At 49.2% G+C, this 57,671-nt stretch carries 45 protein-coding genes (1 of these 45 running past the window's edge); 20 read left to right on the forward strand and 25 right to left on the reverse strand.

Translation table 11 applies throughout. The annotated features are described in order from the left end of the window. Positions 1 to 2,203, forward strand: a 2,203-nt coding sequence (locus tag VK958_RS01460; RefSeq protein WP_325238476.1) for a type I secretion C-terminal target domain-containing protein, incomplete at its 5' end; no start/stop codon positions are given. A gap of 57 nt (positions 2,204 to 2,260) precedes the next feature. Here the strand turns inward: VK958_RS01460 and mfd are convergent. Further along, entirely contained in the window at positions 2,261 to 5,653 is a 3,393-nt protein-coding gene (mfd, locus tag VK958_RS01465) for a transcription-repair coupling factor (RefSeq protein WP_325238477.1), read from the reverse strand. 226 nt (positions 5,654 to 5,879) lie between these two features. On the opposite strand from mfd, the gene rpiA reads away from it, so the two are divergent. Together rpiA and mltF are read left to right on the forward strand one after the other, a co-directional pair. Further along, positions 5,880 to 6,554 (forward strand): ribose-5-phosphate isomerase RpiA, encoded by a 675-nt coding sequence (gene rpiA / locus VK958_RS01470; RefSeq protein ID WP_325238478.1) that lies wholly within the window; start codon positions 5,880 to 5,882, stop codon positions 6,552 to 6,554. 16 nt (positions 6,555 to 6,570) lie between these two features. Then, positions 6,571 to 8,043 (forward strand): membrane-bound lytic murein transglycosylase MltF, encoded by a 1,473-nt coding sequence (mltF, locus tag VK958_RS01475; RefSeq protein WP_325238479.1) that lies wholly within the window; start codon positions 6,571 to 6,573, stop codon positions 8,041 to 8,043. A gap of 16 nt (positions 8,044 to 8,059) precedes the next feature. On the opposite strand, the gene serS is transcribed toward mltF, so the two are convergent. From serS to VK958_RS01495, 4 genes are read right to left on the reverse strand one after another with little or no spacing between them, the layout of a single operon-like run. After that, entirely contained in the window at positions 8,060 to 9,334 is a 1,275-nt protein-coding gene (gene serS, locus VK958_RS01480) for a serine--tRNA ligase (protein ID WP_325238480.1), read from the reverse strand. Continuing rightward, the gene (locus tag VK958_RS01485) at positions 9,335 to 10,660 is read right to left on the reverse strand and encodes a replication-associated recombination protein A (protein WP_325238481.1); all 1,326 of its coding nucleotides are present in this window, start codon (positions 10,658 to 10,660) and stop codon (positions 9,335 to 9,337) included. It lies immediately after the preceding gene. Between the two features lie 23 nt (positions 10,661 to 10,683). Then, entirely contained in the window at positions 10,684 to 11,331 is a 648-nt protein-coding gene (gene lolA, locus VK958_RS01490; RefSeq protein ID WP_325238482.1) for an outer membrane lipoprotein periplasmic chaperone LolA, read from the reverse strand. Then, positions 11,324 to 13,636, reverse strand: coding sequence for a DNA translocase FtsK (locus VK958_RS01495; RefSeq protein WP_325238483.1), 2,313 nt, complete (start codon positions 13,634 to 13,636; stop codon positions 11,324 to 11,326). The genes lolA and VK958_RS01495 overlap by 8 nt, the downstream gene beginning before the upstream one ends. A gap of 109 nt (positions 13,637 to 13,745) precedes the next feature. Between VK958_RS01495 and VK958_RS01500 the strand changes: the two genes are divergently transcribed. From VK958_RS01500 to VK958_RS01510, 3 genes are all read left to right on the forward strand, one after another. After that, positions 13,746 to 14,210, forward strand: a complete 465-nt coding sequence (locus tag VK958_RS01500) for a Dps family protein (RefSeq protein ID WP_325238484.1) — start codon at positions 13,746 to 13,748, stop codon at positions 14,208 to 14,210. Between the two features lie 113 nt (positions 14,211 to 14,323). Continuing rightward, positions 14,324 to 15,274: a thioredoxin-disulfide reductase gene (gene trxB, locus VK958_RS01505; protein ID WP_325238485.1), complete on the forward strand. Its 951-nt coding sequence runs from the start codon at positions 14,324 to 14,326 to the stop codon at positions 15,272 to 15,274. A 123-nt stretch (positions 15,275 to 15,397) separates the two neighbouring features. Then, positions 15,398 to 15,946, forward strand: a complete 549-nt coding sequence (locus VK958_RS01510; protein WP_325238486.1) for a Smr/MutS family protein — start codon at positions 15,398 to 15,400, stop codon at positions 15,944 to 15,946. Between the two features lie 123 nt (positions 15,947 to 16,069). Here the strand turns inward: VK958_RS01510 and VK958_RS01515 are convergent, their stop codons facing one another. Further along, positions 16,070 to 16,711: a glycine zipper 2TM domain-containing protein gene (locus tag VK958_RS01515; protein ID WP_325238487.1), complete on the reverse strand. Its 642-nt coding sequence runs from the start codon at positions 16,709 to 16,711 to the stop codon at positions 16,070 to 16,072. Positions 16,712 to 16,836: 125 nt separating this feature from the next. Then, positions 16,837 to 17,499 (reverse strand): Crp/Fnr family transcriptional regulator, encoded by a 663-nt coding sequence (locus tag VK958_RS01520; RefSeq protein ID WP_325238488.1) that lies wholly within the window; start codon positions 17,497 to 17,499, stop codon positions 16,837 to 16,839. Positions 17,500 to 17,739: 240 nt separating this feature from the next. On the opposite strand from VK958_RS01520, the gene VK958_RS01525 reads away from it, so the two are divergent. From VK958_RS01525 to VK958_RS01535, 3 genes are all read left to right on the forward strand, one after another. Next, positions 17,740 to 18,072 (forward strand): ArsR/SmtB family transcription factor, encoded by a 333-nt coding sequence (locus tag VK958_RS01525; protein WP_325238489.1) that lies wholly within the window; start codon positions 17,740 to 17,742, stop codon positions 18,070 to 18,072. A gap of 17 nt (positions 18,073 to 18,089) precedes the next feature. Then, entirely contained in the window at positions 18,090 to 18,512 is a 423-nt protein-coding gene (locus VK958_RS01530) for a protein tyrosine phosphatase family protein (protein ID WP_325238490.1), read from the forward strand. Between the two features lie 197 nt (positions 18,513 to 18,709). Next, positions 18,710 to 19,936: an NAD(P)/FAD-dependent oxidoreductase gene (locus VK958_RS01535; protein ID WP_325238491.1), complete on the forward strand. Its 1,227-nt coding sequence runs from the start codon at positions 18,710 to 18,712 to the stop codon at positions 19,934 to 19,936. Positions 19,937 to 19,938: 2 nt separating this feature from the next. Here the strand turns inward: VK958_RS01535 and VK958_RS01540 are convergent, their stop codons facing one another. After that, the gene (locus tag VK958_RS01540) at positions 19,939 to 21,390 is read right to left on the reverse strand and encodes a M17 family metallopeptidase (protein ID WP_325238492.1); all 1,452 of its coding nucleotides are present in this window, start codon (positions 21,388 to 21,390) and stop codon (positions 19,939 to 19,941) included. Between the two features lie 305 nt (positions 21,391 to 21,695). Between VK958_RS01540 and aceE the strand changes: the two genes are divergently transcribed. Then, positions 21,696 to 24,365, forward strand: coding sequence for a pyruvate dehydrogenase (acetyl-transferring), homodimeric type (aceE, locus tag VK958_RS01545; RefSeq protein WP_325238493.1), 2,670 nt, complete (start codon positions 21,696 to 21,698; stop codon positions 24,363 to 24,365). A gap of 58 nt (positions 24,366 to 24,423) precedes the next feature. Next, a complete protein-coding gene (aceF, locus tag VK958_RS01550) occupies positions 24,424 to 25,767 on the forward strand; it encodes a dihydrolipoyllysine-residue acetyltransferase (RefSeq protein ID WP_325238494.1) in 1,344 nt (447 codons plus the stop codon). Positions 25,768 to 25,812: 45 nt separating this feature from the next. Here the strand turns inward: aceF and VK958_RS01555 are convergent, their stop codons facing one another. The 4 genes from VK958_RS01555 to VK958_RS01570 all read right to left on the reverse strand — a co-directional run bounded on the left by VK958_RS01555 (position 25,813) and on the right by VK958_RS01570 (position 31,692). Continuing rightward, positions 25,813 to 26,220, reverse strand: coding sequence for a gamma-glutamylcyclotransferase family protein (locus VK958_RS01555; RefSeq protein ID WP_325238495.1), 408 nt, complete (start codon positions 26,218 to 26,220; stop codon positions 25,813 to 25,815). 15 nt (positions 26,221 to 26,235) lie between these two features. Continuing rightward, the gene (locus VK958_RS01560; protein WP_325238496.1) at positions 26,236 to 27,324 is read right to left on the reverse strand and encodes a PA0069 family radical SAM protein; all 1,089 of its coding nucleotides are present in this window, start codon (positions 27,322 to 27,324) and stop codon (positions 26,236 to 26,238) included. A 183-nt stretch (positions 27,325 to 27,507) separates the two neighbouring features. Next, positions 27,508 to 30,066, reverse strand: coding sequence for a glycosyltransferase (locus VK958_RS01565; protein WP_325238497.1), 2,559 nt, complete (start codon positions 30,064 to 30,066; stop codon positions 27,508 to 27,510). A 42-nt stretch (positions 30,067 to 30,108) separates the two neighbouring features. Continuing rightward, positions 30,109 to 31,692: a glycoside hydrolase family 17 protein gene (locus VK958_RS01570; protein ID WP_325238498.1), complete on the reverse strand. Its 1,584-nt coding sequence runs from the start codon at positions 31,690 to 31,692 to the stop codon at positions 30,109 to 30,111. Between the two features lie 61 nt (positions 31,693 to 31,753). Between VK958_RS01570 and VK958_RS01575 the strand changes: the two genes are divergently transcribed. The 3 genes from VK958_RS01575 to VK958_RS01585 all read left to right on the forward strand — a co-directional run bounded on the left by VK958_RS01575 (position 31,754) and on the right by VK958_RS01585 (position 34,946). After that, positions 31,754 to 32,386, forward strand: a complete 633-nt coding sequence (locus tag VK958_RS01575) for a hypothetical protein (RefSeq protein ID WP_325238499.1) — start codon at positions 31,754 to 31,756, stop codon at positions 32,384 to 32,386. A 76-nt stretch (positions 32,387 to 32,462) separates the two neighbouring features. Continuing rightward, positions 32,463 to 34,259 carry a dihydrolipoyl dehydrogenase gene (lpdA, locus tag VK958_RS01580; protein ID WP_325238500.1) on the forward strand — a complete coding sequence of 599 codons (1,797 nt, stop codon included), beginning with the start codon at positions 32,463 to 32,465 and terminating at the stop codon, positions 34,257 to 34,259. A 105-nt stretch (positions 34,260 to 34,364) separates the two neighbouring features. Continuing rightward, positions 34,365 to 34,946, forward strand: a complete 582-nt coding sequence (locus tag VK958_RS01585; protein WP_325238502.1) for a hypothetical protein — start codon at positions 34,365 to 34,367, stop codon at positions 34,944 to 34,946. 66 nt (positions 34,947 to 35,012) lie between these two features. Here the strand turns inward: VK958_RS01585 and VK958_RS01590 are convergent, their stop codons facing one another. Genes VK958_RS01590 through VK958_RS01600 form a run of 3 tightly spaced genes read right to left on the reverse strand, consistent with a single transcriptional unit; the run spans position 35,013 to position 37,566 of the window. Beyond that, complete coding sequence (locus VK958_RS01590) at positions 35,013 to 35,783, reverse strand: SPOR domain-containing protein (protein WP_325238503.1); 771 nt, start codon at positions 35,781 to 35,783, stop codon at positions 35,013 to 35,015. Between the two features lie 2 nt (positions 35,784 to 35,785). Then, positions 35,786 to 36,580, reverse strand: coding sequence for a type III pantothenate kinase (locus VK958_RS01595; protein ID WP_325238504.1), 795 nt, complete (start codon positions 36,578 to 36,580; stop codon positions 35,786 to 35,788). Then, the gene (locus tag VK958_RS01600; protein ID WP_325238505.1) at positions 36,577 to 37,566 is read right to left on the reverse strand and encodes a biotin--[acetyl-CoA-carboxylase] ligase; all 990 of its coding nucleotides are present in this window, start codon (positions 37,564 to 37,566) and stop codon (positions 36,577 to 36,579) included. The genes VK958_RS01595 and VK958_RS01600 overlap by 4 nt, the downstream gene beginning before the upstream one ends. Before the next feature lie 168 nt (positions 37,567 to 37,734). Here VK958_RS01600 and VK958_RS01605 point away from each other — a divergent pair, with 168 nt between their 5' ends. The 5 genes from VK958_RS01605 (at position 37,735) to VK958_RS01625 (ending at position 45,463) form a co-directional block, all read left to right on the forward strand. Further along, positions 37,735 to 39,513, forward strand: a complete 1,779-nt coding sequence (locus tag VK958_RS01605) for a glutamine--tRNA ligase/YqeY domain fusion protein (RefSeq protein ID WP_325238506.1) — start codon at positions 37,735 to 37,737, stop codon at positions 39,511 to 39,513. Positions 39,514 to 39,521: 8 nt separating this feature from the next. Then, positions 39,522 to 40,076 carry a flavin reductase family protein gene (locus tag VK958_RS01610; RefSeq protein WP_325238507.1) on the forward strand — a complete coding sequence of 185 codons (555 nt, stop codon included), beginning with the start codon at positions 39,522 to 39,524 and terminating at the stop codon, positions 40,074 to 40,076. A 324-nt stretch (positions 40,077 to 40,400) separates the two neighbouring features. Then, positions 40,401 to 42,644 (forward strand): HAD-IIB family hydrolase, encoded by a 2,244-nt coding sequence (locus VK958_RS01615; RefSeq protein WP_325238509.1) that lies wholly within the window; start codon positions 40,401 to 40,403, stop codon positions 42,642 to 42,644. Positions 42,645 to 42,657: 13 nt separating this feature from the next. Next, positions 42,658 to 44,610 (forward strand): alpha-amylase family protein, encoded by a 1,953-nt coding sequence (locus VK958_RS01620; RefSeq protein WP_325238510.1) that lies wholly within the window; start codon positions 42,658 to 42,660, stop codon positions 44,608 to 44,610. 16 nt (positions 44,611 to 44,626) lie between these two features. Next, positions 44,627 to 45,463 carry a mechanosensitive ion channel family protein gene (locus VK958_RS01625; protein WP_325238511.1) on the forward strand — a complete coding sequence of 279 codons (837 nt, stop codon included), beginning with the start codon at positions 44,627 to 44,629 and terminating at the stop codon, positions 45,461 to 45,463. 23 nt (positions 45,464 to 45,486) lie between these two features. Here the strand turns inward: VK958_RS01625 and VK958_RS01630 are convergent, their stop codons facing one another. The 5 genes from VK958_RS01630 to rlmE all read right to left on the reverse strand — a co-directional run bounded on the left by VK958_RS01630 (position 45,487) and on the right by rlmE (position 50,968). Continuing rightward, positions 45,487 to 45,972 carry a hypothetical protein gene (locus VK958_RS01630; RefSeq protein ID WP_325238512.1) on the reverse strand — a complete coding sequence of 162 codons (486 nt, stop codon included), beginning with the start codon at positions 45,970 to 45,972 and terminating at the stop codon, positions 45,487 to 45,489. Between the two features lie 18 nt (positions 45,973 to 45,990). After that, positions 45,991 to 47,343 carry a phosphoglucosamine mutase gene (glmM, locus tag VK958_RS01635; protein WP_325238513.1) on the reverse strand — a complete coding sequence of 451 codons (1,353 nt, stop codon included), beginning with the start codon at positions 47,341 to 47,343 and terminating at the stop codon, positions 45,991 to 45,993. A 39-nt stretch (positions 47,344 to 47,382) separates the two neighbouring features. Next, entirely contained in the window at positions 47,383 to 48,207 is an 825-nt protein-coding gene (gene folP, locus VK958_RS01640; protein WP_325238514.1) for a dihydropteroate synthase, read from the reverse strand. Between the two features lie 78 nt (positions 48,208 to 48,285). Continuing rightward, on the reverse strand, positions 48,286 to 50,199 hold the full coding sequence (ftsH, locus tag VK958_RS01645) for an ATP-dependent zinc metalloprotease FtsH (protein ID WP_325238516.1): 1,914 nt from the start codon (positions 50,197 to 50,199) through the stop codon (positions 48,286 to 48,288). Positions 50,200 to 50,347: 148 nt separating this feature from the next. Continuing rightward, a complete protein-coding gene (rlmE, locus tag VK958_RS01650; protein ID WP_325238517.1) occupies positions 50,348 to 50,968 on the reverse strand; it encodes a 23S rRNA (uridine(2552)-2'-O)-methyltransferase RlmE in 621 nt (206 codons plus the stop codon). A gap of 54 nt (positions 50,969 to 51,022) precedes the next feature. On the opposite strand from rlmE, the gene yhbY reads away from it, so the two are divergent. Continuing rightward, entirely contained in the window at positions 51,023 to 51,331 is a 309-nt protein-coding gene (gene yhbY / locus VK958_RS01655) for a ribosome assembly RNA-binding protein YhbY (RefSeq protein ID WP_325238519.1), read from the forward strand. 47 nt (positions 51,332 to 51,378) lie between these two features. Here yhbY and VK958_RS01660 read toward each other — a convergent pair whose 3' ends face one another. From VK958_RS01660 to dapB, 5 genes are all read right to left on the reverse strand, one after another. Continuing rightward, positions 51,379 to 51,834 (reverse strand): DUF4149 domain-containing protein, encoded by a 456-nt coding sequence (locus tag VK958_RS01660; protein WP_325238520.1) that lies wholly within the window; start codon positions 51,832 to 51,834, stop codon positions 51,379 to 51,381. Between the two features lie 57 nt (positions 51,835 to 51,891). Beyond that, positions 51,892 to 52,374, reverse strand: a complete 483-nt coding sequence (gene greA / locus VK958_RS01665) for a transcription elongation factor GreA (RefSeq protein ID WP_055829578.1) — start codon at positions 52,372 to 52,374, stop codon at positions 51,892 to 51,894. A gap of 115 nt (positions 52,375 to 52,489) precedes the next feature. Further along, complete coding sequence (carB, locus tag VK958_RS01670) at positions 52,490 to 55,705, reverse strand: carbamoyl-phosphate synthase large subunit (RefSeq protein ID WP_325238523.1); 3,216 nt, start codon at positions 55,703 to 55,705, stop codon at positions 52,490 to 52,492. Then, complete coding sequence (gene carA, locus VK958_RS01675) at positions 55,705 to 56,862, reverse strand: glutamine-hydrolyzing carbamoyl-phosphate synthase small subunit (RefSeq protein WP_325238524.1); 1,158 nt, start codon at positions 56,860 to 56,862, stop codon at positions 55,705 to 55,707. Before carA ends, carB begins: the two co-directional genes overlap by 1 nt. A 228-nt stretch (positions 56,863 to 57,090) precedes the next feature. Next, positions 57,091 to 57,671, reverse strand: the 3' portion of a protein-coding gene (dapB, locus tag VK958_RS01680; protein ID WP_325238525.1) for a 4-hydroxy-tetrahydrodipicolinate reductase. It continues 223 nt past the right edge of the window; only the last 581 of its 804 coding nucleotides appear in the window; the start codon falls outside the window, past its right edge — the gene reads right to left on this strand; its stop codon occupies positions 57,091 to 57,093.

Genomic DNA, 57,671 nt, shown 5'->3' on the forward strand with positions numbered 1-57,671 from the left:
CGCAGGTGATGATACCTATATTCTTGACCTGCAGGTCACTGGCTCAGGTGCCTCAGCCAATGTCAATGCATTTGCAGACAACATCACCGAAACCAATGGCACCAGCAACGGCATTGATAGCATCAAGCTCCGCGGTAGTGCAGCCCTCACGAATACCACAACACTATCACTCTCCGGGGAGTGGGCCAGTATCGAGAGTCTTGATGCCTCAGCTACAGGATCAACAAAGCTCAATATACTAGGAAACGCCAATGACAATATACTCATTGGCAATCAAGGATCAAACACCATAAAAGGTGGTGAAGGAAATGATTACATCTATGGTGGAGGCGGTGCCGATATCATGATAGGAGGCAAAGGTGATGATACATATATCGTTGACCATGCTGGAGATCAAGTGGATGAGTCTTTCGCATCCGGGGCTATTCACCTTGTAGCAATCAACGCAAGCGGGCTAATTGGAAATAGTATTAGCTATTTTTCCAGTTTCTCTACAGATGGTCGATACGTTTTATTTGGCAGTATGGCTGATAACTTGATTGATGGCGATGCCAACAGCGCACAAGACTATTTTTTAAAGGATCTTTTCACCGAGCAGTTGACAAGAGTTTCTTTGACCGCTAGTGGAGCAGAGGCTCAAGGCATAGCCTATCAAGACCGGCTAGGAGACAGTCAATTTTCTAAAGATGGAAACTATATTCTGTTTACTGGATATTATGACAATATGGCGCCTGGCGTTTCTAGCTGGGATGGTGTCCAGCACATATATCTGAAAAATTTATTAACAGGTGATGTAAAACTTATTGATCAATTAAATGACACCATTGGCAATGGTGATAGTTTTAGCGCGAGTATTTCCAGCGATAACCGATATGTATTATTTACCTCACTGGCAGGAAACCTCGGAACGGATAATTCATCTGCTCATTTATTTCTTAAGGATCTTTATACTGACAAAATTGAAGTGCTGGCTGAAAAAGTTATCTATGATGCCAAGTTTATGCCAGATAATGGCTCTGTTCTTTTTAGCAGCTCCTCAGATTCATTGGTTGCCAATGACACCAATGGGCAGGCGGACGTATTCATTAAAAATCTGGAAACAGGTGAGGTGTCGCTAATCAGCACCGACAGCAATGACATGCAACTTCATGGTTACTCAAGCGGAGGATCGATCTCCTCTGATGGCAGGTATGTTGCTTTTTCGTCGACAGCCAACTTTACGGGTAACAACATTTACCAGAAACCACATATATATGTCAAAGACTTACAAACAGGTACTCTGCAAGTAATTTCAACTGATGATACCGGCACATTAGCGAATGGAGGATCGACTGGTAACGCATCAATTTCATCATCAGGCAGATATGTCGTCTTCACAAGCGACGCTTCAAACCTGGTGAATAATGATACTAACCGAGAACCTGACGTATTCATTAAAGACATTGTTACTGGTCAAATTCGCATGCTATCTTACGGTAGTGCACAAAGCTGGGTTCTATCCAACCGTGATGCATTTAGCGCTGATGAGCAATATATTACTTTCCAAACAAATTCTGACAATCCTGCCCTTGCCGATAATAATGGCTCTTCGGACGCAATCATTGTTAATAACCCATTTATCACCGGCAACGACTTGGGGATTGATACCGTAAAATCGTCAATCAATTACACCTTAACTGATTACGTTGAGAATCTCGTGCTCACTGGTTCAGTGAATATTAATGGCAATGGCAACAATCTTGATAACATCATCACTGGCAATATCGGCAATAATTCCTTAAATGGCGCCATGGGCAAGGACACCCTGATCGGTGGAGCTGGTAATGACACATTAACAGGTGGCCTGGGTGCTGACACTTTTGTCTGGAATCTTGCGGATAGAGGGACAAATGGACAACCAGCAATCGATAAAATTACAGACTTTAATTCAGCTGAAGATAAGCTGGATTTGAGGGACTTACTGGTTGGTGAGTCTAATGGAAATATTCTGAATTATCTGGATATCACAACCAGCAACACTGCAGGAGTAACGAATACCGAAATCAGAATTAGCAATACTGGTGGCTTTACTGGCGGCAATTACTCTGCAGCAGCAGAAAACCAGCACATTACACTGGCAGGTATAAACTTGCTTGCGGGGACGAATGAAGCTGATTTACTTGCTAACTTAATCAGCCAGAATAAACTGGTGATTGATGCTTAGTTTTTCGTGTGCATAATGAAAAGGCCAGTGCGGTTGCATTGGCCTCTTCATTTCTTATTAAGCAAACTCTTTTAATAATGACTTCACTAATTCTACGCGGTGATTAAGATTGCCCAACTGAACTGTCACGCGTAACTTATCCGGCCCATTCATGCGGCAGCGTTTGTCACGTTGCAATAGATTCACCAGCTTCATCGGGTCGATATCGGCTTTGACATTAAACTGTAATTGAATGGCAGCATCGGAGGCATCCACCTTGATGATGCCCAATGGTTTGGCAGCAATGCGCAGGCGATGACAAGCAATCAATGCTTCGCCGGCTTCCGGCAGCAAGCCAAAGCGGTCAATTAATTCTTCCTGCATTACATCTAGCGACTCATCGTCTTCACAGTTAGCCAGGCGTTTGTATAGCACCAGGCGTTCATGCACATCCGGGCAATAGTTGTTTGGTAATAATGCGGGCGTATGCAGGTTTATTTCAGTCGTCACACCAAGTGGCGCATCCAGGTCAGGCTCTTTACCTGCTTTCAGCTGTTTCACGGCATGATTGAGCATATCGGAATATAAGGTAAATCCAATCTCCTGCATCTCGCCGCTTTGGCTATCGCCCAGCAGCTCGCCAGCCCCACGGATTTCCAGATCATGCATGGCCAGGTGGAAACCGGCGCCCAGATCTTCCAGCAACTGAATCGCATCCAGCCGTTTTTGCGCTTGCGGGGTGATGGTGCGGTGCGGGTCTGTCAGCAAATAGGCATAGGCCTGGTGATGGCTACGGCCGACGCGGCCGCGTAGTTGATGCAATTGCGCCAGGCCGAACATATCTGCCCGGTTGATAATCATGGTATTGGCAGTTGGAACGTCGATACCGGTTTCAACAATCGTTGTACACAGCAATAAATTGGTGCGTTGCTGGTAAAAATCACGCATCACATGTTCCAGCTCGCGTTCACGTAATTGACCGTGACCAATCGCAATCCGCGCTTCAGGTAAAAACTTCTCCAGTTTCTCCTTCATCACATAGATGGTATCGACTTCGTTATGCAGGAAATACACCTGGCCACCGCGTTTGAATTCGCGCATCACCGCTTCGCGAATAATGCCTTCGGAATATTCGGTATGGAAGGTTTTAATCGCCAGACGTTTTTGTGGCGGCGTGGATATCACGGAAAACTCGCGCAAGCCTTCCATTGCCATGCTTAAGGTACGCGGGATAGGTGTCGCGGTCAGGGTGAGCACATCCACCTCGGCGCGCAGGGCTTTCATCTGTTCTTTCTGACGCACGCCGAAACGGTGCTCTTCATCCAGGATCGCCAGACCCAGGTTCTTGAACTTCACATCTTTCTGGATCAGCCTGTGCGTGCCAATGATGATATCGATACTGCCATCTGCCAGACCTTTAAGCGCTTCGGCCTGCTCTTTGGCAGAACGGAAACGTGAAATCTCGGCAATCTTGATCGGCCATTCGGCAAAGCGGTCAACAAAGTTCTGGTAATGTTGTTCGGCCAGTAGCGTGGTTGGCACCAATACTGACACCTGGCGGCCACCCATCACCGCGACAAATGCAGCGCGCAGCGCCACTTCAGTTTTACCAAAGCCAACGTCACCACACACCAGCCTGTCCATAGGGCGGCCGGATTGCATATCTTTAATGACGTTTTCAATCGCTTCGAGCTGGTCTGGCGTTTCTTCAAACGGGAAGCCTTCGCAGAAGGCTTCGTAATCTTGCAGGCTCAGGGTAAACGCATGTCCACGACGCGCGGCGCGTTGTGCATACAAATTCAGCAACTCAGCGGCCGTATCGCGGATCTGCTTGAGTGCTTTTTTCTTGGCTTTTTCCCACTGGCCACTACCCAGCCTGTGTAACGGTGCGCTTTCAGGCGGGCCGCCGGAATAGCGTGAAATCAGGAACAGTTGCGACACCGGCACATATAATTTATCTTCGCCGAAATATTCAATCAACAGTAATTCTGTTTCGCCTTCGCCAAAATCGATATTGACCAGGCCTTTGTAGCGCCCTACCCCATGCTGTTCGTGCACAACCGGGTCACCCAGCCGCAATTCGGAGAGGTCTTTGAGCATGCCTTCGGTATTGCGCGCTTTTTCCTGGTTGCGACGGCGTTGCTGGCGCACGGTGCTGGCATACAGTTCAGCCTCGGTAATGACGGCTAATTCGCCATCAATAAAGCCCTGGTGTAAAGGCGATACGCCCAGCATGACAGGGAACTGGCTTTTCTCAAACCCGGCCCAATCTTCCGCCAGGGAAAAAGTGACGCCGTGCTCGGCAAACAGTTGGGCAATGGTTTCGCGGCGGCCCAGGCTTTCGGCTGCAATCAAAACACGTCCATCAAACTGCTCAATAAACGCCTGTAATTTGTGCAATGGCTGTTCAGCACGACGGTCAACTTCCACCGGCGACAGCGTGGTCACACTTTGCATCTGCTGATGCACCAGCGCAAATGCATGCGTTTGCTTGAAAAACTCATCGGTTTTTTGCAGCAGCGTTTCCGGCCGTAAAATCGGTTTTTCAGCATCGTAGGCCATTAAACGATGCCGGCTATTCGCATCTGCCCAAAAGGTTTGTGCGGCTTTATCAAGGTCACCATGCAAACACAGCACTGTTTGTTTCGGCAGATAATCAAAAAAACTTGCTGTTTGCTCAAAGAACAACGGTAAATACCATTCAACACCGCCACTGGCAGTGCCTTTGCTCACGTCCTTGTAGATTTTGGCGCGTTGCGGGTCGCCTTCAAAATATTCCCTGAACTGGCTGCGGAACAAGGTAATGCCGGCTTCATCCATAGGGAATTCACGCGCCGGTAGCATGCGTATTTCGGTGACCGGATACACGCTGCGCTGCGTATCAATATCAAACGTTCGGATAGTTTCGATCTCGTCATCGAACAAATCGATACGATACGGGAACGCGCTACCCATAGGGTATAAATCCACCAGGCCTCCGCGCACGCTGAACTCGCCCGGGCTCATGACCTGGCTGACATGATGATAGCCCGCTTGCGCACATTGGTGACGTAGTGCATCTACATCCAGCCGCTGGCCTTTTTTCAGCATAAACGTATGCGCGGCCAGGTAAGCCACCGGAGGCAGGCGCAGTAATGCCGTTGCAAGCGGCACAATCACGACATCACTCTGGTTCTGGCTTAACTGATACAACGTGGATAACCGCTCTGAGATTAAATCCGGATGCGGAGAAAACACATCGTAGGGTAAGGTTTCCCAATCCGGCAGCAAATGGACTTCAATGTCTTTAGCGAAATAGGGAATCTCATCCATTAATCGCTGCGCTTCAAACGCATTGGCGGTTAAAATCACCAGTGGCGATTGCTTGGCTTTTAAACCAGCAGCCAATTCGGCTAATGCTTTACTGTCCAATCCCTGACTGTGAAAAGAAAAGCGCTGTGGATGACCAATGACGGGAAGTGAAACTGCCATAAAAAAATAAAATCTTAATGCTCAGGTTAGGTGAGTAGTACTTGGCGAATCTGCCGAGTTTGATATTATAACTGCAAGCGTCGATTGACTGTACCTTACATACACAGACGCTAGAGCGATAACGGTGTGCAAAGCAAAACCAGATTAAAGTTTAGACTCAAGCGGAATCACATTCAGGCACAAGTCTTAATTCGGATCTACACATACACCGGCATGGAGAAACCATATGAACGATAAACAGGCCGTCGCGCTGGAAGCAGCCAGCTACGTAAAGAACGATATGATTGTGGGGTTGGGCACAGGTTCTACCGCCAATTATTTTATTGAGGCGTTGGCTGTGCGCCAGCAACAGGAAAATTTGCGCATCACCACAGTTGCCAGCTCCAATATCAGCATGATCAAAGCCCAGGCTGCCGGATTAACTGTACTGAGTTTGTCCCAATTAAGCCAGATTGATTTGTATGTGGATGGGGCTGATGAAATCACCGCTGACAATAGCTTGCTTAAAGGTCGCGGCTATGACCTGGTCATGGAAAAACTGCTGGCCAAGGCTGCCAAAGAATTTATTGTGGTTGCCGACAAAAGCAAACTGGTCAGCCGTATCGGTGAAAATTATGCTATCCCTATTGAAGTGATGCCATTTGCCTGGCAAGCGGCCAAACATAGTATCGAAGCGATAGGCGGCAATGGTGACTTGCGCCCTAACGCCGCCAAAGATGGCCTCTGTATCACTAGCCATGGCAGCCTGGTACTCGACATGCGTTTTGACGCCGGTTTGGATAGCCATCAATTGAATGCATTGCTCAACAATATCCCTGGTGTGGTTGAGCATGGTATTTTCGTCAAACTGGCGAGCAAAATACTGATTGTAGACCAAGGCAAGATCGAAACCCGCGTGTAACGTTAACGTATTCACGATGCGGATTCTTAACTGTATTTCCACGCGTTATGCATGGCATTGGCTATTACTCGCCTGCCTGGGTAGCGGGTTGGCAGCCTGTACCGACCCTGCATCGCCCAAGCAACCTGCGTTGCAAAAACCTGCACCTGACCCCTACACCATCCGCTTTGTGACTATCAACAGCCCGGATACGTATTTTATCGATAGCCAAAACAATTACGCCGGTTTGGAGTATGACTTGGCGAAACGGTTTGTTGATTTCCTCGGGCCGCCATACAAGCTGGAATTTATAGTCGTAGAGAGTTTCGATAAGGTTTTCCCTGCTTTATTACGTGGAGATGCCGATATTGCAGCCGCTGATATCAGCATCACCGCATCGCGTAAACGGCAAGTCCTGTTTGGACCTGCATTTAACCATGTGCAATCCATGGTGGTTTACAACCGTGACCAGAATAGTGAGCCCGCCAAACCGGAAGCACTTTTTAACAAACGCATTGTGTTACCCAAAAGCACTAGTTTTGTCGAAAGAATGCGCGAGCTGCAATCGCAACATCCGCAAATGACATGGCGGGAAACTGAAAAGCTAAGCTCTGAACAGTTAATAGAAGCGGTTGCGCGTAACGAAATTGATTTTACGGTGGCAGATAATCACCTGCTGGCCATTATGCAATATCTTTATCCGCAGTTGGATGCCGGATTGATGCTCGGGCCAGTAGATAAAATCGCCTGGGCATTGAATAAATTTTCAGGTGAGGAAAAACTGAAACAGGTACAGGCGTTTTTCAAGAAGATAGAAAAAGACGGCACTTTACGCAATTTACTCGACCGTTACTACGGGCATACCAAACGCCTGAAACAGGTGGATGTAGCGACTTTTTTGAGCAAATCCAACACCTTGCTACCCAGGTATACACGCCTGTTCAAAGGTGCGCAGGAGGTGACTGACATAGACTGGCGCCTGCTGGCAGCGCTGAGTTACCAGGAGTCGCATTGGGATAATTACAGCACCTCACCAACCAACGTGCGCGGCTTGATGATGCTGACTGAGCAAACGTCCAACATGATGAATGTGACCAACCGGCTGGATCCCCAGCAAAGTATCATGGCCGGAGCCAAATTTTTGCTGTGGCTCAAGGATCGACTGCCGGCGCGAATCCCCGAACCTGACCGCACCTTTATGACCTTGGCGGCGTACAACAATGGCGTTGGCCATCTGGAAGATGCGCGGATTATTGCGCAACGGCTGGGACTTAACCCGGACAGCTGGGCGGATGTAAAACGCGGTTACCAACTGCTGAATGACCCCGAGCACTACGTGAATGCCAAGCATGGATACTGTAGCTGCGGCGCGCCGGTGATTTACACCGAACTGGTGCGCAGTTACTACCAGATCATGCAGAAATATTACCCTGTGTACGATCCGGGGTTGGACCCCTACAAGATTGCTGATACAAAAATGCCCTGGCTTTTAGCCAAGGCAAATGAGTAAAGTTCAGGTTTCAGAATTAAACCGTAATAGCAGTCTTGCCACCCATATAAGGCTGCAATACTTTCGGAATCGTTACGCTACCATCAGCGTTCTGGTTATTCTCCAGCACTGCCACCAGCGTACGCCCTACCGCCAGTCCGGAACCGTTTAAGGTATGCAATAATTCAGGCTTGCCATTGGCATTCCTGAAACGAGCCTGTAAACGCCGCGCCTGGAAAGCTTCACAGTTAGACACAGAAGAAATTTCACGGTAAGTGTTTTGTGCAGGCAACCACACTTCCAGATCATAGGTTTTAGCGGCACCAAAACCCATATCGCCAGTACACAACGAGACTACCCTGTAAGGTAACTCCAGCGCCTGCAACACATTCTCGGCATGGCCGACCATCTCCTCAAGTGCCTGATAGCTGTTTTCCGGATGCACAATCTGCACCATCTCGACTTTATCAAACTGGTGCTGGCGGATCATACCCTTGGTATCACGGCCATAAGAACCAGCTTCAGAGCGGAAACAGGGTGTATGGGCGGTCAGTTTGATCGGCAGCGATTCCAGCCCTACGATCTCGTCACGCACAGTATTGGTCAAAGTCACTTCAGAAGTCGGGATCAGGTACAACTTGCTATCGTTATGCGGCGTGACAAACAGGTCTTCTTCAAATTTGGGTAACTGCCCAGTGCCAACCAAAGTCTCACGATTCACCATATACGGCGTGTAGCACTCGGTATAACCATGTTTTTCTGTTTGCGTATCCAGCATAAATTGTGCAATTGCTCGATGTAATCTGGCGATTTGGCCTTTCATAAGGGTAAAACGTGCACCTGACAATTTAGCGCCGGTATCAAAGTCCAGGCCCAACGGTGCACCCACATCGGCATGATCTTTGACATCAAAGTCAAAACTACGGGGGGTACCCCAGCGGCGCACTTCCACGTTTTGCGTTTCATCATTACCGACTGGTACGCTTTCATGCGGCAAGTTAGGTACATTCAGCATCAAGGCTTGTAAATTGGCTTGTATCTCATTCAACTGGGCTTCAGCCGCTTTTAACTCATCACCCAAGCCAGCCACTTCTGCCAGAATCGCACTGGCATCTTCGCCTTTGGATTTGGCAAACCCAATCTGCTTGGAAGCCGCATTCCGTTTTGCCTGGAGATTTTCAGTATTGGTCTGAATTGTTTTTCGCTCAGCTTCCAGGGCTTTAAAGACATCAATAAGAAAATCAAACTTGCGCGCTTTCAGACGCGCGGCTACATTATCCAAATCGTTTCTAAGTTGTTGTATATCTAACATTTATTTTTTCGCTTTGCTGTTCAGGTATTCTTGGTCTAGTGCTCGTAAGTGATTGAGTTTTTCGCTTATTTTACCTTCCAATCCACGGGATGTGGGCTGGTAAAATGCCTGCGCCGGTAAATCATCCGGGAAGTATTGCTCGCCAGCGGCATAGGCATTGGGTTCATTATGCGCATAGCGGTATTCTTTGCCGTAATCCAGTGCCTTCATCAGTTTGGTCGGCGCATTTCTCAAATGCAAGGGCACCATACGGGATTTATCCTGCGCCACAAATGCCTTGGCCTGGTTATAAGCCATGTAGGCGGCATTGCTTTTAGCAGCAACGGCCAGGTAAATCACTGCATTGCTTAGCGCGAGTTCGCCTTCAGGTGAGCCTAGCCGCTCGTAAATCTGGATGGCCTCCAGCGCAATGGTTTGCGCTTTAGGGTCAGCCAGGCCGATATCTTCAAACGCCATGCGTACGATGCGTCGTGCCAGATACAATGGGTCGGCGCCGCCATCCAGCATACGCACAAACCAGTAAAGCGCTGCATCCGGGTTGGAGCCGCGTACCGATTTATGCAAGGCGGAGATCTGGTCATAAAACGCTTCACCACCTTTATCAAACCGGCGCAATTTGCTGGCCATGCTGGATTGCAAAAATGCATCGTCAATGGTGTCTATGTTGGCAGTCAATGCACCGCTAAACAGCCCTTCTGCAAAATTAAGCAAGCGCCTCGCATCGCCATCGGCGTAATCTAATATCTGTTCTTTAACCTTATCGTTAAGGGTAATCTCTGGCGCCATTTTAAGGCGTGCGCGTTCAAGTAATTCTGCCAGCTCATCTTCAGTCAACGCGGTCAGCACGAATACTTGCGACCGGCTCAGCAACGCACTGTTTACTTCAAACGAAGGGTTTTCGGTTGTCGCGCCGATAAACGTAATCAGTCCACTTTCAACAAACGGCAAAAACGCATCCTGCTGACCTTTGTTAAAGCGATGTACCTCATCGACAAACAGGATGGTATTACGGCCGGTTTGCTGCAAGGTCAATTCAGCGCGTTCAACTGCTTCGCGGATATCCTTGATGCCGGACAAGACTGCTGATAATGGCACAAACTCCGCATCGGCCGTTTGCGCAATCAGGCGCGCCAACGTCGTTTTACCGACGCCTGGCGGCCCCCACAAAATCATGGAAGGCAATTTGCCGGATTCAAATGCACGGCGCAAAGGCTTGCCCTCGCCGAGCAGATGCGTTTGCCCTACCACTTCATTCAGTGTTTTTGGGCGCAGTTGCTCGGCAAGTGGGACAGAAGAAGGTGTTTGTGGCTCAAACAGGGAGGACATAACGTCTGGCTGGTCGTGGTGACTTATTCACCAACGACATCCACCCCTTTTGGCACCGTAAACAGGAACTGGGAAGTATTGAGTGATGGATTGACCTCCACATTAGAAAAAACAATGTGTGTGCTTTGATTAAATGCATCAACCAGGCGCATCTCAGCGAGCTTGCCATGATTAAAAGAAATAATCACCACCTGGAAGCCACTGTCTTTTTGCTTTGGCTTGGCTTGCACGCGTTGCAGGCCTTCAAAATCGACCAGACGTGACAAGCGGAAACTTTCTTCTACATTGGGTCCACCCGCGAGCAAAGCGGCAGGGCTTGTACCCAGTACTTTATCCAAGGTACGCACACTGACCTGCTGCAAATCGATATCAAACAGGAAAACCTGGCGCCCATCACTGATGATCTGCTGTTCGTAAGGCTTCTGGTAATCCCAACGAAATTTGTTAGGCCGTTGTAACAACATGTTGCCGTTGACTTCCTGCACCTTGCGACCTTTCTGGTCGAACACGGTTTGCTTGAAATCGGCCCGCATCGATTGTGTCGTTTGGTAAAACTGTTTTAAATCATCAACACCATCCGCATTAGCAGGAGATTGATAGCAGATGCTGGCAAATATCACGGCTATTGCACCAGCCCAGTGACGTATAGCAGGCAATAATCGATTATTCATGGTCGCCTCCAGCCTTCACTAATACTTCACGGTTCCCATTACTTTGCATCGCTGATACCAAACCTGCACGCTCCATATCTTCTATCAATCTTGCTGCCCTGTTGTAACCAATCCGTAATTGGCGCTGCACCGAGGAAATAGACGCACGACGGGTTTTAAGCACAATCGCCACCGCTTCATCATACAGGGGATCTTTTTCGCCGCCGGCATCATCGCCACCAAGAACACCATCGATGTCACCGCCTTCGGTCTCATTGGTCAGAATGCCTTCTATGTAATTCGGTTCCCCTTGTGCCTTGAGGAAGTTGACCACATTATGCACTTCACCATCGCTGACAAAGGCGCCATGAATACGCTGCGGATAACCGCTACCCGGCGGCAAGTACAGCATATCACCTTGACCAAGCAAGGTTTCTGCGCCCATCTGGTCCAGAATCGTACGTGAGTCAATTTTACTGGATACCTGGAAAGCGACACGTGTCGGCACGTTGGCTTTAATCAGGCCGGTAATCACATCGACTGAAGGACGTTGCGTTGCGAGCACCAGGTGAATACCGGACGCACGCGCTTTTTGAGCCAGGCGGGCAATCAATTCTTCCACTTTTTTACCGACGACCATCATCAGGTCAGCCAGTTCGTCGATCACCACCACGATCAATGGCATTTCATCCAATGGCTCTGGCTCATCCGGCGTCAGGCTGAACGGGTGCGGAATAGAAGTGCCCTGTTTTTTGGCTTCCTGGATTTTCTGGTTATAGCCCGCGAGGTTACGCACACCCAAGGTAGACATCAATTTATAACGGCGCTCCATTTCGGCTACACACCAGTTCAGTGCGTTCGCGGCCTGACGCATATCCGTCACCACTGGTGCCAGCAAATGCGGGATCCCTTCATACACAGACAATTCCAGCATTTTTGGGTCAATCAGGATCATGCGCACACGATTGGCTTCAGATTTATACAGCAGGCTCAGGATCAGTGCATTGATCGCAACTGACTTACCCGAACCAGTGGTACCCGCGACCAGCACATGCGGCATTTTCGCCAGGTCAGCCACAATCGGTTTACCGGCAATATCTTTACCCATGGCGATAGCGATAGGGGAATTCAAATCCGCATAGGCCTGGCTGCCCATGATTTCGGATAAAGATACAATCTGGCGTTTGGGGTTAGGAATTTCCAGGCCCATATAGCTTTTGCCGGGAATGGTTTCCACCACACGCACGCTGATCACCGATAATGCTCGTGCCAGGTCTTTGGAAAGATTAGTGATCTGGCTGCCTTTGACGCCTGGCGCCGGGTCCAGCTCATAGCGTGTAATGACCGGGCCAGGCTGGGCAAGCACCACTTTGACTTCGATACCAAAGTCCATCAGTTTGCGTTCGATCAGGCGTGAAGTGAAATCCAGTGTTTCCGCCGATTGCAACTCCACCGATTGATTAGGTGCATCCAGCAAATGTAGCGCTGGCAAGCCTTCCTGCTCAATAGCTTCAAACAATACCGTTTGTTTTTCTTTAATCACACGCTCACTCGGCACTACCAGTACTTCGGGCACGGCAATTTCTACCGGTTTGCGGTCTTCTACGCGCTTGCGTTCAGACTCGACAAACTCTTCACGCGCCTGGAAAGCCTGACGCCCGACTTTGCGGTCCTGCCAATCCTGGAATTTCAGCGTGCTCCATTGGTGAAAGTGAATCACCCATTCGCCCAGACGCTCGCTCATGCTGATCAACGACCAGCCGGTAAATAAACTGAATGCAGTCGCAAACAGCACGAGTAACAGCATGGTCGAGCCGGCAAAACCAAACATATTGCGTAATAAATGATCAATACCGCTGCCAATGACACCACCCTGTTTCAGCGGAAAATCCGCCGGGAAACTGACCAAGTGCCCGGATTCAAGGGCTGCTGAAGCCAATAATAACAAGGCAAAGCCAACGCCGTTCAACCACCAATCCTCTTTTTCAACTGCATCAAGGTGCAGTTGCTGATACATTAGCCATACTATATAAAAGGCCAGCACCACAAACCACCAGGAAGAGAAACCGAATAAAGACAGCAGCACATCGGCAATCCAGGCCCCTACCGTGCCACCGGCATTATGAATAATGTCATTTTCACCGATCGCATGTGTCCATCCCGGGTCCGCATGCGAGTATGATGCAAGAATCACGGCCAGAAAAACACCCAGCGCGGCCAAGGCAATCCAGCTGACTTCGCGCAGCAATTTCGCATCGCGCAGTTGTTTTTCTGTGGACACTTTTTCCAAACGGGCATTGGAAACATTTTTTTTATTAAAAAACAATGCGTTATCTCTTTCTTTACGCAAGTGAACTTAAATGATTATAACAAAATCAAATTGCACACAGGCACTCTAGCTTTTAAAATACATTCAACGACAACAAGGAGACATCATGGATATTGGTATTAATAATAAAGACCGCCACGAAATTGCTGAGGGCGTATCAAAACTGTTGGCGGATACCTACACTTTGTATCTGAAAACCCATTACTTCCACTGGAATGTCACCGGCCCAATGTTCAATACGTTGCACCTGATGTTTGAAACACAATATACAGAACTGGCACTGGCAGTTGATGCAATTGCCGAGCGTATTCGTTCGCTCGGTGTGCATGCGCCAGGTACATATGCGCAGTTCTCCAAATTGACCTCCATTGAGGAAACTGTGGATGTGCCTAAAGCACAGGATATGATCAGCGAGCTGGTTGCCGGTCACGAAGCCGTCTGTCGCACCGCGCGTAGCGTATTCCCGGCTGCAGAAAAAGCGGATGATGAAGCCACGGCTGATTTGCTGACACAGCGCCTGCAGGTGCATGAGAAAACTGCATGGATGTTACGCAGCCTGTTGGAAAAATAATTCTTCACTCTAGCACAGCACTATTTAGTACCCGAATTTGGGGATGAAACCTTGCAACAAGTGATTTCATCCCCATTTTATTGAACAGATTAAACCAAAAAAGAAAGAAAAGTATGGCTACCAAGCATGCGCGTTTATTGATTCTAGGCTCCGGCCCTGCCGGTTACAGTGCAGCCGTATATGCGGCCCGTGCTAATTTGAGTCCGGTCCTTATCACCGGCCTGGCACAAGGTGGTCAATTAATGACGACAACTGAAGTGGATAACTGGCCTGCGGATGCTGACGGGGTGATGGGTCCGGAATTGATGGAGCGTTTTCAAAAGCACGCTGAACGTTTCAATACAGAAATGATTTTTGACCATATCCACACTACCCATCTCAAGGAAAAGCCAATCCGCCTGGTAGGTGATAACGGTGAATATACGTGTGATGCCTTGATTATTGCGACTGGCGCCTCAGCCAAATACCTTGGCCTGCCTAGCGAAGAAGCCTTTGCCGGCAAAGGCGTCTCTGCCTGCGCCACTTGTGATGGCTTTTTCTACCGTAACCAGGAAGTAGCTGTGATTGGTGGTGGCAATACTGCCGTGGAAGAAACATTGTATTTGTCCAACATTGCCAGCAAAGTGACGCTGGTGCACAGGCGTGACAAGTTCAAAGCAGAAGCGATCCTGGTCGATAAATTAATGGAACGCGTCAAGGAAGGCAAAGTCGTTCTGGAAACGTTTCACACGCTGGATGAAGTGTTGGGCGACAACACCGGGGTGACCGGCATGCGTCTGAAAGATGTGAACTCAAGCACTACCAAGGATGTGCCGCTTAAAGGCGTATTCATTGCGATTGGCCACCAGCCGAATACACAGATATTTGAAGGCCAACTGGATATGGAAGGCGGTTATATCATTACCCAGGCCGGGCGCCAGGGCAACTTCACTGCGACCAGCGTTCCAGGTGTCTTTGCGGCGGGTGACGTGCAGGACCATATTTACCGCCAGGCAGTCACCAGTGCCGGTACCGGTTGTATGGCCGCACTGGATGCCGAGCGTTATTTGACTAACCTTGAATAATCAGTTCGGACCAAGTATTTAGTTAACTAATGCTCCGTAAATGAAAAGCGCACCCAAGGAATACAACTGGGGTGCGCTTTTTTTCTTTTAGAATGCAGCCTTGAGCTAGTAAAATAGATCGCCATGACGAGCGACTTGCCAAATACAGAGGATGACGACGACATTCACCTGTTCCATGAAGCAGTCAAAGGCGCACGTCCAGTCGAACACAAGCGTATCCTGCATGCGCCAAAAAAGCCTAAACCCATTCCCCGGCAATTGATTCGTGACGAGCAGCAGGCATTAAGGGATTCTTTAAGCGATCACTATATTCCTGCGCACGAACTGGAGAGTGGCGAAGAATTACTTTATTTACGTGATGGTCAATCACCTATTATCTTGAGCAAACTTCGCCGTGGTCACTGGGTAGTGCAGGCTCATATCGACTTGCACGGATTAATCAGTGATGAAGCCCGGTTATATGTGTCCGAATTTATTGCCAACTGTAAAAAACGTGGTTTGCGTTGCGTACGCATCGTACACGGCAAAGGATTAGGCTCGAGAAATAAAGAGCCAGTGCTTAAACACAAACTGAGAAACTGGCTGATGCAAAAAGATGAAGTCATCGCTTATGCCCAGGCCAGGCAGACAGATGGCGGGAGTGGCGCGGTGATTGTGCTGCTTAAAGCTTAAAACGCGATACCCTTGCCTGTATCGCGTTTTGCATTTCTAAAGTACTCTCAACTCAGGGTTAGCACTTTAACGCGGGTCCTGGATTAACAAAGCCCTAAATTAACCAATTCCTGAATCAACGCTTTACTCCCAATAACGACCTGGCTTATGTGCTCCGTGTCCTTTGCCAGCTTTTGGGCGAAAATTAGACGAGCGGAAGTCCGAAGCCCTGTAAGCAACCTGACGATAAACCACGGGTGCCGGCTGAATCTGGGTGTAGTGCGGCCTCATCACAACACTCACATCCATCACCGGGCCAGGGTCCTTGTCCATTAAGGTGCTGTATTGACGACCCTGATACTCATAATTCACCATATAGCCGGTCGTCACCATCTGCCATTGGTCAACCACGACACATTGCTCAACCGGGCGGGTCACTACGCGCGCTTGACCATACACAGCCTGACTGCCGACCCGATCACCCACAACCGCGCCTACCCCGGCACCCACTGCAGCAGCAGCGACGCGGCCATTACCCTTACCAATGGTGCTGCCAAGCAAACCGCCAGCGATCCCTCCGATAATGGCGCCAGTATTGGAGCGCGCGGGTTGCTGATATACACTTTCGCGCACATAAGCAGTCTGGCATTCCTGGCGGGGCTGGTTGATGCGCTGCACCTGGGGACTCACCGACAGCACGCGCGCCCTGTCTATAAAAGTCTCATCAGCAAGCGCCGTTTGGCTGGTCACCATTAATACAATACTTAATCCAATCAGTTTTCGCATTCACCTTCTCCTGTCGAACAATGCCTGATGCAGTTAATTCCATAACGTGCATTCAAACATGAGAGATGACTGCTGGATGTATCGATCTGTGGCTGATTTGTATCGTTGAAGATACAGGATTACTTTTACTGGCTGCTGTTTGCCAGCTTGAGCAACTCGCCGCGCTGCTGGATTTCGATGATGCCGCGGCCCATGCTAAGCCAGCCTTTTTGCTCAAGCCGCTTTAACTGGCGGCTGATCACTTCCCGCGCGGTACCCAGTTCATCGGCAATCTGCTGATGCGTGCGTTGAATGGTGTTGTTACCGACATCAAGCAGACATTTTGCCAGGCGCGCATCCAGCGTCTGGAAAGCCACTTCGTCCAGCAACACGATCAGGTCGCTGATCAGAGCACCATAATTATGCATGACGTATTGCCGAAATACCTGTGAATCGATCATCAGGCGGTGAAAAATCGCATCGGGCACAATCACATCCTGGATTTCTTGTTCCACGATAGTGGAAGCCGGATATAGGCTATTGCCTAACAGGCAGGTGGTAGTGATCACACATGTTTCACCAGCACCTACCCGGTACAACAAAATCTCCCGTCCGGTAGCAGACATTTTGTAAACTCGTGAGCGCCCTTTTAACCGTAAAACATAGCCGCCACAGTGGTCACCTTCCTGATAACCAATCGTACCCACCGGGGCCTCGACGATACGCGCATATTGCAATAATAACTTCTTGCCTGACTCTTCAAGTGCTTCCAGCTCGGGAAACAGACTCATCCATGACAGTGATTGCATAATAACCATATCCCCATTTGTTTTTTATTTTGGCTCCGCGTGGTGACGCAGAACTTACAACGACGCACTTTTATGCGATAAACTTTATCATAATTGAGTCATCAGCTATCAGAACAGTGACAATCTTCAGGACGGATTCTGCTTACCCTGGATTGATTCGCCCCACTGGTTATTGATCTGAGAGTCAAACAATCATTCATATAATATACAAATAATGATCTTCATAGGGGTATTACGCAGATGTCAGAAATTGCAACGAATATTTTTGAGCAGTTGAGAGCCTCCGCCGATCAGGCCAGCAGTCTATTAAAAGTGATGGCGAATAGCGACAGATTGATGCTGCTGTGTCAGCTGTCACAAGGTGAAAAGTCCGTGAGTGCGTTGGAAACCAGTTTGAATTTACGTCAACCCAGCCTGTCTCAACAATTAACTGTATTACGTGAAGCGCAACTAGTCACTACCCGCCGTGAAGGCAAAAATATGTATTACAGTATCAGCAGCCCGGCAGCACTGGCAGTCATTCAGGTATTACACCGTGAGTTTTGCCAAAAAGCCATCGCAGTGCAGTTTTAAGAATGTTAGGAGCCAGTATGGATATCAAGAAAATTGATCAACGCTTTAGTACGGCCGGTCAATTGACTGAAGCTGATTTGGAAACCGTTGCCAGTCAAGGCTATAAATTGGTCATCAATTTCCGCCCGGATAATGAAGGAGGAGACGCACAACCCGCCAATGCAGCGCTTGCCGAAAAAGCTAAAGCATTAGGGTTGGCTTATGCTTACATACCTGTGATTCCAAACCAGATTCAACCTGCGCATGTCGATCAGCTACGCACATTACTCGCACGGCATTCCGGGGCAGCGCTTGGTTTTTGCCGTACCGGCAATCGCGCCAATAACGTTTACCAGCAAACATTGCAGTCTGATGCCATGAACAAGCCAGACTGTTGCAGCCAGCAAGACGGTGATGGACAGAACCTGTCTTCACGCGTGCTAGGCTGGCTAAAACGTTAAGGATTCACGGAATAAGTCATTGAGATGGATGAAGTGCAAGGTGCCAGGAACGCAAACACCAATCTAGTATGCGGCATACAGTGAGGTTTTGAGGCTTTAATTAAAAATCTCTCTTACCTAGGCAATGACGCTCGCGAAGAAATGATATTCCGTTTTATCCTGAATTCTGACCTCACTATTTAGGAAAATAAAATTATATGAGTAACTCATCCTATGACATTGTCATTGTGGGAGGCGGCAGCGCTGGCAGCGCCCTTGCGGCAAGTGTAAAAAAGCGTGCGCCTTCACTCACGATTGCCATCATCGAACCTTCCGATAAACACTATTACCAACCGGCCTGGACCCTAGTAGGCGCGGGCGAATTTGATGTCAATAAAACCGTCAGGCCAATGGCTCAGGCCATTCCCGACGGAGTGACCTGGCTAAAAGCCGCAGTAACTGAATTCCAGCCAACCGAGAAAAAGGTCATTACAGACACGCTTGGCACCATTCAATATACACAACTGGTGGTCGCTGCCGGATTGAGACTGAACTGGGAAGGCATTAAAGGCCTGACTGAGACGTTAGGCAAAAATGGCGTTACTTCAAATTACCGGGTTGATCTGGCACCTTATACCTGGCAACTGGTACAGCAACTGCAATCAGGTGAGGCGATTTTCACTCAACCACCGATGCCGATCAAATGCGCGGGTGCACCACAAAAAGCACTCTATCTTTCATGCGCAGAATGGCTGGGCAAAGGCCGATTAGGTCATATTAAAGCTTCATTTTATAGCGCGACCCCGGCACTCTTCAGTGTGAAAGAGTATGTTGCACCTTTGATGCAATATATCCGCCGTTATAAAGTCAACCTCAACCTCAATAGCACCATGGTTGAAGTGGATGGGCCAGGCAAAACTGCCTGGTTCAATGTTAAAGATGCAGATGGCAATGTGCAGCGTATCAGCAAACCGTTTGATTTACTGCATGTGGTACCTCCGCAAACGGCGCTGGATTTCTTGAAAAAAAGCCCGCTTGCGAATGCGGATGGCTGGGTAGAAGTGGATCAGCATAGCTTGCAGCATGTGCGTTATCCGGAAGTGTTTGGCGTGGGGGACTGCACCAGTACCCCGAATGCAAAAACAGCTGCCGCCGCGCGCAAGCAAGTCGTCATTGCTGCCGAAAATATTTTAGCGCAGCGCGAAGGAAAAGCGTTGCTATCGCGCTACGACGGTTATGGCTCGTGCCCGCTGACAGTCGAAAAGGGCAAAATCATCCTTGCCGAATTCGGGTATGGCGGCAAGATTGTGCCTACCTTCCCCTGGGACTCTACGAAGCCGCGCCGCTCTGCATGGTTGCTGAAGAAATATGTGTTGCCGTGGCTCTACTGGAACCTGATGCTAAAAGGTCGCGAATGGCTGGCACGCTGCGGTGCTTGCGGTTAACGCTATTTTGCAAGAAAGTCTTTTAACCATTGCAGGGTCAATGCAACACCAAAACCGTTGACCTCACTTGCAATTGCGCCTAACCCGTCTTTGTGCGCATAAGAAGACAGATCGACGTGACACCATGAGATGTCTTCTTCTATAAACTTACCCAGAAAGCGTGCCGCAATGATGTGATCGGCATCGCTCTCCAGGGTACATTGCTTGATATCCGCGATCTCACTATCGAGTTCACTGTCATAATCTTCAGCATACGGGAAAGCAACCAACCGTTCGCCGCTCGCTAAACCTGCGCTCACCATTTGTGTTGCGAATTCAGGTCGGTTAGCCACAATACCGCTCATGCGCGTGCCCAAAGCCGTTTGCATGCTACCGGTCAGCGTTGCGAAATCCAGCATGGCATCCGGCTTGTCTCTGCTTGCAAGTGTCAAGGTATCCGCCAGCACCATGCGCCCTTCGGCATCGGTGTGTACGATTTCTATGTTCATGCCGTTCAGGGCGGTGACTACATCATTTTGCTTGTAAGCGTTCGGGCCGATATGGTTTTGCGCCAGCGCCAGCCAGCAATCCACATTGACTGCTAATTGTTGCGCACTAATGGCCTGCAAAATGCCGACGGCCACGGCGCTGCCATTCATGTCCTGATGCATGCCCTGCATATATTTGGAAGACTTTAAATTATGGCCGCCGGTATCAAAACAAATACCCTTGCCCACTAATGCCAAGGTTTTCGACGCTTGCGCATGGCGGTAAGAAAGTTTCGCTATCGCCGCGTCCTGCGGTTCTGAACCTTGTGCGACTGCCACAAAAGCACCTGCACCCATGGCTTTCAATTGTTCGACATTCCATTCGGTATATTGCCAATCCTGCGCTGTTGCCAACGATTGCAAACGCTCCCTATATAACTTTGGCGTCTGCTGATTGGGTGGTGTCAATGTGAGGGTGCGGCACAAGGTGTTGGCGGCGGCTGTCGCCTCTACTTCAACAAGCCAAGGCATGGCATCTACACCAAACATGCAGATATCCTTTAATGCATTCAGTTTGGTTTTACGTTTGAGCGCCGGTAAATCCTGCGCATTGACCACCGCCACATAAGCAGCCTGCCTGGCGATAGCCTGTGGGGATTTTCCATCAATCGCAATCGCAAGTTTCGCCGGTCGTTCATCTGTTAAAGGTTTAACTGCTTGCCTGAGTAGAGTCTGCAGCTCAAAAACCGACTGTGTGCTTTTAAGCTGGACCAGGCTTACCAGCGCCCCATTTGAAAGCTCTACCGTCACTGGCTTATCGGCAATATCCTTAAGTGCAGATTGACTGCGTTTCAGTTTATTTTCCAGCGCGGTTTGAAATGGCATGGACGCTGGCAGTGCATCTACAAATACCAGTAACACATGCTGCGAAAACGCCAGTATGGCGGATTCTTCCAAGGCTGAATGATGAGACCAATTAATCTGCATAAAGTCAGAAAACACTCTTATATTAAATATTAATTAAACGTAGCAAATACCTGTAATCAGGCATTGTCAATTCAAGCAAAACTTGACCAAAAGCACTAAAAAAGAGACACTTACTACTGATTGAAAGGTTGGCCTCGCCATGACCATGGCGGCGCTCAACGTGATACCATTAAAACAACAAGTATCCGATTTCGGAATCCCTTCTTGGTAATCAACAATTGCTCAACTCTAGGTATTGGTACTTATGTAAGTACCTGGCTCTAGATTATACGCATAGCGACTTAAAACTCGGAGAATCCTCACGCATGGCAACGCATTCGCAAGCACACCTCAATGAAACTGATGCTCAAGAAACCCAGGAATGGTTAGACGCACTCAGCGCAGTTATTGAGAATGAAGGGCCAGAACGTGCCCACTTCCTGCTGGAAGCAATGATCGATCAGGCTCGCCGTTCCGGTGGCCACTTGCCGTACAAAGCAACAACTGCTTACGTCAATACTATCCCTACGCATTTGCAGGCCAAACTGCCTGGAGACCCGGAAATGGAGCGCCGTATCCGCGCCCTGATTCGCTGGAATTCGATCATGACAGTACTGCGCGCGAATGAGAAATCGCCAGGCATTGGTGGACATATCGCCAGCTTCCAGTCTGCTGCCACATTGTATGACGTGGCATTTAACCATTTTTTCCGTGCAGCGAATGAAAGTTTCGGCGGCGACTGTGTCTATTTCCAGGGCCATTCATCACCAGGCGTTTACGCACGCGCTTTCCTGGAAGGCCGTATTAGCGAAGAGCAAATGGATAATTTCCGCCAGGAAACCGGCGGCAATGGCTTATCCAGCTACCCTCATCCATGGTTGATGCCAGATTTCTGGCAGTTTCCTACCGTGTCTATGGGCCTGGGGCCATTGGCTGGCATTTACCAGGCGCGCTTCCTCAAGTATCTGCACAATCGCGGCATTGCAGATACCGCTGACCGCAAAGTGTGGGTATTCTGCGGTGATGGCGAGATGGATGAGCCGGAATCACAAGGCGCCATTTCATTAGCTGCACGTGAAGGTCTGGACAACCTGATTTTCGTGATCAACTGTAACCTGCAGCGCCTGGATGGCCCGGTACGTGGCAATGGCAAGATCATTCAGGAACTGGAATCCAACTTCCGTGGCGCCGGCTGGAATGCCATTAAAGTGATCTGGGGGTCTTACTGGGATCCGTTGCTGGCGATGGACAAAGATGGCCTGCTGCGTAAACGCATGGAAGAGTGCGTGGATGGTGAATACCAGAACTTCAAGCAAAAAGGTGGCGCTTACACGCGTGAGCACTTCTTCGGCAAATATCCTGAACTGCGTGAAATGGTGGCTGCCATGTCTGACGCAGACATCTGGCGCCTGAATCGTGGTGGCCATGATCCGCATAAAGTGTTTTCTGCCTATGACGCAGCAGTGAACCACAAAGGTCAGCCAACCGTGATACTGGCCAAAACCGTTAAAGGTTATGGCATGGGTGATGCGGGCGAAGGCCAGAACACGACTCACCAGCAAAAGAGCATGGACATTAGTTCCTTGAAAGCTTTCCGTGACCGTTTTGATCTGGCATTGACTGATGAACAGGTAGAAAACCTGTCCTACTACCATCCTGGCGAAGATAGCCCGGAAATCAAATACATGATGGAACGCCGTGCCGCACTGGGTGGGTTTGTACCTGCACGTCGCCGTAAGGGTAACGAACTAACGGTACCTGAACTTTCCGCATTCGAAAACATGTTGGGCGCAACGGGTGAGCGTGAGATTTCTACCACCATGGCGTTTGTACGTATTCTGTCGACGCTGGTGCGTGACAAACAGATTGGCAAATATGTGGTGCCTATCGTTCCGGATGAAGCGCGTACCTTTGGTATGGAAGGCATGTTCCGCCAATTGGGCATCTACTCTTCTGTCGGTCAGCTTTACGAACCACAGGATTCTGACCAGGTGATGTTCTACAAGGAATCACAAAGCGGCCAGATCCTGGAAGAAGGCATTAACGAAGCCGGTTCATTTGCCAGTTGGCTGGCTGCCGCGACGTCTTACAGCGTCACTGGCACGCAGATGATCCCGTTCTACATTTACTACTCCATGTTCGGTTTCCAGCGTATCGGTGACTTTGCCTGGGCCGCTGGGGACAGCCGCGCACGTGGCTTCTTGCTGGGCGCTACCGCTGGCCGTACCACATTGAACGGTGAAGGCTTGCAGCATGAAGATGGCCATAGCCACCTGATGTCAGCCACCATTCCGAACTGCGTGAGCTACGATCCGACCTTCTCTTACGAGTTGGCCGTGATCATCCAGGAAGGTATGCGCCGTATGGTGCAAAATCAGGAAGATGTGTATTACTACATCACCCTGATGAACGAAAACTATACACACCCTGCCATGCCGGAAGGCAGTGCCGAAGGCATCCTGAAAGGCATGTACAGCTTCAGTAAATCCAAAGCCAAAGGCCCGAAAGTACAGCTGATGGGTTCCGGCGTGATTTTGCGCGAAGTGATTGCTGCGGCCGAGTTGCTGGAAAAAGACTGGGGTGTCTCTGCCGACATCTGGAGCGTGACCAGCTTCACTGAACTACGTCGTGACGGGATTGATGCCGAGCGCAAAAATCTGCTCAATCCTGAAGCCAAACCGACATTGAGTTACGTGGCCCAATCCCTGGCGAAAGCAGAAGGCCCTGTGATTGCGTCTACCGATTACATGCGCTCATTTGCTGACCAGATCCGTAACTTCGTGCCTAACCGTTTTGTGACATTAGGTACCGACGGTTATGGCCGCTCTGACTCACGTGAAGCGTTGCGTAGCTTCTTTGAAGTGGATCGTTACTACGTGGTACTAGCTGCGCTGAAAGCCCTGGCTGACGATGGCAAAGTACCAGCCGGCAAAGCGACTGAAGCGATCAAGAAATACAATATTGATATCAGCCGCGCAAACCCGACAACGATTTAATGAATGATATCGGTACTGCACGCTGTTGCAGCACCGCGTTTTTATAAAGGTTTAATACATGAGCTTAAAAGAAGTTCTCGTACCAGATATCGGCAACTTTGACACGGTAGACGTCATTGAAGTCCTGGTCAGCGTCGGTGACACGGTCGCCAAAGAAGATTCTTTGATTACCGTTGAATCTGACAAAGCCTCGATGGATATCCCCTCCTCTCTGGCGGGTGTGGTCAAGGAAATCCACATCAACGTGGGTGACAAAACCAAGCAAGGCGCCCTGATCATCACGCTGGATACTGCTGGCGAAGCGGCCCCTGCCGAGAAGCCCGCACCACAACCAACCGCAACGCCAGTGGTTGCGACTGTGAAAGTGGATGAAAAAACCGTAGCGATTCCCGAGCCTACCCGCCCGGTGGCTGAAGCGCCTAAAGTCGTACAACCACAATCAACACCTAATCCAGTGGCTGAGTCCAGCGTAGCATCTTCCGGCAAGCTGGCACACGCCAGCCCATCGGTACGCAAATTTGCGCGTGAACTAGGTGTAAACCTGTCATTGGTTAAAGCAACCGGTCCCAAGAACCGTATTGTGCAAAGTGACGTGCAAGGTTATGTCAAAGGCGAATTGTCAAAACCTCGTTCAGAGAATATGGGCGTTGGTACAGGCTTAAGTACCTTACCTATGCCGGTGATCGATTTCAGCCAGTTCGGTGCGATTGAAAGCAAACCGCTGTCACGCATCAAAAAACTGTCTGGTGCCAACTTGCACCGCAACTGGGTCACTGCGCCGCATGTCACCCAATTTGATGAAGCCGATATTACCGACCTGGAAGACTTCCGCAAGTCCATGCTGGTTGAAGCTGAAAAACGCGGCGTGAAATTGACCCTGCTGGCTTTCCTGATGAAAGCGGTGGTCAATGCATTGCGCACTTACCCTAACTTTAATGCGTCGCTGTCACCAGAAGGTGATAGCCTGATCCTCAAGCAATACTACAATATCGGTTTTGCCTGCGATACGCCTGATGGATTGGTGGTGCCAGTGGTACGTGACGTCAACCAGAAAGACGTGATGGACATTGCCCGCGACCTGGCTGACCTGTCAGCCAAAGCACGCGAACGCAAGCTGAAGGTCGAGGAAATGCAAGGCGGCTGCTTTACCATTTCCAGCCTGGGCGGTATCGGTGGCACCATGTTCACCCCTATCATCAACTGCCCTGAAGTCGCGATCCTCGGTGTTTCCCGTGCAGCTATGCAGCCGGTCTATAACAAAGACTCCGGCGGCTTTGATCCACGCCTGATCATGCCACTGTCACTGTCATACGATCACCGTGTGATTGATGGGGCGGATGGGGCAAGGTTCACCAGCCATCTGCGCGTGATGCTGAGTGATGTAAGACGCTTACTTCTCTAACTCTTGAGCAATAAAATAAAGGGCGCTTGAAGCGCCCTTTATTTTTTAGCGACTCAGAGACCGCATAAAATCACCTTCAGGAATATACTTTTTATCTTCAACTGACCATTGATATAAGTAAATCCAGACTGACTCGTAAACCCTGCCATTTATGGCTTTGATGGCTGTGGATATCCGCGTATATTCAGCCGGTTGAGTATGATGCTCAGCACATTCCTCATAATCATCCAGTCTCTTGAGCATGGCTTCGGTATCACTTAACTTGTACACCTCACCATAAATACGGTCGCTATCATCTTCTGATGCAATTACGCCCGGATAATAGGTGATCTGATACATACGTCCCTGAAACCAGCCATCAGCAATGAACACGGCATGGCTGGCGAGATACTGCGCCATCGCATTCACATTCCCTTTACGCAAAGTTCCATACACAAATAATAAATCACTCACGGCAGTGATCAATCTTTAAAACAAGGCCATTTGCGCACTTCTGGATTGTAGCTGCCAGGCAGCGGGCACTTGAAATAAATCTGTGCGAAAGCCAGTGCGTTCACCTGACATGCCCAGTTTTTGGCAACTTAACTTAAAACGGTTCGCCAGCAAGTCAGCGAAAATACCCTCTCCGCGCATGCGTTTGCCAAACTCACTTTGATAGGTTTTCCCGCCCCGGCTTTGTTTTACCAGGCTCATCACATGCTGTGCTTTCATAGGAAAATATTGCTGTAGCCATTCTTCAAACAAGGTGGTCAGTTCATGCGGCAGACGCAGAAACACATAACCGGCTTTTCTCGCGCCTGCCTGATACGCCTTTTGCAGAATATGTTCCATGTCACTATCCGTTAAGGCAGGAATGACAGGCGCCACCATCACGCCGGTAGGGATGCCGGCCTCACTCAGCTTACGCAAGGTCTCAAAGCGGCGTTCTGGCGCAGCAGCGCGCGGTTCCAGGCGGCGTGCAATTTTCCTGTCCAATGTCGTGATGCTTAGATAAATGCTGGCCAGGCCTTTAGCGGCCATAGGCGCTATCAAATCAATATCGCGTTCGACCAATGCTGATTTGGTAACCAGGCTGAAAGGATGATTGGCTTCACTGAGAGCCTGGATCACCTGGCGGGTGAGTTGATATTCGCGTTCAATAGGCTGGTAGCCATCGGTATTCATCGCCAGTGCAATAGGTGCACATTTGTATTTGGGGCTTGCCAGCTCTTTTTTAAGCAGCTCGACCACATCCGGTTTCATCAGTAACTTTGTCTCGAAATCAAGGCCTGGTGACATGCCTAAAAAAGCATGCGTAGGACGTGCGTAGCAGTAAATGCAGCCATGCTCGCAACCCCGGTATGGGTTGAGGGTACGGTCAAAAGGCAGGTCTGGCGACTGGATATAGTTGATGACTGACTTGCTGGCATCCAGGCTCACCTCTGTGCGTAATAGCGGTGCTTCTTCATCCAGGCTGCCCCAGCCATCATCCAATGACTCACGGGTAAAAGACTCGAATCGGCTAACCTGGTTGCTGCTGGCCGCGCGACCTTTATAGATAAGAGGTTTTTCATTCATAGAATATCATCCTGAAAAAAGGCCTCTGACAAAATGCTATTCGTTGTTGTTTTTAACCTGCCAAAACCTTAAGTTAAATAGAACGTTAATCGATTGTTGAAATCGATTAACGTTATTCCGAGATCACATTTATTTCTAAACGATGAGCATTAGACTGAAATCGATAGGGCGTTTTCCGTATTCCTAACGCTTTTCTGAAATCCACTGACAAGCTACTGCGCTCCAGTAAGGTAACGATTGCAATGCCAGCATGGAAACCCATAATTGCGCATCCAGATTACTGAATCCACGCGCGTACAACATGGCTGAACCACTTAAAACCAGCAGAATCAGAATCATTAATTCTTCTTTGATAGGGTCTATCAATTGCCAGTTGCTGAGTTTGCCTTTGGTTTTGTTAGTGACCACGAACACACCTGCTTTGTGGGTCAGGCCGCCGATAATGCCTCTGGCAATGGCATGTGATAAACCGAGACTGGCCAGTGAAGCACCAAAAATATCGGTCCAGCTGCAATGCATGGTTTTACGGTAAAGCACCGGTCCCAGAAACGCCTTGATCGCCAGGAAGCATAAAATCGGCACAATCATGACCACCACTGGCAAGCTGAAATGCTTGGGGAATACCAGCATGGCAACGGTCCATAACACAGAACCAAGGGTGAATATCAGCTGCAGGGCTTCGCCGAACCAGCCAAACCAGCCAGTGAGAAAGTGGTAGCGCTGGCTAAAATCCAGGGTCGATTTACCCAGCAGTTTCGGCATATGGTGCTTGAGAATCTGCATGGCGCCGAAAGCCCAGCGGTTACGCTGCGATTTCAGTGCCTTGAAGTTAGCCGGAGTCAGGCCGCGGCCAAACGTTTCATCGATATAGCGCAACTCCATCTTGTTTTCGAGCAGGCGCAAACCGAGTTCAGTATCTTCACAAATACACCATTCAGACCAGCCACCCAGGGTTTGTAACGACTCACGGCGGATCAGCGTCATGGTGCCGTGCTGTATCAGCGCATTGCGTTCATGGCGGTGATGCATGCCGATGCGGAAAAAGCCTTCGAACTCCCAGTTACACATGCGATGGAAAAACTGGTTCTCCCATTCACGGTGCGCCTGCGGTGCCTGTACCACAGCCACTTGTGTCTCACGGAAATGCGGCACCAGGTCAGACAACCAATCCGTTGTTACCACATAGTCTGCATCGACCACGCCTACGACTTGTGCATCGGGATGCGTTTTATCCAGTGCGAAATTCAAGGCACCGGCTTTAAAGCCAGGCCACGAAGGCAAGTGATAAAAATGGAAGTTGTCCGGCATGGTGGCCATGTAGGCCTCAAGCGGTTTCCACTTGGCCTCATCCTTGGTGTTGTTATCCACAACGATCACTTCGTAACGGGTGTATTTCAGGTTACGCAGGCTATCGATGGTCGCAATCACCATATCGGGCGGCTCGTTGTAACAGGCCAGATGGATAGAAACAAACAACTCTTCATTGGCAGGCAAAGGCGTGGCACGTTTGAATAAACGTCGCCATTGTGGCTTGAACATCACCTCGCTGAACTCTGCAGCATAGATCATCAACACCATCGAAGTGAGTGCAATGGCTAAAATCAGGCCTATCAGCACCACGAAATCGCGCAGGGTATAGTAGTAATCTCCCGGCAGGTTCCAAGCGATAGTGAGTGTGGTGATACACGCCTGGAACAAGATCGCCATCGACAACACGCCGCCTATGCCCCAGTGCTTGAAGCGCCAGGCGATAAACATCATAGGGATAAACGCCAAGACTGTTGACCAGGTGGCTTTAGCAATCCAGCGTGTATTCGGCGGCACTGCACCTTGTAAAGAATATTTTTGATGGCGGTCAGCGTTATACATGCCCCAATAAGCACCCGCCCACCCTTCCAGCGCGACTTTCCATGGCTGGTCGAAAGCTTCCATCAGGTAAAAATCAAGGTCCTCAATCGAATTACGCGCCAGAAACTCACGGATAAAACGCGCCTGATTCACCTCGCTGGCGACAGAGGCACCGATGGAAGGCCCACGACTAGGCCAGCCCACCTCGGTGATCACAATTTTCTTACGTGGGAAAGCCGCCATCAACTGGTTATAACGCTCGATGGTGTATTGCACCGCGCCTTCAACGGGGACGCCTTCGTGGTAGGGCAGCAAATGCACTGCGATGTAATCTACGTGTTTGACCAGCTCTGGGTGCTTGAGCCATACGTGCCAAGGCTCAGCTGTAGAGACTGGGACGGTGCTATGCTCGCGGACAAAATCAAGGTATTTGATCAATGCTTCAGTTGGCAAATCGTTACGAAGCAACGACTCGTTACCGACGATGACGCGATCTATGTTGCTGTAGTTTTCGATCTTCTCAAGCAACGCTGACACTTCACGCGTGTTTTTGGCACCATCGGTATCAATCCAGGCCCCGGCAATGACCTTCATATTCCTTCTGGAAGCCAGTGGAATGGTCTCATTCAAATCAAGTGAAGAATACATACGAATATGTTTCGTATGTTTGGACATCAGGTCCAGATCTTCTGCCAGTTCTGCAGTGTTCGGGTGTTGCCCATCCAGTGGACTCTGGTTGCCGCGATAGCCACTGTAGGCGAAGCCATTCACAGCGGGCTTGACATTGATCAGTGGTAAAGCGCGGTTAGTCAACGCCCAAAGCCCAAAATGCAATGCAGAAAACAGAATGGCAAATACCAGGCCAGGAACCAGTTTTTTAAACCAAGAAACCATCACTTATTACACCTTCTTAAACAATTCGTTTTTTATCACAGATCAAGCGCAGTCGGCTTTGTGGCCGAGCTGCATGCTTTTGGCCGGTAGTACAAACAATGCCAGGCCACACACCGCGCCCCACCACCAGGCTGTGAGATTGCCAGGCTCCATCATCGCCACTGCTACAGAGAGATTGGCCGCTAGCAACACCATCACCACGGTGAACCAGATACCTGTCTGACGCCCAGGTACAAAAGTCGCCTGAGATTGTTCTACAGTGAACAGCGAAATCAGCAGGGCAATCAAGGGTAGCCATGACAGAATTAACGGGAAATTCAGATAACGCCCATCAAAAGCTAATCCGGCACTGGTCACAAACAACCCTATCGCAAACAGTCGCAACAGGCATTGCTCAATACACGACTTAGGAGCTAACCCTAACCAATGCCGCAGTTGCAGTAATACTAATCCCCAGCCTAGCAGGACAAACCCGCCTAAAGCAGCAAATTCTAATGTATTGCGTGCGGCCAGTTGCACATAATCCACCTGTAAAAAACCGTGCAGGCCTACACCGGCAGCGACTACGCCCAACAAGGCTTTCTGGCTATTCGGTAATTGTTTATGAAATCCCCAACCGGCAGCACCCGCCGCTAAAACCAAGGCGATGATATAAGGCACCCAGCCATCAGAGCGTTCTGATACTGGACCTTGCAAATTGAATTTTGGTTGCAACTGGTCATTAAAGATACCCCAGAAACCTCCTACCGTGCCTTCCAGTTCACGCTTCCATGGTTGGTCCATCGCCTCGATAATATTGTATTGCCAGCCGGTTTGCTTGGCAGCGTGTAAAAATCCCCGTATATATACTACCTGGTTTACCACACTAGGTTTCGCGCGGAAACGTTGGCGACCTTGCGAAGGCCAACCGGTTTCACCTATCACCAATGGTTTTTTGAACACAGTGCCCAAGTGCCCCATGACTGATGCCGTATGGGCAACGGCCTGGTCAATGGCCACTGGTTTGTCTTCCCAGTAAGGAAGAATATGCACAGTCACGAAATCGACCTCTTGTTCGAGTGTCGGATACTTCAACCAGTATTCCCAAACATCCGCATAGGTCAAAGGCACTTTGGTACGCTCTTTTGCCCATTGCAGGTATTCATGCATTTTGGCTTCGGTCTGCTCGCCACGCAATAACACTTCGTTACCGACCACCAGGCCACGTACAGTGTCAGGATATTGATTTGCCTGTTGCACTGCCAGCTCAAGCTCTTTCCTATTGTCGGCATCTACCCAACCAACCCATGCACCAAGAATCACCTGCATGCCAAATTTTTGCGCTGCCTTGGGCACATAATCCAGCCCTTGCGAGACAGAGTAAGTGCGTATGCACTTGGTTACTTTGGAGATCGCTTGCAGATCCTGTTCAATCTGCACTGGGTCCACAAAAGTATCTTTATGTGTGGGATTCATTCCGGGCTTGTAATAAGGTGCATATGACACACATTGCAGCGGGAGAACGTCTGAAGGCACTTCAATTAATGACTGCGGTTGTTGCAACCGCCATACATAAATGACTGTTCCAATCAAAAACAGACTTGCCCAAAATAACGCTGGAATACGATAAAACAAACGTTGCATCATAGATATTCTGAAAGCAGACTCTTGAATATAGAGCCTGTATTCTCTCACAAATATTCGAACCATGCGTCCTACAAGCCATTCCTACAAAGGCTATATTGGCAAAAGAGACTTGGTGATTTTGGCAATTGGAATTATGATGAAACGATATTCACAAAGTACCGTTAAAACGACGTACTTTGAAACATTTTCTCGCCTAAACAACTATCTCAGAAGTCATATGAACGTTAAATCCTGTTTGACAGCACTTGCTTTGCTATCTGTTTTTTCAATATCAGCTTCAGCTGCCCCAGCGTCTAGTACCGATTACAGCGGTGAATACCTTTGCAAAGGGAATAACATCACTGTAGGTGATTACGAGGTAACGATTTATCTGAAAAAAAACCGGCGTAACAGCACGGCGCTGATTGCGGTTTACGACCTGGCAACACACACCGAAAACAAGCAAAGCTATACCGGGCAAGCCATTACCCGTGGTAGGCAACTTGCCATGACATTTAAACTATCGGATGCAAAATTTGCCGAATTCTCTACCGGCCTTGGCCAATTTACCAAAGTAGGCAAGCTCTGGTCATTCAAGAATGACTATTATGAGCCTGATGATACCGGCGGCAATTACGGTCATGAGACGTGCACCCAAAAACCGATCATCCTTTCAGCACCAGCCAATGGAAAAATTCCGCTGACTAACCGCTAAGCCAGCTGAACACGCTAAAACTGATATCTTTTTTTTGGTGTTAAAATAGCAAAATTCTTCTGAACATAAGGTTTTCATGAGTCAAATGGTTGAAGTAGTGGTGCCGGATATCGGCAATTTTGACAGCGTCGATGTCATCGAAGTGCTGGTCGCCGTGGGCGACACTATCGCTAAAGAAGATTCACTGGTGACGGTCGAATCTGACAAAGCTTCCATGGATATCCCCTCTTCCCATGCGGGAGTTGTTAAAGAACTGAAAATAGCAGTAGGCGATAAGGTTGCCAAAGGCAGCCTGATTTTACTGCTGGAAAACGCCACCTCGGTTGCTACTGAAAACCAAGCTGCCACACAAGCTGCCACACAAGCTCCGGCAGCAGCTCCTGCGCCGCAAACTGCTCCAGCGCCTGCCGAGACCAGATCAGCAGCTCCCCAACCTGCAGTTGCCGCAGGCAACAATGATATTACCTGTCAGGTAATGGTGTTAGGCTCAGGGCCTGGCGGTTATACGGCCGCTTTCCGTGCCGCTGATCTGGGCTTGAACGTGGTACTGATTGAACGCTATCCAACCCTGGGTGGTGTTTGCCTGAATGTCGGATGCATCCCCTCTAAAGCGCTTTTACATACTGCCAAGGTCATTACTGAAGCTGAAGAAACCGAACACCACGGGCTCAGCTTCGGCAAACCGGATATTGACCTGGATAAACTGCGTAACTGGAAAGCCAATGACGTGGTCGGTAAACTAACCGGTGGCCTGGCACAAATGGCCAAGGCACGTAACGTCACTGTCTTGACCGGTCTCGGTAAATTCACCAGCACGAATCAGATTGCGGTGACAGCAGATGACGGAAAAACAACTTTGGTTGGTTTTGAAAATGCCATCATTGCCGCTGGCTCGCAGGCTACCAAATTCCCTGGCGCGCCAGATGACGCACGTATCATGAATTCCACCGGTGCATTGGCACTGGCTGATATTCCTGGCCGCATGCTTGTGATTGGCGGCGGCATTATCGGCCTTGAGATGGGCACAGTGTATGACGCGCTGGGTACCAAAGTCAGCGTCGTTGAATTTATGGATGGCCTGATTACCGGTTGTGACCGTGACCTCGTTCGCCCATTGCAAAAGCGCATGGAAAAACGATTTGAAAGCATCATGCTTTCGACAAAAGTGTCCAGGATTGAAGCCAAACCTGATGGTATTTATGTAGATTTTGAAGGGGCTAACGCGCCTAAAGAAACCCAGAAATATGACCGCGTGCTGGTTTCTATCGGCCGCCGTCCAAACGGTAAGAATATAGGCGCTGAAAATGCCGGTGTTGCTGTTGATGACCGCGGCTTTATCGCTGTTGATAAACAAATGCGTACCAATGTCCCGCATATATTCGCGATCGGCGACATCGTTGGCCAACCGATGCTGGCTCACAAAGCCACGCATGAGGCCAAAGTAGCCGCTGAAGTGATTGCCGGTCATAAAGTTGAATTTGTTGCCAGTGTCATTCCATCAGTCGCTTATACTGACCCTGAAGTGGCATGGGTAGGCCTGACAGAAACTGAAGCCAAGGCTAAAGGCATCGAATACGAGAAAGCCAGCTTCCCATGGGCAGCCAGTGGCCGTGCCATATCTATCGCCCGTACTGAAGGCGCGACCAAGCTGATTTTCGATAAAGACACCCATCGCGTGATTGGTGCCGGTATTGTTGGCATCAACGCAGGTGAATTACTGGCTGAAGCAGTATTAGCTATTGAGATGGGTGCCGATGCGCATGATCTGGGTTTGACTATTCACGCACATCCTACCCTGTCGGAAACAGTATGTTTTGCCGCTGAACTGAAAGAAGGCACAATTACGGATATGTTGCCACCTAAAAAGCGCTAAACCAACCCCATCAAATGGCTTTTAACTAGTGCATTCAAAGTACTCCCAATATAATAGTTAACCCTTGGCAACAAGGGTTAACTAAAAACAAAAACAGGGAGACATATGAAATTTCATCACACTTTTTTAGTGATGGCATCCAGCATCGCATTCACCGGCTGCGCCTCTATCACCAAAGATTCAAATCAACCGATTCGCGTTGAAACCTACAATCAACAAAACACCATGGTAGAAGACGTTACCTGTACCGCCAAAAACGAACGCGGCGAATGGTCTACCAAAACTCCCGGCAGTTTAGTGGTCCACCGTTCTGGGCAAAATTTGGAAGTCCGGTGTCATAAAGAGCATTTCGCTACCGGTTTTGCGACACTGGTTTCAAGAGCCAATGGCGGGATGTGGGGCAATATCCTGTTTGGCGGTGGTATCGGCGCGATTGTTGATCACAACAAAGGCACTGCCTACAGCTATCCAGACTGGGTGAAAGTCATACTCGGTGACAACCTGGTATTTGATCGCAAGCATAATGTCGACAACCAAATGATGACTGGTTTGGCAGCGACTGGCGAAGCACTCAAAAAGATTGAGGCTGACAAGAAAAAGGAAGAAGAGGAAGCAAAAAAACTGGCGGAAGAAACGCCACTCGCGCCTCAACCTCAGCAGGTGACTTCACCTGCCGACATTAAGTAATTTTAATAAATTAAAGCCCGCAGTTGCGGGCTTTAATTATTAGCCTCACCGGCTTGTTCTGAACTATTACAGACAAGGTATCTCTTTAAGTACGGCATCCGGGAATTGCGACTGTGATTTCTGCAAAGTAGCAAATTGCTGGGCATTTACGTGTTGCAGTTTAATTGCGGCTTGCCCTTGCCCACCGTTACGGGTGGATTTAATCAGTAACCTGACCCCTTTGGCTTTCAGGTCTTCCATCAATTTATCAGCCAGTTTTTCGTCGCGAAATACACCGAAGGAAATAGCATTACGCCATTTCGGGTCGTCCTGCACAATAAAAAAGTCTTCAACCCCCAGCTTGCGTAGCTCATCTGCCTTGGTTTGCGCAGCTTCTGCCGAGGCCATAGGGGGTTTATAAATCCAGTAGCGGATATTTTCCGGGCCGTATACAGTTTGGCCAACCTGCGTTTTGATCTCTAACTGTTGCGCTAAGTTGACGGCTTCGTTGACCCTGGCGGTATTAAAACTGCTCCATTCATAACAGGTGCCTGCCACTACCGGGCGTGTCTCCGCCGTTTTAACCGGCTCTTTTTTGCCATCAGTGTTGGTTTCAGGAACGGACGCATTGGAAGTAGTTTTTTCATCGGGCTGCGGGCTGGCAATCAGTGAAGTGTCTTGTGCCGGAGCAACCGTGCGTTTGGGATATGTTTCCACCGCACTGGCATTGAGTAACTTGATTTGTTCAGGATGTATTTCAGGTTTAAGGCTACTCACTTCGGGTGATAAGGCATCGCGCTTAAAGTAGGCAAATACGACCACATTGAGCAACAGCAGTATCCAGAATAATCTTTTCATTGTTATATACTTTCAGCCAAACAGGCCAGCCCCTTTAATACCAGATTATCCACAATAATGGCCTGCAATGACAATGCATCCGGCAAATATCTCTGCAAGGTCATCGCATCACCGCCACTTAATATCAGTGCAGGCTGACGCCCGTCGGTCATGGCCCGCAGTTGCATAAACTGGCTAACCATCGGCGAGATCAACGCCTGCACGCAACCGGCCCACATCGCCTGCTGGCTGTTGCGGGCAAAGCCATTGGCTAGCCCGGTATTATGTGGATACTCATAAGCCAACTGTGCGGTGTTCTGCTGCAAACTTTGCCACATCAGGTTCAACCCCGGCTGTATGCTGCCTCCGGCAAAAGTGGCAGACCGCTCTTCAGCTTCAGCTTGTATCACCAGGGCATCCATGGTCAACGCCGTGCCCGCCGTCACCACTAGCGCATCCTGTTTATGCAACCGCCATACGGCCAGCAAACTGCACCAGCGGTCGCTGCCTAATTGCGCTGGCATGCTGTAACTGTTATTCAACCCTAATATACTTGGCGACGCTTTGATCACGGTTACTTTATCTTTCACAGTATCCAGTGACTGCAGCCAGCCTGCACCCGCCACATTGCTGACCCAGATTTCATCGGCTTGGCAAAGTGCTGCTTGTAGCGCCTGGCTATCCGGGCACAGGTTATCCTGCAACCACAACTGATTTTCCAAGGCGACCATTTGCAAATGCATATCCAGCGCCAGTGGATTTTCGGGAAACCATGCCCATTTGGTACGCGTATTACCTGCATCAATCAGCAGCTTCATGCGGCACTCCGCACACTGATCTCACCCGAATTAAATCGTTGGTGACCATTGGCTGTTTCCACCAGCAAGCTGCCCTCATCCGCCACGCCGATCACTTGTCCCGGCACCACTTGCCCATTCGCCATCAACAGATTCACTGCTTGCTGGTGAAAGGCGTGATGCGTTGTCCAGGTTTCCTGGAAATAGGCAAACCCGTGCTCGGCAAACAGGTTTAAATGTAATGCCAGCCCAGCCAGGCAGCGACCTAGCAATTCATTTGCATTCAAGGCTTGTCCGCCTAACTGGTTCAGGCCCAGCACCGGCTGTTCAATCTGCTGGCGCATGGCCTGCTCGATTTCAAGATTGAGGCCTATGCCGATCACCGCCGCGCTAGGCCCTTCCATATCGCCTTGCAACTCGATCAGGATACCGCCCAGTTTATGCCACCGCCCCTGATACATCACCACTAGATCATTCGGCCATTTCAGTTGCACGTCCTTCAAGTCGATCTCATGCAACGCCTGCAACAGCGCCAGGCCAATCACCAGGCTTAACCCGGACAATCCGGCCGCACCACATTGGAATCGCCACAACAGTGAAAAGGTCAGGCTACCGCCCAATTGGGACAACCAGCTACGGCCACGACGGCCACGACCGGAAGTTTGAATTTGCGCCACAGCACAGGTGCCATGCGCCACACCGCGCGCACTTTCCTGCATCAGGTAGCGATTGGTCGAATCGACTTGCGCCAGCACCTGCAAGTGAAACCATGGTGCATACTCGCCACAGGCTTGCAAGATTGCCTCTGCATCCAGCAACGTTACAGGTGTGGGCAAACGATAGCCGCGACCACGCACAGAAAAAACCGTAATCCCCAATGCCTGTGCCGCCTGGATGGCGTTATATACCGTGGCGCGCGTGACACCAAACTGCTGGGCCAGGGCTTCACCGGAGTGAAACTTGCCATCAGCCAATACCGCCAGAATCGGAAATGCCAGCTTGTTCATGGAATTATTTTTTTGCGAATCTTTAAATGCGTTGATATTAGCCCGCAGTTTAGCATAATCGCCCTGCCAAGCCAGTTGCTTAAAGGCTGAGGCAATGCGTATTAAGCGTTTTGGGTCGCGTGGTGAACCGTGTAAAATAACCAGACCTTTGCAACTTCAAGATTTGCCATGTCTACAGAAAAAGAACCTATTCCAGCCGCTTCTAACTTTATTCGCGCCATCATTGAAAAAGACCTGGCTGAACATAAATATGCCAATAAACATTGGGCTGGCTCGCCAGGTGATGCCGCACATCAATCCACAGGTCAGGTAGACTTTGCCAAAATCCGCACCCGCTTCCCGCCCGAGCCGAATGGCTATTTGCATATCGGCCACGCCAAATCCATTTTCCTGAACTTTGGCCTGGCGCGTGATTACAACGGCGTCTGCCACTTGCGTTTTGACGACACAAACCCGGAAAAAGAAAGCCAGGAATACGTAGACAGCATTTCTGACATGGTGCAATGGCTGGGATTTGGCTGGAACAACAGTACGCCAAATGGTGCCGAGACCAATTTGTACTTTGCTTCCGATTATTTTGATGTGATGTACCAGGCCGCCGAAGCATTGATCAGACATGGTCACGCCTATGTGGATGAACAAACAGCCGAAGAAGTGCGTATCAACCGCGGCACGCTGACTGAGCCGGGTAAAGACTCACCCTACCGCGACCGCAGCGTTGAGGAAAACCTGCGTATTTTCCGAGAAATGCGTGATGGCAAACACCCTGACGGCAGCATGTTGTTACGTGCCAAAATCGACATGGCTTCGCCCAATATCAATATGCGCGACCCGGCCATTTACCGTATCCGCCGCGCGCACCACCACAACACCGGTGACCAATGGTGTATCTACCCGATGTACACTTTCGCCCACCCGATTGAGGACGCCCTGGAGCAGATCACCCACTCCATCTGCACGCTGGAATTCGAAGACCAACGCCCTTTCTACGACTGGCTGATGGCACGCCTGGTGGAAGCTGGCCTGCTGGCAAATCCGGTGCCTTACCAATATGAATTTGCCCGCCTGAACCTGACTTACGTTGTGCTTTCCAAACGCAAACTGATTCAACTGGTAGAAGAAAAGCATGTCAGCGGCTGGGACGACCCACGCCTGCCAACCCTGGCCGGAGCGCGGCGTCGAGGTTACACGCCAGAAGGCTTCAAACTGTTCACTGACCGTATCGGGGTTTCAAAAGCGGATTCATGGATCGATTACAGCATCCTCGAAGATTGCATGCGCGAAGTGCTGAACGAGTCTGCACCACGTAAAATTGCTGTACTAGACCCGATCAAACTGGTGATCGACAATTATCCAGAGAATCAGGAAGAGGATTGCTACGCCCCTAACCATCCGCAAAAACCTGATCTTGGTAAACGCATCGTCAAACTCTCCAAACAACTCTGGATCGAACGCGAAGACTTTATGGAAGAACCTTCCAAAGGTTATTTCCGCCTGTTCCCCGGCAATATGGTGCGCCTGCGCTACGGCTATGTGGTCAAATGTCTGGGCTGTGATAAAGACGCAGCGGGTAATGTCACCACTGTACATTGCGAATACCTGCCAGACACTAAATCCGGCACACCGGGTTCAGACAGCGTTAAAGTCAAAGGCAACATTCACTGGGTCAGCGCTGCACATGCTTATGAGGCAGAAATTCGCCTGTATGACCGCCTGTTTAAAGTGCCACACCCAGGCAGTGGAGACAGGGACTTTCTGGAAGACATCAACCCAGATTCAGTCACTTCTATCACAGCCCAGTTGGAGCAAAGTGCACAAGAAGCCAACGCTGGTGATATTTACCAGTTTGAACGCCACGGTTACTTTGTGGCTGACCGTAAAGACAGTGTCGCTGGCAAGCCGGTGTTTAACAGAACGGTGACATTGCGCGATAACTGGCAGAAATAAACATATCCATGCATCCCGTCGAACTCACCAAAGCTTTCAGGCTACTCAACCACGGGCCGACGTCCATTATCACGTCTGCCCATGACGGCAAGGTTAATATCATGGCCGCCGCCTGGGTATGCGCCCTGGACTTCAATCCACCTAAAGTCACCATAGTCATCGATAGTAAAACTTACACGCGAGAATTAATGGAAGCCGAAGGCACGTTCGCCATTAACCTGCCTTGCGTGAAACAAATCGAGATGGTGAAAAAAGTCGGCAGCATCAGCGGCCGTGATTTTCCGGGCACCGATAAATTTGCCGAATATGGCATTGACACTTTTGCCGCACAGAAAATCAGTGCACCTTTGGTGAATGATTGCGTGGCCTGGCTGGAATGCAAAATCATCCCTGAGCCACATAACCAGAACACTTACGATTTATTTATCGCTGAAGTGGTGGCAGCACATGCAGATGAGCGAGTATTCAGTGATGGACACTGGCATTTTGATGGCCATGGCGCATTACGTACCATCCATCATATTGCTGGCGGCGTTTTCTACGCCACTGGTGAAGAGTGCTAATACTGTAATCAGTTGAATAATGCCCTAACCAAAGCCCTGCGCATCTCTCGCAGGGCTTTTTAATTTCAGACGATTCCTACAGACCAAACCTAAACTTCTGCGGTACGCTAATGTCAGTTTAAATGAACTATTGATTTTGCTGGTTAGTGACTCGGGCTTTCTACTTAAAAGCTTTGAAATCGGATGCTGCTGCATTCAAACGAGCAAATGTGTGTGCATCGCATCCCTCCTAAAAAACCACTAGCCAGTGTAAGCATTTAGACAATCAGCCATTCCGCGCGCTGATTGTCGTCCAGGTTTTATAGAGTTAGCAGTAAGGAATGTATGCGTGCACAACCTCAACAAAAAAATGATCCGTTATATGTATTACTTATCAGCGTTCATGGCTTGATCCGGGGCCAGGAGCTGGAACTTGGTGTAGACGCAGATACCGGTGGTCAATGTACTTATGTTCTCGACCTCGCCAAGGCATTGGCTGAACATCAGCAAGTAGGTAAGGTGGATTTATTGACTCGCTTGATTCAGGACCCTGACGTGAGCGACGACTATGCGCAACCTGAAGAAAAAATCAGTGAGAAGGCACGCATCATTCGCGTGCCTTTTGGACCCAGGCGTTATCTACGTAAAGAGGTACTTTGGCCGCATCTAGATCAAATGGTAGACCGATGCCTGCATTATTTACGGCAACAAGGCCGCCTGCCGGATGTGATTCACTCGCATTATGCCGATGCAGGTTATGTGGGGCGTCAACTTTCCATGTTGTTGGGGATTCCACAGATTCATACTGGCCACTCCTTGGCTAAACCTAAACTAGAGCGGTTGTTGTCTAGTGGCCGTAAAGCAGAAAAAATTGAGAAGCAATTTAATTTCGAACGCCGAATCACAGAAGAAGAGGCGCTGGTGCAACATGCGTCACTGATTGTGACGAGCACCCGACAGGAAGTCGAATTGCAATACGGCATGTACACCCGACCCGATCCCAAGCGCTTCCGCGTGATCCCCCCTGGTACGGATACTTCAAAATTCTTACCGCCCGGCAGGCGCGGGATTTCCCCGCAAGTTGAGCAAAGTATCAATCGTTTTCTTGATAACCCGAAGAAGCCGATGATTTTATGTATTTGCAGGCCTGAACTGCGTAAAAACATCAAAGGGCTGATCGCTGCTTATGCCAATAACCAGGCATTGCAAAGCCGCGCTAATCTGGTGTTAGTAGCGGGTAGCCGGGAAAACATCCGCGAACTGGATAAAACGCAGGCTGCGGTGCTGACAGATTTATTGCTGGATATAGACGCCTACGATTTATGGGGAAAAGTGGCAATCCCCAAAAGCCATGCGCAGGAAGACGTGCCGGAAATGTATCGCATGGCTGCAAAAAGCCGGGGCGTATTCATTAATGCGGCTTTTACAGAGCCATTCGGCCTCACTTTGCTGGAAGCAGGTGCTTGTGGTTTACCTGTGATTGCACCAGACGATGGTGGGCCACGTGACATTTTAGGCCATTGCCGTCATGGATTACTAGTGGATACGCTGGATAGCCAAGCGATCAGCAGTGCGTTGCTCTCTGCATTGAGCGATAAAGCACGCTGGAGAAAATGGTCCAAAAATGGGGTGATCAATGTAAAACGCCATTACACCTGGGCAGGTCATGTGAACAAATACGTAAAAGAGCTGGGTAATCTGTTGCGCAAACAACGTAAGAATTTGCGCAGGCAGCAAATTGCTTTGCATAGCGGCAAGTCACCCATTCCGCTGGCCCAGCATGCATTTATTACGGATATTGATAATACTTTATTGGGTAACCGTGCCGGTCATGAGGCATTGGTGGAGTGGTTGAGAACCAACTCCGGCTACAATATATTTGGCATTGCGACCGGCAGGCCACTGGAAAGCGCGGTTGATATTTTGCGTAAAAACCGCATCCCGATTCCAGATGTCCTGATCACTTCGGTCGGCTCTGAGATTCATTATGGTTTACGCTGTATCCCCGATGTTGGCTGGGCCAACCATATCCGTCATCTATGGCGTAGAGAAGATCTGCTCAAGGCAATGAACAACATTCCCGGTCTCAAGTTACAAGCCAAAGAAAACCAGCGCGAATTCAAGATATCTTACATCGTGGATCCCAAAAAAATGCCGTCACTGGACGAGCTTTATGCATATTTGCATAAAGAACATTTGCACGCGCAATTGATTTACTCGCATGGCGAATTTTTAGACTTGCTACCCATGCGAGCTTCAAAAGGGCATGCTATCCGTTATTTATCCTATAAATGGGGGTTGCCGCTCGCTAACTTCCTGGTTTCAGGTGACTCGGGTAATGATATAGAAATGTTAATGGGCGATACCATGGCGGTCGTGGTTGGCAACCATAGTGAGGAGCTCAATCACCTCAAAGGCGTCAATCGGATTTATTTTGCACAAGCAACTTATGCGCATGGCATTCTGGAAGGCATGCAGCATTATAAATTCGGGATGCCTGCCACACCTGGCAAAACTAAAGAGGAACCTCCTGTTAAGCGGAAAAGCACCAACAGGAAAACACACAATAACGTTGAAAAAGTGACGTAGGGGAGCGCTAATCATGTATGAACAAATCTCTCATTCTGTATTGAATGACATCCTGACTCAGCTTAAAGAACCGGTGGCCAATGATGGCCAACATTTTTACACCCGTCTTGGCGCTAACTTTTACGCCATTTATTCCCTTTTTCAACACTTGTATGGTCAGCGGGAAGACTTCAAACCGCAACTGGCGAATCTGGTTTCTGTGCTGGCAGCGCAATATGCCAACCGCGCGGCCCACCTAAGGGAAAAAGATCTTGAACGTGAAAAAAATCACGACTGGTTTATGCAGCAGAAGCTGGTAGGCATGGCGCTTTATTGTGAAGGCTTTGCCGGTGACCTGGCAAATATGAAAAACAAGCTAGGATATTTTCAGGAACTTGGTGTGAACCTGGTACATATTCTGCCAATCTGTGATTGCCCGGAGCAGGCAAATGATGGTGGCTATGCAGTTCGGGATTTCCGGAAAGTTGATCCGCGATATGGCACGATGGAAGATCTTGAGCAGTTAATTACCGCCATGCAGCAATGCGACACCCTGTTGACACTCGACGTGGTCGTCAACCACACGTCTGACGAACATGCATGGGCATTGAAAGCCAAAAGTGGTGATCAACGCTACCAGGATTACTACTATATGTATCCTGACCGCACGGTGCCGGATATGTTTGAAGCTTCGATGCCGGAAGTGTTTCCCGAGCATGCGCCCGGTAGTTTCACCTACAACCAGGAAACCGGCAAATGGGTGATGACGGTATTCAATAATTACCAATGGGACTTGAATTACACTAACCCGGCCGTATTGATCGAAATGGTCGATATCATTCTTTTCTGGGCCAATAAGGGCGTGGATATCCTCCGGCTCGATGCGGTGGCTTTCCTGTGGAAGAAAATAGGTAGCACCAGCCAGAATGAACGTGAAGCGCACCTGATTCTGCAACTGTTGAAAGATTGTTGCCAGGTGACGGCGCCTGGGGTGATCTTTATTGCAGAAGCGATTGTGGCGCCACTGGAGATTATTAAATACTTTGGTGAAGATGCGGTAAACGCCAAGGAATGCGAAATCGCCTACAACGCGACCTTTATGGCGTTGTTATGGGATGCCGTCGCCACTAAAAACACTGTATTGCTGACCAATGGTGTAAAAGACCTGCCAGAGAAACTGGATAGAGCGACCTGGTTGAATTACGTACGTTGCCATGATGATATCGGTCTGGGCTTTAGCGACCAGGCGATTATCGCTTCAGGCTTTGATCCAGTCTCGCACCGTCGCTTTCTGGTCGATTACTACACCGGTCAATATCCGGATTCCAATGCCCGCGGATTCGCGTTTGGCGTAAACCGTAAAACCGGCGATGCCCGTATTTCCGGCGCGCTGGCATCCCTCGCGGGACTGGAAACCGCGCTGGCTAACAATGACCAGCCGGCGATTGACAATGCCATCCTGACCATAGTCTTACTGCATAATCTGATCATGTCGTTCGGCGGCATTCCGCTGATTTATTACGGGGATGCGGTTGGCACCTTGAATAACGACGGTTACTTGCAAGACTCTTCAAAAATGCACGATAACCGCTGGGTACACAGGCCAACCCTGGATTGGGACATGATGGCCCACAGAAACGAACCCGGTACCGTGCAACAACGCCTGTTCAGCCAGATCAAGCAAATGATTGCCATCCGTAAGGAGATCTCGGCTTTCGCAGATTTAAATAACCGCGAACTGATCGATATGCTCAATCCGCATTTATTTGCATTCTATCGTTATGTCCAAACCGGCATGAATCCAAGCGTAGTGGTGATTGCCAACTTTGATGTGCATCCTCAACGCGCTGCGTTGCACTTGTTCAAACAAAAAGGGTTGCACAAAGCTGAAGGTAGATTGATTGATTTATGCAGTGGCCAGGCCGTACAGGTTGAAGATGATGCAATTATCCTGCCTAAACTGACAGCTTACTGGCTGGCCGCTTAATACAGAAAGAAACTCAATGACTGAATGGTTTACATATTTTGGAATCACTCATCCGGCAGAAGCTCTGATACTGACTAAAACCCTGCTGCGTATTGCAATCATTATTGCGATTGCCTATTTCCTCAATCGCCTTAGCAAAAGGGCGTTAGATGCATTGCGTGAAAGCTTGAGTAATAAAGCAGTGAACCATATGGAAGAAGTGAAGCGCATCAACACAGTGACCATGGTGCTTCGCTACATTATCACCACGGTCATCATTGCCATCACTATCGTTGAAGTGCTGCATGAACTGGGTATTTCGATTGCACCGGTACTAGCGGCAGCTGGCGTGGTCGGCCTGGCAATTGGTTTTGGTGCGCAAAGCCTGGTTAAAGATTATTTCACCGGTTTCTTTTTGCTACTTGAAAACCAGATCCGCAAAGATGATGTGATTGAGGTGGCGGGTAAATCCGGCCTGGTGGAAGCCATTACGTTGCGCTACATTAAAATGCGCGACGACGACGGCAATGTCCACTATGTGCCTAACGGCCAGATTCTGACAGTGACCAACCGCTCACGCGACTTTTCTTATGCGGTGGTTGAAGTAACCCTGGCTTATGAGTCAAATATTGCTGAAGTGATGCAGATCATGCAGGAAGTCGCGGACAATTTGTACCAGGATCCTGTCTTTAAAAACAAAATTATTGCGCCCGCAGAGATAATCGATCTGGATAAGTTGACCGATTCCGCAGTAGTGATTCGCTGCCGCTTTGAAGTGTTGCCGCAGGAGAAAGCAGCGGTCAAGCGCGAATATTACAAACGTGTTAAAACTGCTTTTAACCAGCAGCAGATAGAATTAAAAGCTAATTCTTAAGCGAGCATGTTCTGACGGAGAGGTTAAAGTCCGGTCATGCGCTTTTTCTTTTGCCGCTGCCGGTAAGCCAGCAACAAAATAATACCAGCCACATTCGGGAACCAGATATACCAGTTTGACCAGGGGATGCCGTCAATCTTGAAATCCGAAATCGGCCAGAACATGGGCGTGGGGAAATACTGCAGGCTATGGAATGGGAAATCCAGCGTGATATGAAACGGCCAGCCCAGCATGGCAAACGCGATATCCTTACGCCAGATTGCCACTATGCCTATCACTGCAAAAGCAATCACAAAACTATGGCCTACGGTATACGCAGGATAAATCCAGGCTGGTAAGGTTGCCAACGCAGGCTTGCCCCAACGATAAGTACCATCAATCACGCGCGTGAGCATCAATGCGCCAAACGAAATCAGGTCGGGCATGGCACCCATCAGTGCCGCAAACTTGGGGTATTTGCGAATGCCAAACAGACCATAACCCCATAGTGCGTGACTAAAAGTATCCATACAGATTACCCTATTTAATTAAGCAGCCAATTGACGGATTATCGTAGCCAGCGCTTCAGCCTGCGCCTGCACCAATGCCTGATTCAAACCTTCGACCATCACCCGTATTTTGGGCTCAGTGCCCGAAGCGCGTAGCAAGACACGGCCTTCTCCATTAAGTGCTTTTTCTGCCTGTTCAACAGCATCCTTTACCGCAGTCTGCTCCAGATCAAGCTTTTGCCCCGTGGTGACATTAATCAGCACTTGCGGATACAGCGTTAGGCCAGCGCCGAGTTCCAATAACGTTTTGCCACTTTCCCGAAGGGAATGTAACACCTGTAGAGCGGCAATAATGGCGTCACCACTGCTATGTTTATCCAGCGTCAGGATATGGCCCGAATTTTCCCCACCCAGTTTCCAGTTCTTGCTTTGTAATAATTCGAGTACATAGCGGTCTCCCACTTTAGCCCGGCCAAACGGAATCTGGTGTTTTTGCAGGGCATGTTCCAACGCCAGGTTGGTCATCAGCGTGCCAGCTACGCCACCTTTAAGTTTGCCTTTGGCATACAGGCCCATGGCAATGATATACAGTAACTGGTCGCCATCCAGTAGATTTCCAGCGCCGTCGACCATCATCACACGGTCACCATCGCCATCAAAAGCGATCCCAAGATCGGCCTGGTGTTCAACCACCGCTTTTTGCAAGGCTTCAGGATGAGTAGAACCAACGTTCTCATTAATATTCAGGCCATCCGGCTGGTTACCGATGGCGATCACTTCAGCACCCAGTTCATGGAATACGTCCGGCGCTACATGATAGGTAGCGCCATGGGCGCAATCGAGAACAATCTTGAGGCCACGCAGATCCAGGTGACTGGGGAAAGTACTCTTGCAAAACTCCACGTAGCGTCCGGCTGCATCATCGACACGTTTGGCTTTACCCAGTTTGGCTGACTCCATGACATGCATGGGTTTGGTCATCTCAGCTTCAATTGCAAACTCGACATCATCTGGCAGTTTGGTGCCCTGCGCTGAAAAAAACTTGATGCCGTTGTCATAATAAGGGTTATGTGACGCTGAGATCACAATGCCCGCCTGTGCGCGCAATGCGCGCGTTAAATACGCTACCGCTGGCGTTGGCATCGGTCCGGTCAACAGCACATCCACTCCTGCTGCAGATAACCCGGCTTCCAGTGCAGCTTCCAGCATATAGCCTGAAATCCGGGTATCTTTGCCTATCAGCACAGTCGGACGTTGGCCTTTGGGTAATTGCTCCTGGCTGGCTAACACGCGGCCAGCTGCATACCCAAGCTTCATGACGAATTCAGGGTTGATGACTGACTCACCTACACGTCCGCGGATACCATCGGTGCCAAAATACTGCTTGTTCATACTTTTATAACTTTCCTGATCTACTTTTATACTTTTGAATTACTTAAGTGCTGTCACCACTTTTAAAGCTTCAGCAGTCGCTTTTACATCATGTACGCGCAACAAACGCGCACCGTGCATGGCACTGATCGTTGCTGCGGCGATGCTCGCATACAAACGCGCATCGACATCATTTCCGGTGACTTGCCCGAGTACGGATTTACGTGACAGGCCGACTAAAAGAGGGCAATCGAGATCTAGCAAATCCGCTAACGATTTAGCCAAAGTAATATTATGCGCGCGGGTTTTACCAAAACCAAATCCAGGGTCGAGCAAGATGCGATTTTTTTCGATACCAGCCGCATGGCAGGCGTCGCGACGTTCACGTAAAAATGCTTTGACTTCTGTGACCACATTCTCGTACTGCGGATTATCCTGCATGGTCTGCGGTGTGCCTTGCATATGCATCAGGCAGATCCCGACATCACTCTGAGTCACGATTCGCAAAGCATCAGGCTCTAGCAAAGCGCGTACATCATTGACGATGCTGGCACCAGCATCAATCGCTGCTTTCATGACGGCAGGTTTATAGGTATCGATTGAGATGGGGACCGGAATATTTTTTGAGACCAAAACTTCAATCACCGGAATCACGCGTTGCAGCTCTTCTTCCAGCGGCACTGGTGTGGCATTAGGGCGGGTTGATTCTCCACCGATATCCAGTACGTCAGCGCCGTCTTCGATTAGCTTCAAGGCATGGCTGACTGCAGAATCAACTTGCGTATGTTGCCCCCCATCCGAAAAAGAATCAGGGGTAACGTTAATTATGCCCATCACTTTGGGCGTCGTTAAATCCAGCGTAAATGCAGCACAGCGAAAGTGCATATAAAAACGGCTCTCAAAAATATAAAGGCTGGCAAGAGCCAGCCTTTATATTCTAACCGAAAGCCCTGAATCTATTGATTATTTCGCATCAGTTTCATCAGTTTTTGCAGTTGGCTGCGGCGATGTATTCACCACAGTACCGCCAGTGCCACTGCCACCATTCGTAGTCACAGTTGGACCATTTTTTGGCTTGGATGGGCGCACTGGCAAACCTGCCATGATATCGTTGATCTGGTCTGCATCGATGGTTTCCATTTCCATTAAAGCTTTGGTCATGGCTTCAACTTTATCGCGGTTGTCTTCTAACAGCTTACGCGCTAGGGCATATTGCTCATCCAGGATACGGCGGATTTCTGCATCCACTTTTTGCTGGGTTGCTTCAGACACGGTACGGGAAGACATGCTGCCCATCCATGAATCCTGCTCGCTACCTGCATATACCATAGTACCCAGGCTATCAGACATACCGTATTTGGTCACCATATCACGTGCCAGTTTAGTTGCACGTTCAAAGTCGTTTGATGCACCGGTTGACATCTGATGCATGAAAATTTCTTCAGCAATACGACCGCCGAACAGAATCGAAATATCATGCAGCATTTTGTCTTTGTAGTTGCTGATACGGTCATGCTCAGGTAACTGCCAGGTTAAGCCCAAAGCCCAGCCACGCGGCATAATGGTTACTTTATGCACAGGGTCAGCAGTAGGTAACAACTTGGCAACAACAGCATGACCAGATTCATGGTAAGCGGTGTTCAAACGTTCTTCTTCACGCATCACCATAGACTTACGCTCAGGACCCATGAAGATTTTGTCTTTGGCATCTTCAAAGTCCTGCATGTCTACCGTACGCTTGTTACGACGTGCTGCGAACAATGCTGCCTCATTGACCAGGTTAGCCAGATCTGCACCACTGAAGCCAGGCGTACCACGTGCCAAAATATCAGCCTTCACATCCGGATCAATCGGCACTTTGCGCATATGTACGTTCAGAATCTGCTCACGGCCTTTAATGTCTGGCAAGCCAACCATCACCTGACGGTCGAAACGGCCAGGGCGTAACAGTGCCTTATCCAGAACATCTGCACGGTTTGTCGCTGCAATCACAATCACACCGGAATTAGCTTCAAAACCATCCATCTCAACCAGCATCTGGTTCAGTGTCTGTTCACGTTCATCATTACCGCCGCCGGTACCGGCGCCGCGATGACGACCCACTGCGTCTATCTCATCGATAAAAATGATACAAGGCGCATTTTTCTTGGCATTCTCAAACATGTCGCGTACACGTGCAGCACCAACACCCACAAACATTTCAACAAAATCAGAACCTGAAATGCTGAAGAATGGGACTTTAGCTTCACCGGCAATGGCACGTGCCAATAAGGTTTTACCAGTACCTGGAGGGCCGACCATTAATACACCACGGGGAATACGGCCGCCCAGTTTCTGGAATTTGCTTGGATCTTTAAGGAACTCTACCAGTTCGGAGACTTCTTCTTTGGCTTCATCGCAGCCAGCCACATCCGCAAAGGTAGTGCTATTGTTGGATTCATCCAGTTGTCGCGCTTTGCTCTTACCGAATGAGAATGGACCACCACCCTTTCCGCCGCCCTGCATTTGACGCATAAAGAAAATCCATACGCCGATCAGCAAAATCATCGGGAACCAGGAAACGAATATGCTCATGAGCATGGATTCGCGCTCTTCTGGCTTCGCATCCACAATCACATTATTCTTTAATAGATCTGACACTAGCCATGGATCAGACGGTGTGAAGGTATCGTAGTTTTTACCTTCGTTAGTCGTCACATGCAGATTACGGCCATCGATCTGGACTTTAGCCACACGGCCATCCCTGACCTCTTGCATAAACTGTGAGTAAACCACCTGGCCGCTATTCTTGCTGGTGCCGTTGAATTGATTAAATACCGTCATCAACAACAAGGCGATAGCTACCCAAATCGCGATATTCTTCAATAGATTGTTCAAGATGGTTCCTTAACTTAAAAAACAAAAGGCCGGGAATATCCCTATTGGTGACAATGGAGGCAAAGCCAAAAATTTCAAGCCTTACATTGTATTGTATACACAATTTTTTGGTTTTGCGACGAAACTAAGCACCGAAAACCATTGCATTTCAAGGTTTTCGATGTAATCCCAGCAAGTACACTTCGCTGCTGCGGTCACGTGAGGCTTTCGGTTTCCGCGTGACCACTTTCTCAAACTGGCCGCGCATTTGTTTCACTATTTCGTCAAAGCCGCTGCCTATAAAAACTTTGACCAGAAAATGTCCGCCCGGTTTCAACCAATCCTGACAAAATTCCAATGCCAGTTCAGTTAAATGTGCTGCACCCGCTTGATCGACATCTTTCAGGCCACTCATGTTCGGCGCCATATCTGAAATCACCACATCAACTAATTTATTTTTCAGGCTGCTTTCCAATTGTTTCAGCACAACATCTTCACGAAAGTCGCCGCAAATAAACTCAACACCTGCGATACCCTGCATCTCCAGGATATCCAGCGCAATCACACGCCCCTGCCCTTTCAGGCGTTGCACAGCGACTTGAGACCAACTGCCTGGGGTGGAACCAAGGTCCACTATCGTCATACCAGGTTTGATTAGTTTGTCTTTCTCATCGATTTCGAGCAACTTGTAGGCTGCGCGCGCACGATAGCCTTCTTTTTGTGCGCGTTTGACGTACTCATCATTCAGATGCTCTTGCATCCATGCTTTGCTGGTTCTGGTAGGTTTCATAGAGTGATTATTCGCTTCGTGCTAAAATAGAGGATGTCTTGAAGGAATGGTTTTATGCAATTAAATAGTAAACAAATCGCGCATCTACGTGGGCTGGCCCATACACTTAATCCAGTAGTCATGATCGGCAATAACGGCCTGACGGAAGCTGTATTAAAAGAGATCGAGCTCAACCTGAATGCACATGAATTAATCAAAGTGCAGGTTTCAGGTGATGACCGCGAGTCACGTAAAAATATGCTGGATGAAATCGCCAGCAAAGTGAATGCAGTAGTGGTGCATCACATTGGCAAACAATTGGTGTTTTATCGTGCTAGCGACACCGTTAAGGCTTCAGCGAAAATTGTTATTCCAAAACTATAACAAGCTGATTTTCTGATTAAAAAACGCGCATTGTTGCGCGTTTTTTGTTATCTGGATTTAATCACCAGCCACAAACCTAACAAACACTCTGCCAGGTAAGCGACACTTGCAATTCCGTGCCAGGTTTTGAAACGACTGGCAAACACACTTTGCATCACATCTTTAGGCAAGGCACTGGCTTTAAGTTGCGCGAGCAATGGCTGAATACCAAACTCGCCTACCAGTACAAGTATCCACATAATCAAGACTATCCAGAACAACCCTTGCTTGAAAGCTGAAAAACCATCTGCTGCCAACCTTTGTACCAGTAACCACAAACCGCTGCCAATACCGATGTAACTCACGATAGTAAACAGCTTGCCGGCGACCAGCCCCGCCAACTGGCGATCAACAATATTCTGGAACAGCACACTGGCAGTGATACCAGTCATCCACAATGCACCTACCCACAATGTGAGCAGCACCGGAGTTATCCATCCAGTGAATCCAGCTTTAGATGCCATTTGCGCCTACCTTGTGTTGAAAGAACTTACTGAATTTGGATTAGTATTTCAAAAATACTATTTATAAAGTACTTCTATGATTTCGTATTCTTTAATGCCGCCTGGAGATTGCACTTCTGCCACTTCGCCTTCGGACTTACCGATCAGGCCACGCGCGATCGGTGAACTCACGGAGATTTTTCCGTTTTTGATATCCGCTTCATCTTCACCAACGATTTGGTAAATCTTGCTATCGCCTGAATCCAGGTCCTCAAAACGTACTGTCGCACCAAATACTACGCGCCCCTCTGCATTCAAAGTTGCTGGGTCAATGATTTGCAGGTTCGAAAGTTTGGCTTCAAGCTCGGAAATACGGCCTTCAATAAAGCTTTGGCGCTCTTTAGCCGCTTCATATTCTGCATTCTCTGACAAATCACCCTGTGCACGCGCTTCTGCAATTGCCTGAATAATGTTCGGGCGATCAACCGCACGCAGTCGTTGTAATTCTTCTTTGAGTAATTCTGCGCCGAGGACGGTCACAGGAAATTGATTTACTGCCATAACGAAAACCTTGAAAAAAATTAGTATAAAAAAAATAAACCACACCCGGTCGAGCGTGGCTTATTTCAATAACAGTCAAGCGCAATATTTATTAATGCAATGACCTTAGTGTAAGTTATGCCAGACGTTTGTGCAAGTCTTGCACCGAATACACATCCATGTCCTTGCTTTGTGCCATACCGATACAGGCAGCGCGGGCGCCAGCCAATGTCGTGTAGTACGTCACCTTGTTTTGCAAGGCACTACGCCGGATTTCATATGAATCGGTAATTGCTTTTTTGTCTTCGGTCACATTCACAATGAGGCTGATTTCATTGTTCTTGATCATGTCGACAATATGCGGGCGACCTTCAGCAACCTTGTTCACCGGCGTCACCTCCAGGCCTTGCTCGGACAAAGCACGCGCAGTACCTTTGGTCGCCACGATGGTAAAGCCCAAGCTGACCAGATCTTTGGCGATATCGATCACTTTGCGGTGATCTTCATTGCGCACACTGATAAACGCGCGGCCGCCGGTAGGCATTTTCACAGACGCGCCGAGTTGTGATTTGACGAAGGCTTCAGCAAAGGTGTTGCCTACGCCCATCACTTCGCCAGTCGATTTCATCTCGGGCCCAAGGATGGTATCCACACCCGGGAATTTGATGAACGGGAATACGGCTTCTTTCACAGAGTAGTAAGGTGGAATCACTTCTTTGGTGACCCCTTGCGACTTCAGTGATTGACCCGCCATACAACGTGCGGCAATTTTCGCCAGTTGCAAACCGCAGGCTTTAGACACGAACGGTACGGTACGTGAAGCACGCGGATTCACTTCCAGCACATACACCACTTCACCCTGCTCGGTATTCTGCACAGCAAATTGCACGTTCATCAAACCTTTAACACCTAATGCCTTCGCCATCTGTACGGTTTGACTACGCAATTCATCCTGCAATTCGTCACTCAAACTGTAAGGTGGCAATGAACAGGCTGAGTCGCCTGAATGCACACCCGCTTGCTCAACGTGCTGCATGATGCCGCCAATCAAGACATCTTCGCCATCGCTCAGCGCATCCACATCCACTTCAATCGCGTCATTGAGGAAGCGATCCAGCAATACCGGTGATTCGTTAGACACTTTCACCGCTTCGCGCATATAACGCTCAAGCTGGCTTTGTTCGTGCACGATTTCCATCGCGCGACCACCCAATACATAGGATGGACGCACTACTAATGGATAACCGATTTCCATCGCCAGGCGTATCGCTTCTTCTGGCGCCCGCGCAGTGCGGTTTGGCGGTTGTTTCAAATTCAATTTGTGCAACATTTGCTGAAAGCGCTCGCGGTCCTCCGCACGGTCAATCGCATCTGGTGTAGTACCAATGATAGGCACACCTGCTTTTTCCAGGTCACGCGCCAGCTTCAATGGAGTTTGGCCACCGTATTGCACAATCACGCCAACCGGTTTTTCGATATTGACGATTTCCAGTACATCTTCCAGCGTCACCGGCTCAAAGTACAGACGGTCAGAAGTATCGTAATCGGTAGAGACAGTCTCCGGATTACAGTTAACCATAATGGTTTCATAACCATCTTCCCGCATCGCGAAAGCCGCATGGACGCAGCAATAGTCAAACTCAATCCCCTGCCCGATACGGTTAGGACCACCGCCCAACACCATGATTTTTTTCTTGTCTGTCGGGTTTGATTCGCACTCTTCCTCATACGTAGAGTACATATAAGCGGTGTTGGTCGCGAATTCCGCAGCACAAGTATCCACACGCTTGTATACCGGGCGAATGCCTAATGCCTGACGGAAAGCCCGGACTGCATGCTGGTCAGTATCCAGCAGCTTGGCCAAACGACGGTCCGAAAAACCTTTACGCTTGAGCCTGAATACGGTGTCTTTGCTGAGATCAGCAATATGTTTACCAACCAACGACTGTTCGAGCTTGATGATTTCTTCGATTTGCACCAGGAACCAACGGTCTATCTTGGTGATATTAAAAATCTCATCAATCGTCATACCCAAGCGGAAAGCATCGGCCACGTACCAGATTCGTTCAGGGCCTGGTTCGCCCATTTCCTTGACGATACGGTCTTTATCATCAGTTACGCTGTCCAAACCATCGACACCAACTTCCAGGCCACGCAGGGCTTTCTGGAAAGACTCCTGGAAGCTACGGCCAATGGCCATCACTTCACCGACAGATTTCATCTGTGTAGTCAGGCGGCTATCCGCTTGCGGGAATTTCTCAAAGGCGAACCTCGGCACTTTGGTGACGACGTAATCAATCGAAGGCTCAAAAGACGCAGGCGTCTGGCCGCCGGTAATTTCATTGCGCAACTCATCGAGTGTAAAGCCTACCGCCAGTTTGGCAGCCACTTTGGCAATCGGGAAACCGGTTGCCTTGGAAGCCAGTGCGGATGAACGCGACACGCGCGGATTCATCTCGATGACAATCATGCGCCCGTCATCCGGGTTGATTGCGAATTGTACGTTGGAACCACCTGTGTCGACGCCAATTTCACGCAAAACAGCCAACGAGGCGTTTCGCATGATCTGGTATTCTTTATCGCTTAACGTTTGTGCCGGCGCGACCGTGATGCTGTCGCCGGTATGCACACCCATTGGGTCAAGGTTTTCAATCGAACAGATAATGATGCAGTTGTCAGCCTTGTCGCGCACCACTTCCATCTCGTACTCTTTCCAGCCCAGCAGAGATTCTTCAATCAGTAATTCGTTGGTGGGTGAGGCATCCAAGCCACGTTCGCAAATAGCGATGAACTCTTCACGGTTATAGGCGATACCGCCGCCGCTACCACCCATGGTGAATGAAGGGCGGATAATTGCCGGATAGCCGATATTGGCTTGCACTTGCAACGCCTCTTCCAGACTATGCGCAATCGCGGACCGTGCCGAACCCAGACCAATTTTAGTCATGGCTTCCTTGAATTTCTGACGGTCTTCGGCTTTATCGATCGCTTCTTTGGAAGCGCCAATCAGCTCGACATTGTACTTTTGCAGCACGCCATGTTTATCAAGATCTAAGGCACAGTTCAATGCCGTCTGTCCACCCATAGTAGGCAGCAATACGTCAGGGCGCTCTTTTTCAATGATCTTTTCAACGATTTGCCAGGTAATGGGCTCGATATAGGTCGCATCCGCCATTTCCGGATCGGTCATGATAGTTGCCGGATTCGAGTTCACCAAAATCACACGGTAACCTTCTTCACGCAAAGCCTTGCAGGCTTGTGCACCGGAGTAATCAAACTCACAGGCCTGGCCAATGACAATCGGGCCGGCGCCGATAATCAAAATACTTTTAATATCAGTTCTCTTTGCCATTAGCTGGACTTTCTTTCTTGCGTTGATTTGCTTTCTTGCATTAACTGTATAAAGCGGTCAAACAACACGCTCATTTCTTGCGGGCCTGGGCTGGCTTCAGGGTGACCCTGGAAACTGAAAGCTGGCTTATCAGTGCGCGCTATGCCTTGCAGGCTGCCATCGAACAATGAGATATGCGTCACTTTAATATTGGCAGGCAAGGTAGATGGATCAGCCGCAAAGCCGTGGTTCTGGCTGGTGATGTATACACGCTTGGTTTCTACATCTTGCACCGGATGGTTTGCACCATGGTGACCAAACTTCATTTTCAATGTTTTCGCACCACTGGCCAAAGCCAGCAACTGGTGACCTAAACAGATACCAAATGTTGGAATACCGGTATCAACCAGAGTCTTGATCGCTTTAACCGCGTAATCACAAGGCTCTGGATCGCCAGGTCCATTGGTCAGGAAAATGCCGTCAGGTTTGTAAGACAGCGCTTGCTCGGCAGTCGCCTGGGCTGGCAACACAGTGACTTTGCAGCCGCGAGAAACCAGCATGCGCAAGATGTTGCGTTTAACACCGTAATCAAAGGCCACCACATGGAACTTTTGTTCGGCTGTTTTGCTGAAACCTTTACCCAAATGCCATTCAGCCTCGGTAAACTCGTAAGTCTCCTTACAGCTCACCACTTTCGCCAGGTCCATGCCAGCCAAACCGGGGAAACCTTTGGCTAATGCCAAGGCTTGCGCTTCATCAACAGACTCACCAGCCATGATACAGCCAGCCTGTGCGCCTTTTTCACGCAAGACACGGGTCAGCTTGCGAGTATCTATATCGGAAATCGCGACCACATTGTTGGTTTTAAGATAATCTGAAAGATTTTGTTCACTGCGGAAATTGCTTTCCAATAAGGGCAAGTCGCGGATAATCAGACCTGCAGCATAGACCTTGCCCGACTCCACATCCTCGCTATTGGTACCGTAGTTTCCAATGTGCGGATAAGTCAGCGTCACAATTTGTTCGGCATACGAAGGATCGGTAAGAATTTCCTGATAGCCAGTGATAGAAGTGTTAAACACTACTTCACCAACCGTATGACCTGAAGCGCCAATGCTAATGCCCTTAAAAACAGTTCCATCTGCTAAGACTAGAATCGCTGGAATTGTTTTTGACACCTTTAGCTCCTTAAGTTTGATACGAAACACATCCTTTAGAGGGTTCAGCCTGGTGTTTGAAAGTCATTCAAGCTCCGGTGAATAGATGTGCAAAACGGGAAAAGCTTTTTGGACTCTTCCCGTTTCAGAATTGCAGCATTATAGCCTATTACGACCACTCACTCAAGAGCAGCTAGCTACGTAAATCACTTAGTTTTGCTGAAACCTGCCTTGCAAAACTGCAAAAATCTATTTGGCAAAACCTAGCACATCGCGCATATCAAATAAGCCGCTAGGCTTATCCGCCAGAAACTTGGCAGCACGTAATGCGCCTTGCGCGAAAGTAGCGCGGCTAGAAGCCTTATGGGTCAACTCCACCCGCTCTCCCGTGCCGGCCAGCACTACAGTGTGATCACCCACCACATCGCCACCGCGTAAGGTAGCAAAACCGATGGTTCCTGTTTCACGCTCGCCGGTGACGCCTTCACGTGCGTAGACCGCACAATCTTTAAGTGCCTTGTCGATACCTTTGGCAGCCGCTTCACCTAACCGCAAAGCAGTTCCCGATGGTGCATCCACCTTATGGCGATGATGCATTTCAACCACTTCGATATCGTAACCGTCATTCAGCACGCGCGCTGCCTGCTCAACCAGCTTGATCAGCAATGTCACGCCCACACTCATATTAGGGGCAAACACGATGCCTATTTCTCTTGCGGCATTTTTAATCGCTGATTTTTCATCGTCATTAAAGCCAGTTGTGCCAATGACCAATTTAACTTTGGCCTGCGCACAAGCCTGCAAGTACTGAAGACTGGCTTCAGGCCGTG

The organism is Methylophilus sp., assembly GCF_035460085.1.
GTDB lineage: Bacteria > Pseudomonadota > Gammaproteobacteria > Burkholderiales > Methylophilaceae > Methylophilus.

Bases quoted from the DNA above. Each gene is read 5' to 3' on its own strand.
- mltF (WP_325238479.1), top strand. From the start codon at position 6,571: ATGCGGATTCTTAACTGTATTTCCACGCGTTATGCATGGCATTGGCTA.
- VK958_RS01560 (WP_325238496.1), bottom strand. From the start codon at position 27,324: ATGAATGAAAAACCTCTTATCTATAAAGGTCGCGCGGCCAGCAGCAAC.
- greA (WP_055829578.1), bottom strand. From the start codon at position 52,374: ATGGCAGTAAATCAATTTCCTGTGACCGTCCTCGGCGCAGAATTACTC.
- VK958_RS01610 (WP_325238507.1), top strand. From the start codon at position 39,522: ATGCATCCCGTCGAACTCACCAAAGCTTTCAGGCTACTCAACCACGGG.
- VK958_RS01515 (WP_325238487.1), bottom strand. From the start codon at position 16,711: ATGCGAAAACTGATTGGATTAAGTATTGTATTAATGGTGACCAGCCAA.
- VK958_RS01600 (WP_325238505.1), bottom strand. From the start codon at position 37,566: ATGAACAAGCTGGCATTTCCGATTCTGGCGGTATTGGCTGATGGCAAG.
- VK958_RS01525 (WP_325238489.1), top strand. From the start codon at position 17,740: ATGTCAGAAATTGCAACGAATATTTTTGAGCAGTTGAGAGCCTCCGCC.
- VK958_RS01605 (WP_325238506.1), top strand. From the start codon at position 37,735: ATGTCTACAGAAAAAGAACCTATTCCAGCCGCTTCTAACTTTATTCGC.
- yhbY (WP_325238519.1), top strand. From the start codon at position 51,023: ATGCAATTAAATAGTAAACAAATCGCGCATCTACGTGGGCTGGCCCAT.
- VK958_RS01570 (WP_325238498.1), bottom strand. From the start codon at position 31,692: ATGATGCAACGTTTGTTTTATCGTATTCCAGCGTTATTTTGGGCAAGT.
- VK958_RS01500 (WP_325238484.1), top strand. From the start codon at position 13,746: ATGGATATTGGTATTAATAATAAAGACCGCCACGAAATTGCTGAGGGC.
- lolA (WP_325238482.1), bottom strand. From the start codon at position 11,331: ATGAATAATCGATTATTGCCTGCTATACGTCACTGGGCTGGTGCAATA.
- VK958_RS01520 (WP_325238488.1), bottom strand. From the start codon at position 17,499: ATGCAATCACTGTCATGGATGAGTCTGTTTCCCGAGCTGGAAGCACTT.
- VK958_RS01540 (WP_325238492.1), bottom strand. From the start codon at position 21,390: ATGCAGATTAATTGGTCTCATCATTCAGCCTTGGAAGAATCCGCCATA.
- trxB (WP_325238485.1), top strand. From the start codon at position 14,324: ATGGCTACCAAGCATGCGCGTTTATTGATTCTAGGCTCCGGCCCTGCC.
- VK958_RS01485 (WP_325238481.1), bottom strand. From the start codon at position 10,660: ATGTCCTCCCTGTTTGAGCCACAAACACCTTCTTCTGTCCCACTTGCC.
- folP (WP_325238514.1), bottom strand. From the start codon at position 48,207: ATGCACTTTCGCTGTGCTGCATTTACGCTGGATTTAACGACGCCCAAA.
- mfd (WP_325238477.1), bottom strand. From the start codon at position 5,653: ATGGCAGTTTCACTTCCCGTCATTGGTCATCCACAGCGCTTTTCTTTT.
- VK958_RS01590 (WP_325238503.1), bottom strand. From the start codon at position 35,783: ATGAAAAGATTATTCTGGATACTGCTGTTGCTCAATGTGGTCGTATTT.
- VK958_RS01530 (WP_325238490.1), top strand. From the start codon at position 18,090: ATGGATATCAAGAAAATTGATCAACGCTTTAGTACGGCCGGTCAATTG.
- VK958_RS01585 (WP_325238502.1), top strand. From the start codon at position 34,365: ATGAAATTTCATCACACTTTTTTAGTGATGGCATCCAGCATCGCATTC.
- aceE (WP_325238493.1), top strand. From the start codon at position 21,696: ATGGCAACGCATTCGCAAGCACACCTCAATGAAACTGATGCTCAAGAA.
- VK958_RS01510 (WP_325238486.1), top strand. From the start codon at position 15,398: ATGACGAGCGACTTGCCAAATACAGAGGATGACGACGACATTCACCTG.
- lpdA (WP_325238500.1), top strand. From the start codon at position 32,463: ATGAGTCAAATGGTTGAAGTAGTGGTGCCGGATATCGGCAATTTTGAC.
- VK958_RS01620 (WP_325238510.1), top strand. From the start codon at position 42,658: ATGTATGAACAAATCTCTCATTCTGTATTGAATGACATCCTGACTCAG.
- VK958_RS01625 (WP_325238511.1), top strand. From the start codon at position 44,627: ATGACTGAATGGTTTACATATTTTGGAATCACTCATCCGGCAGAAGCT.
- rpiA (WP_325238478.1), top strand. From the start codon at position 5,880: ATGAACGATAAACAGGCCGTCGCGCTGGAAGCAGCCAGCTACGTAAAG.
- VK958_RS01615 (WP_325238509.1), top strand. From the start codon at position 40,401: ATGCGTGCACAACCTCAACAAAAAAATGATCCGTTATATGTATTACTT.
- aceF (WP_325238494.1), top strand. From the start codon at position 24,424: ATGAGCTTAAAAGAAGTTCTCGTACCAGATATCGGCAACTTTGACACG.
- VK958_RS01575 (WP_325238499.1), top strand. From the start codon at position 31,754: ATGCGTCCTACAAGCCATTCCTACAAAGGCTATATTGGCAAAAGAGAC.
- rlmE (WP_325238517.1), bottom strand. From the start codon at position 50,968: ATGAAACCTACCAGAACCAGCAAAGCATGGATGCAAGAGCATCTGAAT.
- carB (WP_325238523.1), bottom strand. From the start codon at position 55,705: ATGGCAAAGAGAACTGATATTAAAAGTATTTTGATTATCGGCGCCGGC.
- serS (WP_325238480.1), bottom strand. From the start codon at position 9,334: ATGTTAGATATACAACAACTTAGAAACGATTTGGATAATGTAGCCGCG.
- glmM (WP_325238513.1), bottom strand. From the start codon at position 47,343: ATGAACAAGCAGTATTTTGGCACCGATGGTATCCGCGGACGTGTAGGT.
- VK958_RS01630 (WP_325238512.1), bottom strand. From the start codon at position 45,972: ATGGATACTTTTAGTCACGCACTATGGGGTTATGGTCTGTTTGGCATT.
- VK958_RS01595 (WP_325238504.1), bottom strand. From the start codon at position 36,580: ATGAAGCTGCTGATTGATGCAGGTAATACGCGTACCAAATGGGCATGG.
- VK958_RS01565 (WP_325238497.1), bottom strand. From the start codon at position 30,066: ATGGTTTCTTGGTTTAAAAAACTGGTTCCTGGCCTGGTATTTGCCATT.
- VK958_RS01535 (WP_325238491.1), top strand. From the start codon at position 18,710: ATGAGTAACTCATCCTATGACATTGTCATTGTGGGAGGCGGCAGCGCT.
- VK958_RS01660 (WP_325238520.1), bottom strand. From the start codon at position 51,834: ATGGCATCTAAAGCTGGATTCACTGGATGGATAACTCCGGTGCTGCTC.